Source organism: Guyparkeria halopsychrophila (assembly GCF_044582135.1).
In the GTDB taxonomy this organism is placed as follows: domain Bacteria; phylum Pseudomonadota; class Gammaproteobacteria; order Halothiobacillales; family Halothiobacillaceae; genus Guyparkeria.
This window is the reverse complement of the sequence record NZ_JBDODP010000016.1, coordinates 1-56,563: the sequence shown is the minus strand read 5'-3', so window position 1 is coordinate 56,563 and position 56,563 is coordinate 1. Positions and strand designations below refer to the sequence as shown.

Genomic DNA, 56,563 nt, shown 5'->3' with positions numbered 1-56,563 from the left:
TGTACATCACGCAGGCGATCGAGAACAGCGCGATGTTCTTGGTCAGGATCTCGACGGTGCTCTTGGAACGCACCAGCCCGGCCTCGAGCATGGTAAAGCCCGCCGCCATCCACATGACGAAGGCACCGGCGATCAGGAAGTAGAACGTATCGAGGGCATAGCCCAGTTCGATGACTTGAGTTTCCACGGTGAAATCCTCCGCTTAAAGGGCGTCTGTACCGGTCTCGCCGGTCCGGATGCGAATGGCTTCCTCGATCGGCGAGACAAAGATCTTGCCGTCACCGATCTTGCCGGTACTGGCCGCGTTGGTGATCACCTCGATCACCTGGTCGGCGAGGTGCTCGTCGACGACCATTTCCAGCTTTACCTTGGGCAGGAAGTCGACCACGTATTCCGCACCCCGGTAGAGCTCGGTGTGGCCTTTCTGGCGACCGAAGCCCTTGACCTCGGTCATGGTGATGCCCTTCACGCCGACGCCGCCGAGAGCCTCTCGGACGTCGTCAAGCTTGAAGGGCTTGATGATTGCCGTAATCAGTTTCATGGGTTTCTCCTAGGTGACGGGCCGGTCAGCGACCGGTCCGTGAGCCATTGATTCAGGATGCTTAGAAGCTCTTGGACCAACCGACCCAGACTTGCAGGTCGTCGTTGGTCGAAACGAAGTTATCCTCGCCAACATCCGCCATTTCGAAGCTCATGTTGAACGAACCGAAATCACCGGCGTCCTTCGCGACGGACGCGGTCCAGTGGCCGTAGTCCATATCGCCATAGCCCGGCTCACCGTCGTCGTCGAAGGTGTAGTAGCCGTAGTACAGGCTGCCGCTGAAACCGGAATCGCCAAACGGCACGTCAACGCCAGCGTAGTAGTACAGGTCGCCCTGGATGAACGGGCCGGCGTCAGCTTGGCCGTTGGCGGTGTACGCGAGACCGGCCGTCAGGTAGCTGTACGTCAGGGAGCCGTAGATCTCGCCGAAGTCGATGTCGTCCGGGGAATCCGGGTAGGCGTAGTAGACGTAGCCGACGTCGTAACTCAGGTCGCCGACGCTGCCGCCGTAGCCGGCGTACAGGTCCAACTCGTAGTTGGCGGCATCTGCGCCGAAATCAACGTTCGACGCCCAGGTGCCCGCGTAGAAGCCGGACTCGTGCGCGTAGTCGAGACCACCCTGGACAGCCGCGCTGTCGTCGGTCTGGGTGACACCACGGAAGAAGTAGTTGGAAACCACACCGACATTCGCCGAAACCTCGGCCGCTGCCACGGAAGGCAGGGTCAGGGCCGACAGGCTGACGGCGGAGGCGATGCTGGTAGCGATAAGGGTCTTTTTCATGATTTGTGCTCCACAAGTGAACGTTCGGGTTCGCCCACGACACTGCACCGGGCGTGCCAGTTGCGCATTCCTTTGTATTACATAGGGTTATTGGTCTTTAATCGACCCGAACGTCCGCGGACCGCACGGCGTCCTCCCCAAATTGGGGATCGTTTTTTTCGCCAATGCCCCAACCTGGTGCGCTCGCCATCATCGCGTCGAGCATATGCCGGTCCGGCATAACCTTGCATCTGCCCGGGGTATCCCCAACAATCGGGATGCCGTCGCCGACGAACCAGACCGAGGTACCGAGATGTCCATCACCCACACGATCGAAGAGATCTCCCAGCGCATCGAGCAGGCCATGCCCGAGAGCCTACGCGAGGGCAAGCAGGAGTTTGAAAAAACCGTGCGCCAGGCCGTCAGCAACGGCTTTTCGCGCATGGATCTGGTCACACGCGAGGAATTCGACGTACAGACCCAGGTACTCGCGCGTACCCGCGCCAAACTCGAGGCATTGGAGCAGCGCGTCGCCGAGATGGAAAAACACCACGGCACCCAGGCGGACAATCAGGCGGACAATGAAGAGGGCGACATCGCCAGCTGAGCTTTGACCCGGCGGACCGACGAACCTTCACCTCGCCGAATCTTCCCAAAGGCCTTTCGTGCCGGGCATGGATGCCCGCGTATCAAAGGCCGCCAAGCGACCATCCCCACACGCCGGCACCGCGTTTGCAGCAAGACACGCCGGCCGATCCAGCCAGGAGACGAGGCATACGGACATGCCCATCGCCAAGATCCACAGCCGGGCGCTGCTCGGCATTCATGCCCCCGCGGTGACCGTCGAGGCCCATGTCGCCCCCGGTTTGCCAGCCTTTACCCTGGTCGGACTGCCCGAGACCGCGGTGCGCGAATCCCGGGATCGGGTGCGCGCGGCGATCCTTTCCTCGGGCTTCGAATTTCCACCTCGCCGGCTGACCGTCAACCTCGCCCCGGCTGACCTGCCCAAGGAAAGCGCCCGCTTCGATCTCGCCATCGCCCTGGCCATTCTCGCCGCCACCGGGCAGTTGCCGGCCGTGGCCCGCGAACGACTGCCGTATATCGAATGCCTGGGTGAGCTTTCCCTGGACGGCGGCCTGCGCACCGTGCGCGGCAATCTTTCCGCCGCGCGGGCGGCCCGTGATGCGGGACGGGAACTGCTCCTGCCCATTGAGGGCCGAGCAGAGGCGGAACTGATCCCCGGGGTGACCGGTCGCGGGCTGCTTCACCTAGCCGACCTGGTGGCCTACCTCGCCGGTGACGCCGACCCCGTGCGGCTGGAACACCGGCCACCGCCGCCGGTCGACCCGGCCATCAACGGCGATCTTGCCGACGTCCGCGGCCAACCCCGGGCCAAGCGCGCGCTGGCGATTGCCGCGGCCGGCAAGCACAACCTGCTGCTGATCGGACCGCCGGGCGCCGGCAAGAGCATGCTGGCCCAGCGGCTCGCCGGCATCCTGCCACCGATGACCGAGGAAGAGGCCCTGGCCGCCGCCGAGGTGGCCACCGTCACGCCCGGCGGCTTCGACCCGGCTCGTTTTGCTGAGCGCCCGTTTCGCGCCCCACACCATTCGGCCTCGGCCGTCGCACTGATCGGCGGCGGGTCGCACCCGGCGCCCGGCGAGATCTCGCTCGCCCATCACGGCACGCTGTTTCTGGATGAGTTGCCCGAATTTGATCGGCGCGTGCTCGAGGCGCTGCGCGAACCTCTCGAGGCCGGTTCGGTGATGATCTCGCGCGCCGCGCGCCACGCCCGCTTTCCGGCCGACTTCCAGCTGGTCGCCGCCATGAACCCATCACCCCAGGGCAGCGAAATTCATTCGCGCGCCGCCCAACGCTACCGGGCCAAGGTGTCCGGGCCCTTGCTTGATCGGATCGACATCCACCTGGAGGTACCCCGCGTACCGGCCACCGATCTCGATCAGACACAGCCCGAGGGCGAGGACAGCCAGGCGGTGCGCGAGCGGGTGATCGCGGCGCGCCGCCGCATGCTGGCAAGACAAGGGGTGGTCAACGCGCGCCTGGATGCCCGCGGGGTGGCCGAACACATCGTGCTGCCACAGGCTGAACGCCACATGCTCAACCGGGCGATCGAGCAATTGAATCTCTCCGGGCGGGCGCGTGATCGGATCCTCAAGCTCGCCCGTAGCATTGCCGACTACGAAGATCGCGAGGGGATCGATGCGGCCACGTTGGCCGAGGCGATCGGCTATCGCAATCTCGATCGGCTGTTCAACGGTGGTGTCTGAAAATAGGGAGCAGGAGCCTACCCTGGACGCCGGGCCGTGATGATCGCGCGCCGGGGCGCGGGCAGCCCTTCACGGGTGCGGGAGGGATCATCGGGGTCGAGGAAGTCGACCAGCGACTGGCGGTCGCCGAACCACTCGCTGCGATGCTGCTCGGCCTCGCTGGTCATCGTCACGTCGATCAACTCGGGATCGACGAAACCCATGCGCTTGAGCCAGCCGATCACGGCCGCTGCACTGGGCAGGAACCAAACATTGCGCATGCCGGCGTAACGATCCGCTGGCGTGAGGATGGTGGTGGCATCGCCCTCGACCACCAGGGTCTCGAGCACCAGTTCGCCGCCGGGCCGCAGGCAGGCCTTGAGTTCGCCCAGGTGCGTGAACGGGTCGCGGCGGTGGTAGAGCACGCCCATCGAGAACACCGTGTCGAATCGCGGCCGCTGCGGAAAGCCTTCCAGCGTGGTGGGCACGATACCTGCGCGCGTCTCGCCCAGCAGGTGGGCGACGGCATGAAACTGGGCCACGAACACCCAGGTCGGGTCGACGCCGAGGGCAAAGTCCGCCCCCGCACCGAGCATGCGCCAGAGATGGTAGCCGTTGCCGCTGCCGATATCGAGCACCCGCCGACCGGCAAGCGGCTGGATGCGATCGACTAGGCGATCCCATTTAAGGTCCGAGCGCCACTCGGTGTCGATCGACACGCCGAACAGGTCGAAGGGCCCCTTGCGCCAGGGAATCAGGTCGCGAAGGACATCCTCCAGCCCGGGCAGGGCCCCGTCGGCACGCGCGGTGATGGCAGCACGGTCGAGATGATTGATCGCCCCGGCAGGGCGTTCGGGGAGATCGCCGACCGCGGCGAGCCAGCGCGGCCAGTCACCGTGATTGACCGCGGCCCAGTCGAACGTGCGCCATCCCTCCATCGGCATGCGCCGGGGGAGGTGACCGAGCGCGGCACGCGTCTGGCGAGCGATGCGCTCGATGCCGAGCGCGACCGACCGCTCCTGTTCAGCATCCCTCATCGGCTGATCAGAATCGGTAGCCCAGCCCGACGGCGAACAGGCCGGTCTGCTGATCGTAAAAACGAATGTCGGAATCGCGCTCGGACCAGACGCCGTAGGCGTCGACCGACCAGTTCGACCAGCCGAACGGCTCGGCATAACGCACACCGGCAACCAGCCCCATTTCCTTGCCATCGCGGTATTCATCAAAGATCGGCTGACGGGCGTCATAGCGGTCCACGCCGTAGTAACCGGTCATCGAGATCGACCAGCGATCGATGTCGTACTGGGCGGTCAGTTGCGGGCGCAACAGCCAGCCGCGGTTCGCCGCCCCATCGGCATCCAGGCGGCGGTACTGCACGCCCGGCGTCAGACTGAAGCCATCGGTCAGGGCAACCCGGTAATTCACATCGAAGCGGTGCTCGGTGCCTTCCCGCTCCAGCAGTCGACGTTCAGCGGGCGACAGTCCCAGCGCCAGCGCCTGGCCCGAGCGTTCCTCGTCGAGGTCGCGACGGTAGAGACGGTAGTCCACCGACAACCCCGTGCCGGCGATGCCCGCCAATCCCAAATGCAGGCCGCGCCGATCGGCATCGGTGGCATCCCGGCGCGTACCGACAACGAACGGATCCGACCAGACCTCGCTGTCATTGACGGTAACCGGGATTACCCCGGCCGTCAGCAGCCCGACACCGCCGACCAGGTAGCGCGCACCCACTTCGACGCCGATTTCACCATCGGCCAGGGCGGATCGAGGGGTTCCGGCATAGAGCGACAATTCTCGCGGCACGATGGTGTAGTCGATTTGCCCGAGCACCCCGCCGATTGGACGCGTCTCGCGTGAGGAAAGGCTGTAGAGGGAATCAATCCGCTTCTGGTCACTGGACACGGCCAGATTGGAACGGCTCGACATAACACCGATCAGCGGCTGAATCTCGCCCGAGAAACCGGTCTCGTCGGCTATCGGGGAGGCCTGCGCGACCGTTACGGTCAACAGGGCCAGCGGCAGCAAAGCCTTGGTGATGACGCGAGTGATCGTCTGGGCAATGCTCCGGGCTACGGTTTGTTCAAAGCGTTTCATCGATTCCGTCCCTGTTGTTCACATGCCACCAAAGCGCCATCATCCGGCACGGGCCGCACAGCATAAGAGGTATGTCTCGTCCCGCCATGAGCGGTTCACGGTACAGGGCACTCAGCCAGTGCTTCCCGTTGTTTTTTTGCATCGTCGCGCCAGCCACAGGCAGAACCCGTAGTGGCGCGAGAGCATCACCACCTCGTCGAATCCGGCTTGCCGCAGGCGATCATCGTGGGTTGTCACCGTCTCGCTATGCAGGACGTTTTCCAATGCCTGTCGCTTGCCGGCAATCTCCAGCTCGGAGTAGCCATTGGCCCGCTTGAAGTCAAGGTGGAGATCGGTCATCAAATCCTCGGCACCGTGTTCCGGCTCATGGACCTTTTCGGCCAACACCAACACGCCGTCCGGCAACAACCCATCGTAGAGGCGAGCGATTACCGCATCTCGCCTCGCCGGCTCGACGAACTGCAAGGTGTAGCCCAGCACCACCATCGAGGCGCGTTCGGGCATCACCTCGGCGAGATCGGCACAGACGAGATCGGTCCGGTACGGCGAGTGGAAGGCGGCCAGTTGAGCCCGGGCGCGCTCGAGCATCGCCTCGGAGTTATCCACGCCGATCAGCTCGACCCCCGCCGGCGGTGCGTCCATCCCGGCCAACGCCGACCGCATCGAAAGGGTCATCGCACCCAGCGAACAACCGAGATCGTAGACTCGCGAGTGGGGTTGGACGTGCCGCCGGGCGATGGCCGCCACCAGCTCGAGATTGAAGCGATAGCCGGGAACGGAGCGCGAGATCATGTCCGGAAACACCGCCGCCACAGCAGCGTCGAAACGGAACGCCGCCGGTGGCTGCGGGTCGCAAAAGAGATCGTCGCGACCGTTTGAAACGGGTTGTTGAGGTGATTCCGGCATGACGGACTCGACGTTCCGAGGGGGCGAAAAGTCTACCGCGGTGCGGTGACGACGAACAGGCTCACAGGGCTCTTCGGGGAATCAGATCGGCGCTTGCGGCCGCAGCCCTCGTGAGGCCAGTTCCTCGGCCACCGCCTCGGGTGGGCCGCTGAAGACGATCCGGTCACGCTTGCTGGCAAGCTGGTAGTCATACATGGGGTCGTAGTACTCGACCAGCATCACGCGAATCAGGTCGCGCAGTCCCTGGACATCGTCCTGACCATACCAGGCATCGAGGGCCTCCTCGGCCATGCCGCGCACCTTGGCGTGACGCACGCCGCCGAGGCGCTTTGCCACCCGGTCGATCGCCCCCAGGATGTGCTCGCGCACCCGCGCGCTGGCGCCGGCCGCGTCGGTGGCCAACACGCGTCGGTAACCCGCCTCCAGATCAATGATGTAATCCTTGAGACTCTGCTCGACCCGTTCCTCCAGGGGGCGTTCGATCACCACCAGCGGCGAGACGCGCATGCGCTCGAACAGGGTCGGCGGCACCAGTCGCGAACCGACCATCTTGCCCTCGTCCTCCACCAGGATCGGCTCGTCCGGGGCACGATGTCGCAGGCGCAGCAGGTCGATCGCGACCTGGTTCTCGAAGTCGATCGGCATGGGCTGCGGTTCCGGCTCGCGACCGAAGGCCGAGCCCTTGTGGCGCGCACGCCCCTCGAGGTCGAGATGCCGTTCGAAGCGCAACAGGAACGGCGTCTTGCCCACCCCGGTGCGTCCACCCAGCATGATCAGGGGCGCGTCGGTCGCCTGCGTTTCCAGTGCGTCGAGCAGAAACCGACGCATGGCCTTGTAGCCACCGGCGACGCGCGGATAGGTTATCCCCGCCTCCTCGAACAGCATTTGTTGGGTCAGTCGCGAGCGCAGCCCGCCACGAAAACAGTAGAGCAGGCCATCGGGATGCGCCTCGGCGAACGCCTGCCACCGGGCCACCCGGCGTGCCTTTTCGTCCGTATCGACCAGCTCGTAGCCCAGTGCGATTGCCGCGTCCTGGCCGGCCTCCTTGTAACGAATGCCGACCTGGTGGCGTTCCTCGTCGGTGAGAAGTGGCCGATTCTCTGCCCCGGGAAACGCCCCCTGCTCGAATTCTACCGGCGCGCGGACGTCCAGCATCGGCCGCTCGTCGAGGAAGATCGAGGCGATATCGGTCACGATCGGCAGATCGGCACGCCCGCTCACGCCAAGCCGCCCTCGTGGAAGACCACGCGCGGGCCTTCGTTCTCCTCGAGCAGGCGTCCAATGGGAGCGGCATGCAACCCGGCGTCGGCCAGTAGCGAGGCAACCGCCTCGGCCGCCTCGGGACGGACCGACACCAGCAGCCCACCAGAGGTCTGCGGATCACAGACGATCGCCCGGGCGAATGCGCTCATCTCGCCGAGCTCGCGTCCGTAGCTGGCGAAGTTCCGACCGGTGCCGCCCGGCATCTGGCCGGCGGCGATGTAGTCGGCGACCGCCTCGATCAGCGGCAGGCTCGCCACGTCGATCTCGGCGCGCAGACGGCTGCCGCGCACAAGCTCGAGCAAATGCCCGCCCAGCCCGAAGCCGGTGACATCCGTCATGGCGGTGACCGACTCGATCGCCGCCAACTCGGGCCCGATCACGTTCAGCCGCGTCATGCTCTGCGGAGCGAGATCGGCATGCGCGGCGTCAAGCACGCCGTTCTTCTGTGCCGTGGTCAGCACCCCGACCCCGAGGGGTTTGGTCAGGAAAAGATGATCGCCGGCGCGGGCGGTGTCATTGCGCTTGAGCCGCTCAAGCTCGACGCGACCAGTCACCGCCAGGCCGAAGATGGGTTCGGGCGCATCGATCGAGTGCCCGCCGGCCAGCGTGATGCCGGCATCAAAGCAGGCACTGCGTCCGCCGTCGATCACGGCCGCGGCCACCTCCGGGCCCAGCTTGTCGATCGGCCAGCCGAGGATGGCGATGGCCAGCAACGGTTGCCCGCCCATGGCATAGACATCACTGATGGCGTTGGTCGCCGCGATCCGGCCGAAGGTGAACGGGTCGTCGACGATCGGCATGAAGAAATCGGTGGTCGAGATCACCGCGCTGCCGTCGCCGAGATCGAAGACGGCGGCATCGTCGCGCGAATCGTTGCCCACGAGCAGGCGGGGATCGGGCTCTATCGGGGTCAGGCTCGAGACCAGCATGTCATCGAGCAGGGCCGGGGCGATCTTGCAGCCACAACCCGCGCCGTGGCTGTACTGGGTCAGTCGGATGTCGGGGGCAGTTTCTGGGGGCATAAAATCATCGATGAAAGGGGTTCAGTCGCTGTCAAACGCGGGCGGAATCAGGGCATCTCGGGGGTCGGGAGTGTCTCGAACCCGGGCCTGGCGAACCAGTACCCCTGAAAGCGGTTGAGGCCCAGCGTGCGCAATGTCTCGTATTCCTCGCGCGTCTCGACCCCCTCGGCGATCAGTTCGATCCCCATTTCCTCGCACAGCATCGCGGTCGATCGGATCACCGCCTGCTTGCTGCGGTGCTGATCGACGCCTCGCACCAGGTTGAGATCGATCTTGGCCAGATCGGGCTCGAGCTCGATCAGGTGATTCAGTCCGGCGAAGCCCTCGCCGTAGTCGTCGATCGCCCGCATCAGCCCGCGCTCGCGGTACTCGTCGAAGATCGCCCGCAGGTGACCACGGTCCGTGATGCGCTCGGACTCGGTGACCTCGAAGATCAGCCGCTTGGGATCAAAGCCGTAGATGGCGGCCGCCTCCATGGTCGCGCGGATGCAGGCCTGTGGCTTGTAGACGGCATTGGGCATGAAATTGATGCTCAGATTCGCCTCGATCCCCAGCTCGGAGGCCAGGCGGATCGCGGTCACGCGCGCGGCCTGGTCGAAGTAATACCGGTTTTGAGCATTGACCTGATCGAGCACGCTGCGGGCCGATTCGCCGTTGGGACCGCGCACCAGTGCCTCGTAGGCGTAGACCTCGTGGCGATCGATGTCGACGATCGGCTGGAATGCCATGGAAAAGGAGAAACCCAGTTTCTTGGAGGCCTCGGCCAGGCAATCGCGACAAGTCACCTGCCGCACCCCGTCGGGGAACACCTGCAAATCGTTGAGTTCGGTCTCTTGCGGCATCGACAACCTCCCGGGGCACTGGCAAACCGTGCCCCACCAAAGCGCGGGGCCGACTGGTCAGTCTAACAAAAGCCCGAGAAGACCCGTGCGATACATGAGGTAATCGTCCATGACGAAGCCACCACCGATCGGCTGGCAATCGCTGCCCGAGACGAGAAAGCCGGCCCGCTGGTAGGCGCGTATGGCCGGATCATTGTGTCGATTGACCCGCAACCGGACCCGATCGATGCCCTCGCCCGCGATCTGCCGGCAGGTGGCCTGGATCAACCAGTGGCCCAGCCCCTGGCCGTGAAACCCGGGATGCAGGTAGAGCTTGTCGAGAAACGCCTCGCCGTCTTCGTGCCGCCAGGCCGAAAAGCCGATCGGCAGGCCGACCAACCGCAGCAGGGAAAAGCGTGTCCCGCCGTGATGCGCCTCGCATAGTGCCGGGAGGGCGTAGCCGCGCCCGAGCATGTAGTGGACCTGCGCTGGGCCGATGATGGGCGGGTAACAGCGCCACCAGATGAATTCGGCCAGTGCGGCGATACGAGGCAGTTCGTCCGGCTTTGCCGGATCGAGCGAAAGCCAATGGCGCTCAGCGGGTTGAGGTGCGGGCAACGGCATCCTGCTTGTGGCCCTCAGGCCCGGGATGACAGCACCATTTGCGGCAGACTGGCATAGCCGTGGCGGCGAACGAACCGGTTCATCACCTCGATCGCCGGCGCGAAGCGTCGCTCGTCGGCGTGCCCGCTACGCTGCTCGGCGGCGCGCATGTCGGCAAACAGTTTCTCCCACTCCGGCACGACCTCCGCGCGCGGCAGGAAGCGGGCCGAGGTGTACCCCTGCGTCTGGCCGTCGCGCACGATCGGCGCGACGCGGGTGAGTACCCAGTAATGATCGCCGTTCTTGCAACGATTCTTGACGATGCCGAAGAACTCGTCGCCGGCCTGGATCGTCTGCCACATCAGGTAGTACAGGGTGTCGGGCATGTCCGGGTGGCGCAGGATGTTGTGCGGCTGACCGATCAACTCGTCGACCGCGAAGCCGGAAATCTCGGCCAGCGATCGGCTCGCCTGGATGATGATGCCCTCGCAATCGGTCTTCGATTGCAGGGCCCGGTGGGTCCCCAGCCCGACCACTTGGCCGGTGACCTGTCGAATGTCGATCGGTGGCTGGTACTCCATCGACAGCATGGCGGCGCTCCTCTACCCAAAGGGAAGACCGGACACGGCCCGAGTGTCCCAAGAAAAATCGATCGGGTATTAAAGCGCGAGGGCTCTGGCCCTTCAACCAAGCGTCATGCTTGGATTATTGCCACTCACTTGCCGATACAGAAGCTGCCGAAGATCTCGCCCAGCAGGTCATCGGCGGTGTAGCGCCCGGTGATCGCCTCCATCGCGGACTGCGCGCGGCGCAATGACTCGGCAGCCAGTTCACCCGCTCCCAGCGCCAGAGAATCCGACGCCTCGGTCAGGTTTTCCCGGGCGCGTTCGAGGGCCTCGAGGTGCCGACGACGCGCGATGAACGGGTCCTCGGTCCGATCGGACACCCCGGCCAGTTGCCGCAGCTCACGACGCAACGCATCCACGCCGCCCCCAGTCCGTGCGCTCAGGCGCAGCGTGCCGTTCTCGATCGTCTCGGAGGGCGACTCGTCGGTCAGATCGACCTTGTTGATCACGGTCAACAGCGGCTTGTCGGGCAAACGCGCCAGCGTCGCCTCGTCCTCGGCCGACCGGCCGCGCGCGCCGTCGATCAGGTGCAGGATCAGATCGGCGCGCTCGATTTCCTGCCAGGCGCGGCGAATACCTTCCTGCTCGATCGGATCACGGCTCTCGCGCAGACCGGCGGTATCGATCACGTGCAGGGGCAGGCCGTCGAGCATGATCTCGGCACGCAGCACGTCGCGGGTGGTGCCGGCAATCTCGGTGACGATGGCGCGCGATTCGCCAGCCAATTGGTTGAGCAGACTCGACTTGCCGGCATTGGGTTGACCGACGATCACGAGTTGTAAGCCCTCGCGCAGCCGGACGCCTTCGCCGGTGCGGCCCAGCAAGTCGGCCAACTCCTCGCGCAAGTCCACCAGTTGATCCCGTAGACGCGTGTCGGAAAGGAAATCGATCTCCTCCTCGGGGAAATCGAGGGCCGCCTCGATGTACATTCGCAGATGGATCAGGTGCTCGACGAAGGCATCCACGCGGCGCGAGAACGCGCCGGTCAACGACCGACGCGCGGCGGTGGCCGCCTGCGTGGAACCCGCTTCGATCAGATCGGCGACCGCCTCGGCCTGCGCGAGGTCCATACGGCCATTGAGGAAGGCCCGCTCGGTGAATTCCCCGGGCCGGGCGGTGCGCGCGCCGCAGTCGATCATCGCCGCAACGGCCGCATCCAGCAGCACCGGGTTGCCGTGCCCCTGCCACTCGACCACGTCCTCCCCGGTGTACGAATGCGGCCCCGGAAAATACAGCAGGATGCCGTCGTCCAGCACCTCGTCGCTTTCCGGACGGCTCAGCGTCACGTAATGGGCATGGCGCGGACGGGGTTCGATGCCGCTCAGGCGTTGCACGATGGCAAGCGCCTCGGGCCCGGAGAGCCGGACGACGCCCACACCGGCCCGGCCGGCGGCGGTCGCCACCGCGCAGATCGTGTCGACCGGTATCGCGCTCATGAAGTGATCCGATTACTGCCGGCACGGATGCGATGTTTCACGGGAAACATCGCCGCCGATCAGCTCGACCCCTTCTGGGCCGCCATCTGCTTTTCCACCCGGCGGGTGATGATCGCCTGCTGGATGATCGAAAGCAGGTTGTTGACGAACCAGTAGAGCACCAGGCCCGCCGGGAAGAAGGCGAAGAACACCGTGAAGATCACCGGCAGCCACTGGAAGAGCTTCTTCTGCATCGGATCGACCGGTGCCGGGTTGAGCTTCTGCTGCAGGAACATCGAGGCACCCATCAGCAGCGGCAGGATGAAGTACGGGTCCTTCTGGGTCAGGTCGTTGATCCACAGGATCCACGGCGCCTGGCGCAACTCGACCGACTCGACCAGCACCCAGTAGAGCGCGATGAAGACCGGGATCTGGATCAGGATCGGCAGACAACCACCCAGCGGATTGATCTTCTCCTTCTGGTAGAGCTTCATCATCTCCTGGGAGAGGCGCTGCTTGTCGTCGCCGAAGCGCTCCTTCAATGCCTGCATCTTCGGCGTGACCGCCCGCATGCGCGCCATCGATCGATAGCTGATCGCCGATGGCCACAGGAAGAGCAGCTTGATCACCATGGTGACCAGCACGATCGCCCAACCCCAGTTGCCGACCCAGTCATGGAAGAAATCGAGCAGCCAGAAGATCGGCTCGGAGATGACGGTGAGAATGCCGAAATCAACCGCCAGGTGCAGGCCGGTGGCCAGTGGATCGAGTTTCGACTGGATCTTCGGCCCGACGTAGAGGATCGACTCCAGCGTCTCGGTGGACTGCGGCGCCACCGCGGTGACCGGCGAGATCAGCCCCAGGCTGTAGACCGTAAAGCCGTCATTCTGACTGCGCAGGGTGTAGTACTGGTTCACCTGTTCGGGGGTCGACGGCACCCAGGCACTCATGAAGTAGTGCTGGATGATCCCGGCCCAACCGTCCTGCAGATCCTTCTGCAGCTTGATCTTGGCCATCTCGTCGAACTCGATCTTCTCGTAGTTGAGTCGATCGCCGCCGCCCGGAGGCGTGCCCGCGTAGGCGCCGCCGGTGTAGGTGTGCATCAGCTGCATGCCGGGAGTGGAGCCCGAGCGAGTCAGCTGACGGTATTGCTGACCGCGCCACTCGGCGTCGGTGGTGTTCTCCACCCTGTAGCGCAGGTCAACTGCGTACGAACCGCGCTTGAACAGGTAGGTCTTGGTAACCCGAATGCCGTCCTCTTCCCAGGTCATCGGCACCTTGAGCACGGACTCACCGTCGGCGAGCCGATACACGGGCTGCTCTAACTGGAAGGTGGCATGGTGATCCGGGGCCGGGGCGTTCTTCGTACCAATCAAGCCGGACTGGGCGATGTAGGTAAAGCCACTGCTGTCCTGAAGCAGACGCACCGGCTCATCCGGCCGGTCGAGTTCGACCGGATAGTCCAGCAGGTCGGCCTGGCGGATCACGCCGCCGTTCGGATCAAGCTCGATCGAGAGCACGTCGGTCTCGACACGCACCCGGTCGGTCGCCGCGGAGCTATTGCTTTCCCCGCCGCCGGCCGCGGAGGGCACATCACCACCCGAACCGCCCGAGGACGGCCCGCCGGAGCTGGGCAGGTCGTCGGCTCGACGGTCGTTCCCGGCCGCCTGTTCGGTCGTCTGGGCGACGTTGCTGCGCTCGGCCGGGGACGAGTTCTCTCCCAGCCAGGCCTGCCAGAGCAGGATCAGGACGAAGCCCAGGGCGATGATCAAGATCAGGCGGCGTTGTTCCATGGGAGTCTTTCAGTCTCGCGATTGAACGGCGTGGGGCCCGTGACGGGCATCGGCTCGGGAAACGGTAGATTCGGCGTCGGAATCGGCGTCGCAGCGGGAGCAGCTGGGCTCCGACGAGGTGCCAGGCACCGGATCGACGCCGCCGACGCAAAAAGGATGACAACGTCCCAGTCGACGCAAGGTCAACCAGCCACCCTTGAGTGCACCGTGTTGTGACAGGGCCTCGACGGCATACTCGGAACAGGTCGGGTAGAAACGACAGGAAGGCGGCAGCATCGGGCTGATCAGCAGGCGATAGCCCTTGACCAGTCCAATCAGGACGCGGCGCATTTCCGGCTCGCCTTGTTCAGGGCCTGCCGCATCTGGCGGTGCAGATCGGGCATGGACAAACCGTCTACCCCCGACTTGGCCAGCACGACGACGTCCATGCCGGGCAACTCGGCGCGACCCAGACGAAAATGTTCGCGGGCAACGCGTTTGACCCGATTACGCTCATGGGCAAGTCGCACCCGCTTGCGGCTGATGGCCAATCCCAGGCGTGGCTCGCCTTCCGGATTGGCGCGCCAGGCCAGCATCAGGTTGGCCGTATGCACCCGGCTACCGTCGCGCAGGGCGCTCTGGTAGTCCCGTCCGGAAAGCAGACGGGCCGAACGCGGAAACCGGCCGCCACGAATGGCGGCCGGTTCCGTGCTGTCGGCCCCGGAGGTCAGGGCCTCGGGCGGCGCAGAAGTCATCTGCCTCAGGCAGACAGACGCTTGCGGCCCTTGGCACGACGGGCGTTGATGATGGCGCGACCACCACGGGTCTTCATGCGGGCACGAAAGCCGTGGGTCCGCTTGCGGCGCAGGTTGCTCGGCTGAAAGGTTCTTTTCATGACGACGTCCCAGTATTGATTCAGGTCGGTGATAGGTAGTCGGAAAAACCGGTCTGGCCGGTCCGTTCGGGTCGAATTGATCGACCGTATCCGCTTGAAAAAGGGGCCGAATACTCTGACAGACCGGGGGCTGCTGTCAAGGGCGGCGTATCAAGAGGCCAGGATACAAGGCCTCGACGCCTCGAATCCCGGGCAGAAAGCACCCACCGGTCATCAGGTTTTCCCACTGATGCGCGACCGTCTCGTATCTTGTGGATAAGATGTCGATCGATCGGGGTGGATGTTATCATCCGCGCCTTGTCCGAGGCATCGCGACACGAAATCATCAAGGCCACTGGCCTGCCGGCTTTTTGGCCAATACCGCCGCGATTCAACGGCGGGCTGATGGCCGGTCGAGAAGCGGAAAAACGGTGGCTAGCAAGCTGGAAAGCCCCGTCATCCCGTCCCTCTGCGGCAATCATGATTCGTGTCGCGATGCCTGAGCCGACCCCGAACCGGTGGAGAACGACCGTCGTCATGCAGCATTTCCCGATGTGGCAACAATGCATCGATCGTCTGGCCCAAGAGCTGCCGAACGATCAGCTGACCATGTGGATATTCCCGTTACAGGCCGAACAGGCCAGTGACGAGCAATGGGTGCTGTGGGCGCCCAATCGCTTTGCCTTCGACTGGGTCAATCAGAAGTTGCTCGAGCGCATTCGCGTGCACGCCCGCGAGATTTCCGGGCAACCCGAGCTTGATGTCTCGTTGCGCATCGGCGAGGCAGGGCGCAGCCATCCCAAGCCATCGACGGCGCCCAGTACGCCCCCGACCAGTCGCCCGTCCCCCGCGCCCTCTCGGCCTGCCAGGCCAAGCCCGGTCGAACGCGAACCGGTCGAGCCGGGAGACAACGACGCCGGCGGTTTTTCGCACAATCTCAATCGCGGCTTTACCTTCGAAACCTTCGTCCAGGGCAAATCCAACCAACTCGCCTGTGCGGCCTCCCAGCAGGTCGCCGCCAATGCCGGGGCCAGCTACAACCCGTTGCTGATCTACGGCGGGGTTGGCCTGGGCAAGACCCACCTGATGCACGCAGTGGGTAATCAGATCATCGAACAGCAGGGCGACCGGCGCGTGATCTATCTGCACAGCGAGCGGTACGTGCAGGAAATGATTACCGCGATCCGCAATAACAACACCGAGCAATTCAAGAATTTCTACCGCGGCATCGACGCGCTGCTGATCGACGACATCCAGTTCTTCGCCACCAAGCCACGCAGCCAGGAGGAGTTCTTTCACACCTTCAATGCGCTGGTCGAGCAGGGCAAGCAGATCGTGATGACCTGCGATCGCTACCCGAAGGAGATCGAAGGACTCGAGGAACGACTCAAGTCACGCTTTGGCTGGGGGCTGACGGTCGCGGTCGAGCCACCGGACATGGAAACCCGGGTCGCCATCCTGCACAGCAAGGCCGAGCAGTCAGGCATCGATCTGGATTCGGACGTCGCCTTTTTCATTGCACGCCGCATCCAGGCGAATATCCGGGAACTCGAGGGCGCCCTGCGACGCGTGATCGTGACCACGCAGTTTTCCAAACGGCCGATCACCATCGAGTCGACCAAGGATGCACTCAAAGACATGATCTCGGCCCATGCCAAGATGATCACGCTGGACAACATTCAGCGCACGGTCGCCAAGTACTACAACGTCAAGATCCAGGAACTCACCGGCGCTCGTCGCACTCGCTCGATCGCACGGCCACGCCAACTCGCGATGGCACTGGCCAAGGAGTTGACCAATCACTCCCTGCCCGAGATCGGTGAATCATTCGGCGGGCGCGATCACACCACCGTGCTGCACGCGGTGCGCAAGATCGAGGAGCTTCGGGAAAGCGACAGCAAGATCAATGACGACTACAACCTGCTGCGACACACGCTGAATGTGTGATCGCCGCCGGGCCTGGGGACAAGCCGCGCACATCAGGGGGACAGGTGCTGGGAAACATGTGGATGAATTGACGAATCTGGAGTTATCCCCAAACCGTCCCAATCCGTACACAGGCCGTCCCACGGCATTGAGCCAATCTGTTAGGTACGAAAAGCTACTGATTAAGATAGACTTTTTGCACTTATCCCAAGGAAAGTGGCTACATCACATTCATCATCATCAACAGAATAAAAACATCTGTTATTGATTCAGAGGAACTGCCTGCCATGCAATTGACCGTCAGTCGACCGGACCTGCTTGATGCCATCAACCGGGTAATCGGAGGCGTCGAAAAGCGCCAGACAATGCCGATTTTGGGTAACCTGCTGCTCGAGGTAGATGACGATCGGCTCCAACTCACCGGCACCGATCTCGAGATTCAACTGGAAAGCGAGTGTCCTGCCGACGGCACGCAGCCGGGTCGAACCACGGTCAACGCACGCAAGCTCCACGACATCATCCGAGCGATCCCCGCCGAATCACAGATCGTCATTCGCCGCGAGGAAGGCTTCGTGATCGTTCAGGCTGGCCACAGCGTGTTCCGACTCGGCTGCCTGCCCGCTGACGAATACCCGCGCATGGAGGCAACCACCGAGGAATACCGACTCGTACTGGGACAGGATCGGCTTCGCGCCATGCTCGACAAGACCCAGTTCTCGATGGCCCAGCAGGATGTCCGTTACTTCCTCAACGGCCTGTTGTTCGAAGTCAGCCCGGAACGGATTCGTTGCGTAGCCACCGACGGACATCGCCTGGCACTCGCCGAGACCGACAGCCAGCAATCGATCGAGGACACCCTGCGCATCATCGTGCCGCGCAAAATGGTGATGGAACTGATGCGCGCCCTCGATCGTGACGACAATTCGCCGGTCGAACTGCTGGTCAGCACCCAACAGATCGAACTCAAGCTCGCCCAGCAGCGCATGGTGAGCAAGCTGATTGACGGTCGATTCCCGGATTACGAACGGGTCATCCCGAAGAACAACAGCAAGCAGGTTCACGTCGATCGGGAAAGCCTCAAGCAGGTGTTGCAACGCGCCTCAGTGCTCAACACCGACCGCTTCGCCGGTGCGCATTACCACCTGCAGTCCGACCGGCTGGCGATCGAGGCGATCAACAGCGACCAGGAATCCTCTCGCGAGGAAATCCCGGTGCACTACCAGGGCGATGACCTGAAAATTGCGTTCAATATCAGTTACATGCTGGCTATTCTCTCGCATGTCGACGACATGCAGGTCCGCATGGATTTCGAGACTCCCGAATCCAGCGCCCTGATCCTGCCGACCGACGAAGACGCCATCCGGACCCGCTACGTCCTCATGCCGATGAAGATCTAAGCGGCTTGACGTGACCCGATTGGCAACACTGCATGTCGAACGGTTCCGCAACCTCGAACCGCTCGATCTCGAACCGGCGGCCGGCATCAATCTGATCAGCGGGGCCAACGGTGCCGGCAAGACCAGCCTGCTCGAGGCCATTCACACCTTGAGCCTCGGTCGCTCCTTTCGCGGCAACAACGCCAGCGAACTGATTCGACACGGTGCCGACGATCTCCTGCTGCGTGCCGAGGTGAAGACCCAGACGGGCCACAACGCCCATCGGCTCGCCCTGCAACGCGATCGCCGCAGCATGACCCTGCGGGTCGACCAGGAAAACGTCTCCCGGTTGAGCGAACTGGCCCGGCTGTTGCCGGTGCTTGCCCTGCACCCGCAATCCGATGACCTCGTTCTCGGCTCGCCGGATCACCGCCGTCGCTTTCTCGACCGCGTTGGCTTCTACGCCCAGCCCGACTTCCACGCAATCCACCGCGATTTCCAGCGCGCGCTCAAGCAGCGCAATGCCCTGCTGCGCCGTGGGCGCCGCGAACCGGCCTGGGATCAGCTCTACCTCGAGACCGCTCGCCGGTTGGAGACGGCCCGACGAACCGTGCTCGAGGATCTCAACCAACGGATCGCCGGGCTCCTCGAACGGATGCTACCGAGCAGCTCGCTTTCGCTACGCTACCTGCCCGGCTATCGCCAGGACCTGGAGCTCGAGGAGGCCCTGTGCCAGGGCGCCGATCGCGAACGTGACCAGCAGGCAAGCCTGTTCGGCCCCCACCGGGCGGATATCAAGATTGCGCTCGATGATCACGAGGCCCGGCAGGTCGCCTCCCGTGGCCAGATCAAGATGCTGGTGGTACTCCTGCACCTGGCGGTGCTGGATCTCTGGGCCGAGGTACGCGGTGAGCCCGCGGTGGTGCTGTTCGACGACCTGGCCTCGGAGCTCGATGCCGACAATCGCCGCCGGGTGCTGGATTATCTGGGCCAGAGTGGCCACCAGGCGTTCGTCAGCGTGATCGCTGCCGATGCCATCGATGGCGAGGGTGATATCGATGCACGCTTTGCGGTTTCGGCAGGCCAGATCACGCCGCGGTGAGTGGTGACGAGCCCGAACAGGTAGTTCGATGACCAGTGCGGTCCGAGGTTGGGCCGGAAAATGGTATGATCAAAAGGTTTTGAGACACCGTCGGAACGATCGGGACGGATTGGCCAGCCGGCCGATCTCCCGGTGGACCGGTCCGGTCCGGCAAGCGCCGCCGACAGGACCGCTGCGACAGGAAGGGACAAGAGCTACATGAGCGCCGATAACATTTACGACTCCAGCAGTATCAAGGTCCTCAAGGGGCTCGACGCGGTGCGCAAGCGCCCCGGGATGTACATCGGCGACACCGACGACGGCACCGGCCTGCACCACATGGTGTTCGAGGTGGTGGATAACGCGGTCGATGAATCGCTGGCCGGCCACTGCACCAAGATCGACGTGACGCTTCACGCCGACGGCTCGGTGTCGGTCACGGACGACGGTCGCGGCATTCCCACCGACCTGCACGAGGAAGAGGGCCGTTCGGCCGCCGAGGTCATCATGACCGTGCTGCACGCCGGCGGTAAGTTCGACCAGAACAGCTACAAGGTGTCCGGCGGCCTGCACGGCGTGGGCATCTCGGTGGTCAACGCGCTTTCCGACCGCCTGGATCTCACCATCTGGCGCCAGGGCCGTCGCTGGGTGCAGGAATACCACCTGGGCGAGCCGCAGTATTCGCTCAAGGACGCGGGTCCCACCGAGCGTTCCGGCACCCAGATCCGTTTTCTGCCCAGCCAGACGATCTTCACCGACGTCACCTTCCACTACGACATCCTGGCCAAGCGGCTGCGCGAGCTGTCGTTCCTCAATTCGGGCGTCTATATCTCGCTGTCCGAGGAGCAGAGCGGCCGTGCCGACACGTTCTACTACGAGGGCGGCATCCGCGCGTTCGTCGAGCACCTGAACACGGGCAAGACGCCGATCCACAAGAACGTGATCTACCTGACCGGCGATCGTGACGAGGTCGGCATCGAGCTGGCGCTGCAGTGGAACGACACCTACCAGGAAAACCTGTTCTGCTATACGAACAACATCCCGCAGCGTGACGGTGGTACGCACCTGACCGGTTTTCGCACCGCGCTCACCCGCACGCTCAACGACTACATGGATCGCAACGGCATCCTCAAGAGAGCCAAGGTCAACACCACCGGTGAGGATTGGCGCGAGGGCCTGGTGGCGGTGATCTCGGTCAAGGTGCCCGACCCGAAGTTCTCCTCGCAGACCAAGGAAAAGCTGGTTTCCTCCGAGGTGAAGACCGCGGTCGAGTCGATGACCGCCGAGCACCTGGCCTATTTTCTCGAGGAAAATCCCCAGGATGCCGAGGCGATCACCTCGAAGATCATCGAGGCGGCCCGCGCTCGCGAGGCGGCCCGGCGTGCCCGCGAGATGACCCGCCGCAAAGGCGCGCTCGACATTGCGGGCCTGCCCGGCAAGCTGGCCGACTGCCAGGAGAAGGACCCGGCTCTCTCCGAGCTGTACCTGGTCGAGGGTGACTCCGCGGGCGGCTCGGCCAAGCAGGGCCGCGACCGGCGCACGCAGGCGATCCTGCCGCTGAAGGGCAAGATCCTCAACGTGGAGAAGGCCCGCTTCGACAAGATGCTCTCCTCGGTCGAGGTAGGCACGCTGATCACCGCGCTGGGTTGCGGCATCGGTCGGGAGGACTTCAACCCGGACAAGCTGCGCTATCACCGCATCATCATCATGACCGACGCGGACGTCGATGGCAGTCACATCCGCACGTTGCTGCTGACCTTCTTCTATCGCCAGATGGGCGAGTTGGTCGAGCGTGGTCACGTCTACATCGCCCAGCCGCCGCTGTACAAGGTCAAGAAGGGCAAGCAGGAGCAGTACCTGAAGGACGACCTGGCCCTGAACCAGTACCTGTTGCAGCAGGCGGTCGACGGCGCACGCCTGGAACTGGGCGAGAACACCCCGCCCATCTCCGGGCCGGGGCTCGAGTCGTTGGCGCGGGAATACCTCTCGGCCCAGGCGATGGTCGAACGCATGGCCAACCGTTTCGACCTCAACGCGCTCAAGGCATTGATGCAGATCGGGCGTCTCGATTCGTCCATGATGGACGACGAGTCGCGCCTCGCTGGCTGGCTGGGGCACTTCAACGGTATGCTCAATGCCATCGCCGATGCCGGGGTGGAATACGGCGTGTCGATGGAGGCCGGCGAGCATGGCCACCTGTTCCGCATCGAGCGCAGCCAGCACGGTGTTTCACATGAAACCTCCATCCCGGCCGGCTTCTTCAGTGGCAACGAATACCGCCTGTTGGCCGATCTGGGCGAACGGCTGGATGGGTTGATCACCGAGGGGGCCGAGGTGGTCCGTGGTGAGCGTCGCCAGCCGATCGAGCGTTTCGAACAGGCGATCGACTGGTTGATGGCCGAGGGGCGTCGTGGCCTGGCGGTACAGCGCTACAAGGGTCTGGGCGAGATGAACCCGGATCAGCTGTGGGAAACCACCATGAACCCGGACACGCGCCGGCTGCTGCAGGTACGAATCGAGGACGCGGTTGCCGCCGATTCGGTGTTTACGGTCCTGATGGGCGATTTGGTCGAGCCGCGACGTGAGTTCATCGAGAAATTCGCGCTGTCGGCGTCCAATATCGACGTATAACCCGCCGTTATTGAAACAACTGAACCCCGTCGCGGCGGGGTAGCCACGGAGGCGTCCAAACCATGGGCATCGCGCTGTCGATCATCGTTTTCCTGCTGGTGCTGGCCCTTATCTGGGGGATCATCATCTACAACGGCCTGGTGCGGCTGAAGCACAACGTTTCGCAGTCCTGGTCGAATATCGACGTGCTGCTTCGTCAGCGTCACGACGAGTTGCCCAAGCTGGTCGAGACCGCCCGTCAGTACATGCACTACGAAAGCGATACGCTCGAACGGGTCATGGAGGCACGCGCGGCGGTAAATGACGCCCAGCAGCGCGGCGACGTCGGCGCGCTGGGCAGTGCCGAGCAGGGCCTGCGCCTCGGCCTGGGCAACCTGTTCGCGGTGGCCGAGGCCTACCCCGAGCTCAAGGCCAACGAGACCTTCCAGCACCTGCAGCAGCGCATCAGCGGACTGGAGAACGAGATCGCCGACCGGCGCGAGTTCTACAACGCCGCCGTCAATACCAACAATATCCGCATCGAACAGTTCCCGGATGTCGTGATCGCGCAGCTGTTCCGCTTCCGGGCCTTCCGCCTGCTGGAGTTCGACCGCAAGACCACCGAAGACGTCGACGTGAAGGCCCTGTTCAGCTGATCCCGGCCGTCACGCGCCGTCTGGTTCCACTTCATGCAGGACAGCATTTCCGATTGGCTGATCGGGCTCGACCCGGGCTTTTACCTCGTGCTCTGGCTGGGGTTGCTGATCCTGCTGCTGGTCTGCCTGTTCGTGGGTTTTCGTACCCTCGCCCGTGCGCGGATCATCGCGCATACCCCCACCGCCAAGCTCCGTTCAGCTGCCCAGGGCTTCAACGAGATCCAGGGCATCGGCCGAGTGATCGACGATCATCCCCTTTACTCACCGTTGAGTTTCACCCCGTGTCTGTGGTTCGACATGAAGATCGAACGGCTCGAGTCCAGTGGCAAGAATCGCCACTGGGTGACCCTCGAGCAGCGGACGAGCGACGCCCTGTTTCGGGTGGACGACGGGACCGGCGAGGCGTTTGTCGATCCAGATCATGCCCGGGTGATTCCGCACTCGAGTCGACGCTGGCGCGAACGCGCCTCGCGGTCTGACTGGGCATCGTTCTCCTCGCTCGGTTTTGGCGGCAAGCCGTATCGCTACACCGAACGGCTGTTGCTCCCCGACCAGTCGATTTATGTGCTCGGCTGGCTTGAAACCCGCGGGCATCGAAACGAGGGTATCTCCGACCGGGAGGCGATCGAACGGCGCCGGCGTGACCTGTTACAGGAATGGAAACACGACCAGGCGGCCCGTGATCGCTTCGATCTGGATGGCGATGGCGAGATTTCAACACGTGAGTGGGACTGGGCCATGCGCCTGGCCCAGTCCCAGGCGGAAAAGGAACTCAGCGAAGCCGATCGTCCCCGATTGAGCGCCAACAACACCGTTCATCTTCTGTATCGACCACGCGGTGGTGAGCCGTTCATCCTTTCCGGGCTGCCGCAGGAAACGCTGATACGCCGCAAGACCCACAAGGCGGGCGCGTTCATCGCCGTCGCGTTGGTGTTGTTCGTGATCTGGCTGATCGCCCAAGGGATTCGCACGCCGTTCTGACGACCCGCAGGTCGTCCGGATTCTGCGAGAATGGCCCCAGCAATTTGGCCCAGGGATTTCGCTCGAGGCAGACTCACATGAACATCGCCAGCTGGAACGTCAATTCGCTCAAGGTCCGTCAGCCGCAGGTGCTGGAGTGGTTGGCCGATCAGCCCGCCACCCTGCTCGGTTTGCAGGAGTTAAAGCAGCTCGATGAGGCGATCGATCGCGAGACGATCGTGGCGGCCGGCTATCAGGTGATTGCCAACGGCCAGAAGACCTACAACGGCGTCGCCTGGCTGTATCCATCCCACTGGCCGGCACCGACCGACGTCATCACCGACATTCCCGGCTTCGACGACCCCCAGCGGCGGGTGATTGCCGCGACCTTCGGTGACCTGCGGGTGATCAACCTCTACGTGGTCAACGGCGAGGCCGTCGGTTCGGAGAAGTACACCTACAAGCTTTCCTGGCTGGAAGCCCTGACCCGGTGGCTGGCCGAAGAGGCCGGCCGTTACGCCAAACGCGTGGTGATCGGGGATTTCAATATCGCGCCGACGGATGCCGATGTCCATGACCCCGAAGCCTGGCGGGACCGGATCCTCTGCAGCCGCCCCGAGCGCGACGCACTCGATCGCATCCTCGGGACGGGCCTGATCGACGCCTTCCGCCTGTTCGATCAACCGGAGCAGGCGTTTTCGTGGTGGGATTACCGGCAGGCCAATTTCCGTCGCAATCGTGGCTTGCGGATCGATCTGATCCTGATCAGTGAGCCCCTGCGCGAGCACGTCCGTACCTGTCATATCGACGTGGAGCCGCGCCGCTGGGAGCGCCCGTCGGATCATGCGCCCGTGGTACTCGAACTCGAGCTCGAGCACGGCGCACCCGGCAGCTGATGTCGAGCGTGTAGGGACCTACTCCGAGCTATCGCTGTCGGTCCCCGGCGGCACGCAGCCGATCAATGTTTTCCATTGATCGATCACGACCTGTCGTTCCGTTTCGTAGGCTTGCGCCTCGACCACGGGTCGACTGCCCATCAGAGCCTGATGGTGGCCGGCGTCCCGCAGGGTCCGGTAGGTCTGGATCAGCGCCTCACTGGCCTCGGCGTCGATCAGGCCGGCATCCCTGAGCGAACCCAGTTGACGGATGTTGTCCGTGAACTCGAGGATCTCCGGGTGGTCGGCGGCATGCCGCAGCAACAGGTACTGCACCAGGAATTCCATGTCGGTGATGCCACCGACATCGCGCTTGAGATGAAAGAGCCCGGCCGGCGTCTCGGCCTGGTTCGTGCGCATCTTGCGGCGCATGCCCACCACGGCCTCGCGTAGCTCAGCCGGGTCACGCCCCTGGGTCAGTGTCTGGCGCCGTATCCCGGCGAAGGTATCGCCGACCGAGTCGGTGCCGGCCACGAAGCGGGCACGGCACATCGCTTGCATCTCCCAGACCCAGGCGTGTTCCGCCTGGTACTGCGCGAAGGCGTTCACCGACGAGACCAGCAGACCGCCGACCCCGTCCGGGCGCAGGCGCGTGTCGACCTCGTAGAGAACACCGGCCGGCGTGCGGATGCTCAGGGTGTGGGTGATCTTCTGTGCCAGTCGGGCGAAGTACAGGCTGTTGTCGATTGATCGATCGCCGTCGGTGACCGCCTCACGATCGGTGGAATCGTGCAGGAAGACGACATCGAGGTCCGAGCCGTAACCGAGTTCGATCCCGCCGAGCTTGCCGTAGCCGATGATGGCCAGCCCCGGAGTGAATTCATCGCCGGCCTCGTTGAGTGCGCGCGGCTTGCCGTGGCGCGCCTCGATCTGCTGGCGCGCACGCTGGTGAACGGCCTCGAGGATCACCTCGGCAATCCAGGTGAGTTGATCGGAGACCCGCATGACGGGCAGCGCGCCGACCACGTCGGCGGCGGCCACCCGCAGGGTCGCCAATTGCTTGAAGCGACGCAACTCGTCGAGGCTGCGTTCCTCGTCGTGCGGACACTTGCCCAGCAGTTCGCCGAGTTCCTGCGCCAGTTCGGTCTTGTTGGGTGGGGCGTACAGCGTTTCGGGATCGATCAACTCGTCGAGCAGGATCGGGTGCTGCGTCAGCAGCGAGGCAATCCACGGGCTGCCGTGGACCAGTCGGACCAGTTGGCGTCGCGCCTGGGGTTGTTCGATCAGCAGCGCGACGTAGACCGAGCGGCGCAGGATGGCCGTGAGCAAGTCGAGCATCCGATCGAGGATGGCGACCTGGCCCTGGTAGGTGCTGATGTCGTGCAGCAGATCGGGCATCAGCTGGTCGAGTCGCTGGGCCACCGTGCCGCTGATCGCCGGTCCCTGGGTGTCGCGCCACGACGAGAGATGCCGCTCGAGTACGGATGCCTGTTCGAAGCCATGGCGTTCGAGAACGGCCACGCGGTCGGCGACGTTGCCCAGTCCGTTCCAGACCCGTTCCAGCGGTTCCTCGCTTTCATCGTCGTCGTCGGGCAGACGCAGGACCTCGGAGAAATGCCCGTGAACGCGATCACGGTGCTGGTCGAGGGCGTACAGGAACGAGCCCCAGTCCTCGAATCCCATCGCGATCGCCAGACGCAGTTGATCGAACTTGTTGTCCGGCAGGGTCTGCGTCTGGTGGTCGTACAGCATTTGCAGGCGGTTCTCGGCCCGGCGCAGGAAGTCGTAGCCGACGGTCAGATCGGTGACGGTGTGCCCTTCCAGCTCGCCCATTTCCTCGAGTATCGCGAGTACCGGGATCAGGCGACGTGCCTGCAGGGCCGGCTCGCGCCCACCGCGCAGCAATTGGAACAGCTGGCCGATGAACTCGATCTCGCGGATGCCGCCGGGCCCCAACTTGATGTTGTTGTGCATGGCGGCATCGGTCATCTCGCGCTCGATCATGCGCTTCATCTCGCGCAACTGGCTGAACGCGCCGAAGTCGAGATAACGACGGAAAACGAACGGCCGCAGCATGTCCATCAGCTCGCGGCCGGCCTCCGCGTCACCGGCGATCACGCGTGCCTTGATCCAGGCATAGCGTTCCCATTCGCGCCCGCGCGTGGCGTAGTAGAGCTCGAGTCCGTCGAAACTCATTGCCAGCGGGCCCTCGTCGCCGTTGGGGCGCAGGCGCATGTCGACCCGGAAGACAAAGCCATGGCCGGTCTTCTCGTCGAGCGAACGGATCAGCCGCTGGCCAAGCCGGATGAAGTACTCCGCGTTGCTGATGGTCTTGCGTCCGTCGGTCTCCCCTTCCTCGGCGTAGGCGAAGATCAGGTCGATATCCGAGGAATAATTGAGCTCGTCGCCACCGAGTTTGCCCATGCCGATCACGACCAGACCGATCGGTTCGCCGTTCGGTCCACGTGGCTGACCAAAGCGGGCCTGGAGGTGATGCTCGTGGTAGGCCAGCGCCTCGGCGACACAGAAGTCGGCCAGTTTCGACAGGGAGCGCAGGGTGGCGTCGGTGTCATCGATGCCGTTGAGGTCGCGCCAGGCGATCAGGATCATCTCGCGGCGTCGCAGGCGGCGCAGTTCCCGCCCGAACGACGCGGTTTCCAGCGCCCGGCGTGCGTCGACCGCGCCGCTGAGTCGAGTGAAGCGCGCCTCGAGCCCATCGCCGAGAAAGTCGTCCGCACAGCCGTTGATCACGTAATCGAGAATGCCGGGTTCGGCGGCAAGGCTTTGCTGGATGAACGGGCTGCAACTGAGCACATGCTGGAGTTGTGCGCGTTGTGAGGGTTCCAGAGAGGAAGCCTGGTTCAGTTGGTCAAGCAGCGTCTGTTCGGGCGTGATTTCGTCGAGGTCGGACACGGGGATCGGCCTGTCGGTGAATGAGCGGTCCGTCGATCATACGCCTTGCGGATGGGTGCGTGCAGGATGGCGGCGCGCATCGGACACGGCCTGATCGGGCACAAAAAAGCCCCGGACCCTCGAAAGGGAACCGGGGCGGCTTGCCTGCGGTGGTCGGTTCGTTACGGGCGAACCAGCACGTAACCGGCGTCGACCAGGTCGAGGATACGGGCAATGCCGGCGTCGACCGGTACGGCGGCCGAGTTCATCTCCGGCTCCTTGCCAAGCTTGCGCGTCGCGCCGGCAATCGAGTTCTTGCAGGCGGAAAAGCGCACGCCCTGATCGGCCAGTGACTGGATGCGCTCGGCGTGATGGTTGTTGGCAAACAGCATGCTGATGCCGGGACCGAAGGCAACGACTTCGACGTCGATCTGGTCGGGGCCACCACGTGCCTTGAGGACGTTGTTGGCAACGTTGAGCACCAGGTTCTGGCGCTGCAAGTCACTTTCGGTGATCTGCAGCACGAGGTGTTCCTGGGCCAGGGTATTGCCGCCGACCTTCTCGATCTTGCTGGTATCCGCGGCATGCGCGGCACTGCCGAAGGAGAATGCGGCGAGTAGCATCAGCCAGGCGGCCGGGAACAGGGAACGGGTTTTCATGAAAATCCTCCTTGAGTGGTTTTCGTCGGTTTTTATTGTCACGGGTGTGAATTGCATCCCGTCCAACAGCATACGCCCGGGCAAACCGAATCGCATCCCCTTACTCGGTTAATTATCCAATGGGGTATCAGCAAATCTTGGGGAAAATTGATCGTGAAAGTGGGTTGTTTGGCGGCGCCGCCCACAACCGGATCACGCGTTGGCCAAGCTGTTGACCTGACGCTATTTTTTAGCGAACATACCGATTATACGATCGGCGGGCTGCCTGCCCGCCCCGTCCTCGCGCGGCACCGATGTCTCCCAGCTCGTTGCCGATTTATGTCCCGGACGGAGCGTCGACCCAATCCAACCGTTGTTGGCATGCCAGACTGCCGTCGCATGCCGTGGCGCAGGCGTTGTTGCTTAGATTACATGACGTTATTCAAACAGCTTTTGAAGAATCCGCAGGGTCGGGATTTCATCGTTGGCGATCTGCACGGCAGTCGGTCGCTGTTGGAGAAGATCCTCGACAAGCACGATTTTTCCCCCGAGCGGGACCGTGTCATTGCCGTGGGGGATCTGATTGACTACGGCGAAGACTCGCTGGGCACCCTGCGCCTGCTGGGCGAGCCCTGGTTTTTTTCGGTGGCCGGCAACCACGAGCGAGTGATCGCCAATCATCGCGACGCGCTCGCCGAACGATGCTTGACCCCGAGTCAGCGCGCCGATCTCGAGGCGATGGGTTCGGCCTGGCTGCTGGAGCCCTACGACAAGCTCAATGACGACAAGTGGGACGACCTGATCACCGAGGTGATGAATCTCGTCAGCCAGATGCCGCTGATGATCCAGGTCGGTAACGGACCGTCGGCCGTCGGGGTGGTGCACGCCGAGTTGCCACTGTGGGACTGGGATCAGAACATCGCCCGTCTCGAGCGGGTCAAGAAGCTGACTTACTGGGCCTCAAAAAAAGGCGACCCGCAGCTCGACACCATGCTCTGGGGACGCTCGCAGATCCACGAGGTGCTCGATGGTCGTCGCCCAGAACGCAGCGTGCGCGGCATCGACTGGGTGATTGCCGGACACACCATTACCGGCCAGCCGGTGCGTGACGGCAATCGGCTCTGGATCGACTGCGGCGCCTGGGACGAGCGGCCCGGCAGTGGACTGGCGCTGGTCGAGGTGGGCAACACCCTCGCCGTGAGCGCGCACTACCATGATCCCAGCGTGCGGACCCACCGGTTCGTGCGTCGCGGGCATCACTTCCATTCCGTGATCGACGCAACCGGCTGACCCATGTCCGATCTCAATCGTCTTTCCCTGTCGGAATTGCGCGGCCTGATCGACGCGGCGCGTAGCGAGCTGGACCGTCGCGACAGCGAGCCGGTCGACGAACATACCTTGATCAAATCACTGGAACTGGATCTCAAGCGCCATCATCGGCGCAAGGATCAAGAAGCCCCCTTCGACCCGTTTGCCTGATCCGGCGAGGAGCGCCGCCCCCGTGAAGTCGCCCCCATGAAACAGACCCCTCATTCGAGGGGCCTGTTCGTGTCCGAACCGAAAAGTCTCGATCAGTGGCGGAAGTGGCGCATCCCGGTGAACACCATGGCAATGCCGTGCTCGTCGGCCGCGTCGATCACCTCCTGATCGCGCATCGAGCCGCCCGGCTGGATTACCGCCTTGATACCCGCCTCGGCCGCGGCATCGATGCCGTCACGGAAGGGGAAGAAGGCATCGGATGCCATCACCGACCCCTCGACCGGCAGGCCGGCGTCAGCGGCCTTGATGCCGGCGATCCGCGCGGAATAAACCCGGCTCATCTGGCCGGCACCCACGCCGATGGTCTGCTGGCCGCTGGCGTAGACGATGGCGTTGGACTTGACGAACTTGGCCACCTGCCAGGCGAACAGCAGATCGCGGATCTCCGTGTCGTCGGGGGCACGCTTGCTGACGATCTTCAGATCGTCTGCGCCGACCACGCCGTGATCGAAGTCCTGCACCAGTAGCCCGCCGCCGATGCGCTTGAAGTCCTTGCCCGGGGCCGGTTTGACCGACCAGTCGTCGATGGCCAACGCGCGCACATTGGGCTTGGCGGCCAGCTCGGTGGCGGCATCAATGCCGATCTCGGGGGCGATGATCACCTCAACGAACTGCCGCTCGACGATGCTGCGCGCCGTGTGGGCGTCCAGTGGCCGGTTGAAGGCGATGATGCCGCCGAAGGCGGAGGTCGGGTCGGTGGCGAAGGCGCGATCGTAGGCGGTGGTGATGTCGTCACCGGTGGCCACGCCGCAGGGGTTGGCATGCTTGACGATCACGCAGGCGGCACGGTCGAACTGCTTGACGCACTCGAGCGCCGCATCGGCATCGGCCAGATTGTTGAACGACAACGGCTTGCCCTGGACGATCCGGGCGCGGGCCAGCGTGCCCGGCGCGGCGTCCGGCTCGACGTAGAAGGCCGCGTTTTGGTGCGGGTTCTCGCCGTAGCGCAGGTCCATCGACTTGTTCAACGGCAGGTGCCAGGTGGGCGCGAAGGCGCTTTCCTCGAACTGTTGTCCCAGGTAGTCGGCGATCATGCCGTCGTACTGGGCGGTGTGGCTGAAGGCCGCCCCGGCCAGGCGCTGACGGGTGGCCATGGAGATGCCCTCGTCGTTGATCTCCTCGAGGACCACCTCGTAGTCGCTCGGGTTGACCACGATGGCGACGTCGTTGTGGTTCTTGGCCGCCGCGCGGACCATCGCTGGGCCGCCGATGTCGATGTTCTCGATCGCCGTAGGCAGGTCGCAGTCCGGATCGGCCACGGTGCGGGCGAACGGGTAGAGGTTGACCACCACCAGGTCGATCGGCGTGATGCCGTGGGTGGCCATCACCTCGTCGTCGGTGCCGCGGCGGCCGAGGATGCCGCCGTGGATCAGCGGATTGAGCGTCTTGACGCGCCCGGCCATGATCTCCGGGAAGCCGGTGACGTCACTGACCTCGCGCACCGGCACGTCGTTCTCGCGCAGCAGGCGGGCCGTGCCGCCGGTGGAGAGCAACTCCACCCCGGCGGCATGCAGTCCCTGGGCAAGGCCCAGGATCCCGGTCTTGTCGGAAACGCTCAGCAGGGCGCGGCGTGGCGCGACGGCATGGTGGGTCATGGGGGATATCCGGTTTATCAGCGATGGAAGAGTGGCACCGGTCGCCCGGGTTGGACGACCTGGAAACCGCGCATTGTACCCGCTTGCCGGACCCTTGTTGAGTCGCGCCGGGTGCCCCTTGGCCGGGGTCAGTGCCGGGTCGTCGGCTCCTCGTGGACGATGCTCTCGAAGAGCGAGGAGTAGTCGTGGTTGCCATGCCCGGCGTAGACGCCTTCCTCGAGGACGTGCTGCAGGCCGATCAGCAGGTGGGTGTCGATACCCTGGCCGCAGGCGCTCTGCGTGAACAGGCGGATGTCCTTGAGCAGATGCTTGAGTGGAAAGTTGGCGTTCTCGAACGAGTGGCCGACCATGTTGTCGAGCTTCTTGTCGAAGGTGGGCGCGTACAGGGCCGATTCGCGCAGGGTCTCCATGAACTTGTCGACATCGACGCCCTCGCGCTGCACCAGCCCCAGGCTCATGGAGAAGGCGGCTGTCAGCGAGCCGATCAGCTGGTTGAAAGCGAGCTTGGCCGCGGCGCCACTGCGCACCGCGCCGAAGTGGGTCGGCGTGCCCAAGGAGCGCAGCAGCGGATCGAGGCGTTCGATCAGCGCTTTGGAACCACCGAGCAGCAATTGCAGCGTGCCGCTTTGTGCCTGCGGGATGGAGCCCAGCACAGGCGCCTCGAGGTATTCGCCGCCCAGCGACTCGACCCGCTGCGCGATCTCGGCGGACTCCGACGGGGCGATGGTCGAGCTGTTGATCACCACGTGGTCGCGGATGCCGGTCTCGCCCAGTTGGTCGATCACCTCGCGGCAGGCCGGGTAGTCGCTGACCATCAACCAGAGGGTTTCGTTACCTTTGGCGAGATCGGCCAGGCTCGCGGCGGTGGGGATGTCTTCGAGTTTGCGTGGGTGGCGGTTGAAGCCGGTCACCGTCCAGCCGGATTGTGCGAGTTGGCGGGCCATGGCGGTCCCCATCAGCCCCAGGCCGATCACTCCGATTGTGGTGTTCATGGCGGTGCCCTCTTCGATGTTCTGTTCTGCGGACGTTCTGTCGCCGCAACGTCCGGGCACGGTCCGTCGTCTGCTGGATTGCGGCAGGTATGGGGTTATGCTTGCGCCAGCGGTCGTTCTTTTCCCTTTTGCTCCTGGTGGAAAAGCGAGCCTGCGGTCGGTTTCCGGGTCCTTGCGTGGCCGTGGCGTGGCCATGGCTTGAACCCGTTTCCGGGCCTAAGGAGGCTAGCAGAAGCCGGTGGTGATTGCCCGGCCCGACGGCCCCGCATTTCGTACAGGCCACCCCTCGAGGAATCGTGATGAGGCAGGATCTCGACAGCCACTGGCGCCGCTGGCTCAACCCCGGCCGACGCCGTCCCCGCAGTGGGCAGGGGAGCCTGTTGGCGACCACGCCGACGCAAACACGCACGGCCATCGAACGCGACTACGACCGGGTGCTGTTCTCCACCCCGGTCCGCCGGATGGCCGACAAGACACAGGTCTTCCCGCTGGATCGATCCGACAGCGTGCGTACCCGGCTGACCCATTCGCACGAGGTGGCCAACCTCGCCCGCTCGGTGGGGATCGACCTGGTCTTCCATCACGAGATCGCCGCGGGGTTGCCCGAGGCGCTGCGCGATGTCCCCGCCCTGCTCGCCACCATCGGTCTGGCCCACGATCTGGGCAATCCGCCGTTCGGTCACCAAGGCGAGGATGCGATCGCGCGCTGGTTCGAGATCAATCGCGCCGAGGTGTTGGATGCCGAACCGGCCTTGAGCCCCGCGATGAAGCAGGACTTCCTGCGTTTCGAGGGCAACGCCCAGACGCTGCGCCTGCTGACCAAGCTGCAACTGATCAACGACGACTACGGGTTGAACCTGACGTTGGCGAGCCTGGCCGCGCTGGTGAAATACCCGACGGCCAGTGACGAGATCGACCGCACACGCGTCACCCACAAGAAGCATGGCTACTTCCAGTCCGAGCGGGGGCTGATGGACGAGGTATGGGCCGGCACGGGCCTGTCCTCCGGGCAGCGCCACCCGCTGACCTGGATCATGGAGGCCTGTGACGACATCGCCTACTCGGTGCTGGATGCCGAAGACGCGGTCAAGAAGGGGCTGCTTTCGTTTTCCGATACCATCGCCTTCCTGCGCCACGAGGCGCCGGACGATCCGGTGGTCACGGCCGTTTGCGACGCGGCCGCCGCCGAGCACAAGGCCTATCGCCAGGAGCGCCTCTCGCCGGACGAGCTCAACGACATCTCCATGCAGACCTTCCGCATTCGAGCGATCGGTGCGTTGATGGAGGCGATCGGCGAGGTCTTCATCGACGCCTTGCCGGCCATGGCCGAGGGGCGCTTCGAGCGCGAGCTGGTGGATGCCTCGCGCGGCGGGCGCCTGTTGGCGGCCCTGAAGGCCTGCAACTGGCAGCACGCCTATCGGCACAAGTCGGTGCTGCGGGTGGAACTGACCGGCCTGGCGGTGATCCACGGCCTGATGGATGCCTTCTGGTACGCCATCACCCGGCGGGAGGATCCGGATGATCCGGCCAGCCCGCGGTCGACACCGCTGGCCGGGTACATCTACCAGCGCATCTCGGAAAACTACCGGCGCGTGTTCGAGTCAGCCGACAACCCGATGCCGATCCGCTACCGCGAGGCGCAGTTGTTGACCGACATGATCTCGGGGATGACCGACAGCTTTGCCGTCAGCCTGTTCGAGGAAATCCGCGAGGTCGGTTTTCGCCCGACCACGCGGGCCTGAGCGCGCCGACCACCCCATTCAGACGACCCAGTGCTAGGACCGAGTTGTTGTCCAAGCCGATTCCAGGAAGCCCGATGAGCGATTCCGACCAAAGCCCCGACAAAAGCCACTTCTTCGCCTATCTCTCGCGGATGAAGTACATCTACCGCTGGGGACTGATGCGCAATACACGCAGCGAGAACGTCCAGGAACACAGCCTGCAGGTGGCGATGATCGCCCACGCACTGGCGGTGATCGGCAACCAGGAATTCAGTGAGGACAACGACGTCGGTCGGGTGGTGAGCGTAGCGCTCTACCACGATGCCTCCGAGATCATCACCGGCGATCTGCCCACCCCGGTGAAGTACTTCCGCGAGGATATTCGGGATTCCTACAAGGCGCTCGAGGCGCATGCCGAGCGCAAGATCATCGGCCTGTTGCCCGACTCGTTGCAGGACTCGTTTGCCGAGGTGATCGAGAGCGCACGCATCGAGCCGGAGGTGCTGCGGCTGGTCAAGGCGGCCGACTCGCTATCCGCCTACCTCAAGTGCATCGAGGAGCGGGCCGCCGGCAACCAGGAATTCCGCCGCGCCGAGGAGTTCCTGTACGGCAAGCTCGACGAGATGACCGATCTGCCGGCGGTGGCCTTCTTCCGCCAGCGGTTCGTCGATGCCTTCGAGCTGACCCTCGACGACCTGAGCCACGACTGACGCGCTGCGGCATGGCCAGGGTCATTGCCGGGGTCATTTGGCCGACGTGGTCGACTCGCTCTCATCCCGTTCGTCGGTGGTGTCCTGTGTCTCGTCGGCGTAGAAGGGGCGCCGCGAGATCTGGCAGAAGGCGCCCTGGCCCTTGACGAAGTGGATCGAGCCGGCAACGACCAGCCCGCCGACCACCAGCAGCAACAGGCTGCTCTGCACGTAGCCGAGCGTGATGATGGCCACGCCCACCAGGCCGACGTGGCGAGCCTGGATATGCAACAGGTCCTCGTGCCGTTGGGACAGGGCAGCAAGAGCGGCCCATTCGATCGCCAGCACGATCAAGAGAACCAGTGGCGCGATGGCCGCCTTCGGGTAGATCACCGCGATCACGCCGAGCACCCCGATGATCGCCAGCACGACCCACTGGGCGATCCGCTGATTGCGCGAGGCGCGGTTCGAGGCGCGCAATGTACCCTTCAGGCGCATCCAGTGGATCAGCCCGGTAATGCCGGTCCAGACACCGATGAAGATACCCACGACTGCGGCCAGCCGCAGATCCCAGGCGCCCAGGTAGAGGGTGGTCTGCTCCCAGCCGATCACGCCCAGCAAGGTGATGGTGATGCCGCTGCCGATCAGGACGATCGCCGCGCCACGCACCAGGTCGATCAGGCGGGTGTCCTGATCGCGGCTGGCCCGATACCACGGGGCCGCGGCCACGCCGAAGGCCAACGCGGCGATCGCGAGCCAGGCCTTCCAGCCCATGCCGGGCAGATCGCCGGCTGCACCGGGAAAGAGCGCACCGGCGAGCACGATCAGTATCGCCAGGGGCAGCGCCCACATCCAGACCCGGCGGCGCCCCGGGTGGGTCAGTGCCGACAATGTGATTAGCACTAGCCCTAAGGCGAACCAGCCGGCGTTGTCGATCATCAGTCCGATGCCCATCACGACACCTCCTTGTTGGGACGTTCACGGGCGAACTGCTGTTCGCGCTCCTCGTCGTCGAGTAGCTCCTGCTCGTCCGGCTCGTCCGTCGGTTCGGTATGCACCTCTTGGCGCAGCAACAGAAAGGCCGTGGCGGCCGACTGGGCGCCGAAGAACACCGCGATGGTCGAGAGCACCAGCTCGAGCGCGCTCTGCGAGGTCAGCAGGGCGCTGACCGCGGCGACCACCAGAAAGCCGGCCAGGGTGGTCACGACCAGCAAGCCCCGTCCGCAGTGTTCCCGTTCGGCACGCAGGGCGCCGGTCAGGCCGAGCGTCAGTGCCAATAGCACCACGTAGGCGGCGATGGTTGGATCCATGTCGGTGTTCCTTCAGTCTCGTGAGGGCCGATCATTCGACCGGCCGGATGAAGCGATGGTCAGTCGGGATCAGTCACCCAGTTTTTCCAGGAAGGCCTTGGCGTCGAGCGCGGCCATGCAGCCGGTGCCCGCTGAGGTGATCGCCTGGCGATAGACGTGGTCCATGACGTCGCCGGCGGCGAACACGCCGTCGACCGAGGTCGCGGTGGCGTTGCCGTTGGTGCCGCTCTTGACGCTGATGTAGCCGCCGGGCATGTCGAGCTGGCCCTCGAAGATGCCGGTGTTGGGCGAGTGGCCGATGGCGATGAACACGCCGGAGAGCTCCAGGTCGGTGGTCGCACCGCCCGTGTCCTTGATGCGCAGGCCGTTGACGCCCATCGGGTCGCCCAGCACTTCGTCGACCTCGTGATTCCAGTGGATCTCGACGTTGCCGTCCTCGGCCTTCTTCATCAGGCGATCGATCAGGATGTCCTCGGCGCGAAAGCGGTCACGGCGATGCACCACGTGCACCTTGGCGGCGATATTGGAAAGGTACAGCGCTTCCTCGACCGCGGTGTTGCCGCCGCCGACCACGGCGACCGTCTGGTTCTTGTAGAAAAAGCCGTCACAGGTCGCGCAGGCCGACACGCCCTTGCCGCGGAAGGCCTGCTCGGACTCGATGCCGAGATAGCGGGCCGAGGCACCGGTCGCGATGATCAGGGCGTCACAGGTGTAGGTGGCCTGGTCGCCGGTGAGCGTAAAAGGATGCTCGTCGAGCTTGGTGGTATGAATGTGATCGAAGATGATCTCGGTGTCGAATTTCTCGGCGTGCGCCTTCATCCGATCCATCAGCGCCGGGCCGGTGAGGTCGTCGGGATCACCCGGCCAGTTCTCCACCTCGGTGGTGGTGGTCAGCTGACCGCCCATTTCCATCCCGGTGATCAGGACCGGGTCGAGGTTGGCTCGAGCGGCGTAGACCGCGGCGCTGTAGCCGGCCGGACCGGAGCCGAGGATGAGCAGTTTGCTGTGGCGGGTGTTGCTGTCGGCCATGGTGAAGGAGCGCTCCTGTGGTTATTCGGTGTGATTGTCGCCGAGGGGTGACGGCGACCGCCGGGCCGGCGTGAGTCCACTCGGTCCGGCAACGTGTGACGGGTTTGCCTAGAATGACCCGGGGTTGACCCGGTCTCGGGGTCGGCGACGCGTGTTGGCGCGTCGGCCGGGCACGTCCAGACTGTAGGATACTCGTCGAAAAATGTTGAGGCCATCGAATGAATTACCAAGGTGAACCGGACTACAAGCACGGCAGTGCGGAACGACTGGGGGTGCTGCTGCTGAACCTGGGTACGCCGGACGCGCCGGAGGCGCCGGCACTACGCCGCTACCTGGCGCAGTTCCTCTCCGATCCGCGCGTGATCGAGATCCCGAAGTGGAAGTGGTGGCCGATCCTGCACGGTATCGTGCTGCGCACCCGCCCGGCCAAATCGGCCGAGGCCTATCGCTCGGTCTGGGATCACCACGGCGAGGGCTCGCCGCTGCTGACCATCGCGCGCCAGCAGCAGAAGGGCCTGCAGACTCGACTGTCCGAGCAGATGGCAGGCCCGGTCACCGTGGCGCTCGGGATGCGTTACGGCAACCCGTCGGTGCCCTCGGCCCTGCACGAGCTGCGCGAGGCCGGTGCCCGCCGCGTGGTCGTGCTACCGCTCTATCCGCAGTATGCCGGGGCGACCACCGCCTCGACGCTGGATGCCGTCTTCGACGAATTCATGCAGTGGCGCTGGGTGCCGGAGTTGCGCACCATCAACCAGTACCACCGGGACCCCGGTTATCTCGATGCCCTGGCGGCGAGCATCCAGGAGCACATCGACGAGCACGGCAAGCCCGACAAGCTGATCATGAGCTATCACGGCGAGCCCAAGCGCTACCTGCTCAATGGCGACCCGTACCACTGCCACTGCTACGTCACCTCGCGGCTGGTCGCCGAGCGCCTCGGCCTGTCCGAGGACGACTACATGGTCACCTTCCAGTCGCGCTTCGGGCCCGAGGAATGGCTCAAGCCCTACACCGACGAGACCTTGAAGGCCCTGCCCGGCCAGGGCGTCAAGCACATCGCCGTGATCTGCCCGGGCTTTTCGGCCGACTGCCTGGAGACCATCGAGGAGATCGGCGACGAGAACCGCGAGTACTTCGAGGAGGCCGGTGGCGAGACCTACCACTACATCCCGGCGCTCAACGACCGGGGCGACCACCTCGACGCCCTGGCGCGCCTGGTCCGTCAGCACACCCAGGGCTGGGTCGAACACAGCGAGTTCGACTCGGTCGAGGACCAGCGCGAGCGCGAGCGGGTGCGCCAAAACGCCGTCAAGATCGGCGCCAAGCAGTGACATGACCATGGTAGAAGCGGGCGGCCCGCTCGCCGGTATCGGCGTGCTGGTGATCGGCGACGAGATCCTCTCCGGTCGTCGGCAAGATCGTCACCTCGCGGCGGTCACCGAGCGCCTGGCGGCGCGTGGGCTGGTGGTCGACTGGGCGCAGTTTCTGCCCGACCGCGAGGTCACTATCGTCGACCTGCTGCGCCGCAGCCGCGCGGACGGCGCGACCGTGTTCTGCTTTGGTGGCATCGGCGCGACGCCCGACGATCTGACCCGGGTCTGTGCGGCAAGTGCCTTCGGGCGGCCGTTGGTGCGCCACCCGGAGGCGGCCGCGCTGATCGAGGCGCAGTTCGGCGAAAGCGCCTATCCCAAGCGCATCCTGATGGCCGATCTGCCGGAGGGTGCGGAGCTGGTGCCCAACCCGGTCAACCGGGTGCCGGGCTTTGCCCTCGATCGGCATTTTTTCCTGCCCGGTTTTCCCGAGATGGCGCACGCGATGCTCGATCACATCCTCGCCGGCCCGCTGGCCGGTCTGGGGGATGCGAGCTACGTGGAGCAATCCCTGTGGCTGGTGGACACCCCGGAGAGTGAACTGATCGATCTGATGGAGGCCTTCTGCGCGGCCCACCCGACCTTGCGGCTGTTCAGCCTGCCGGTGCTGTCGACCGAACGGCGGCTGCTGGAGCTGGGCTTCAAGGGTGAGCGTTCGGAGGTCGGTCGGGCGATGATCGCGTTGGTCGCCGCCCTGAATGCCCGCGAGATCACGGTGCATTCGCAGCGCCCTGCATGAGGGCCGTGCTCTCCGCCAAGGGGATTGAACTTCATGTGGCCAGCCCCATCTCATCCGTCTGGCCCCTTCTCGTTTGGTCCCTTTGATTTGGGCGGGGGCTCACCTGTTACCTTCCGCATGATTCCAAACCGGAATAGGAGTTGGTCGATGATGGCATTCGTGACAACCCGTCGAGCCGCGGTGTTTCTCGCGGTCGCATTCGCCGCGGCGATGTGGCTGCTGGGGTCGCCGGCCCAAGCGCAGTACCCGGATTTCGCCAAGCTGGCGAAGGACAACGCGCCCGCGGTGGTCAATATCAATACCGTCACCAAGGGGCAGCAGTCGGGCCGTTCGGGGCAGCCGCCGCAGATGCCGAATCTGCCGCCGGGCCCGATGGGCGACATGCTCCGCGATTTCTTCGAGCAGATGCCGCAGGGACCGATGCCGCGCGCACGGCCGGCGCAGTCGCTGGGGTCGGGCTTCATCATCAGCGAGGACGGTTACGTCATCACCAACGCCCACGTGGTCGGTGGCGCGGACGAGATCAGCGTTCGTCTGAGCAACCAAAAGGAGTATCGCGCCGAATTGATCGGCGAGGATCGGCGTACCGACGTCGCGTTGCTGAAGATCGACGCCGAGGACCTGCCCACGGTCACCATCGGCGATTCCGACGAGGTCGCCGTAGGCGAATGGGTGCTGGCCATCGGCGCGCCGTTCGGGCTGGATCACTCCGCCACGCACGGCATTGTCTCGGCCATCGGTCGTGACCTGCCCAACGAGACCTACGTGCCCTTCATTCAGACGGACGCGCCGGTGAATCCGGGCAATTCCGGCGGGCCGCTGATCAACGCCGCCGGCGAGGTGATCGGCGTGAACTCGCAGATCTACACCAGCTCGGGCGGCTACATGGGCATCTCGTTCGCGATCCCCGTGAACGTGGCGATGAACGTCGCCGATCAACTCAAGGACACCGGCGAGGTGAGCCGCGGTTATCTCGGCGTGCTCATCCAGCCGGTCACCGACGAGCTGGCCCGCTCGTTTGGTCTGGACGACACCCAGGGGGCCTTGGTCGCGCAGGTCCAGCCGGATACCCCGGCCGCCGAGGCGGGGCTCGAGTCCGGCGACATCATCACCGAGTTCAATGGCAAACCGGTCAAGCGTTCCGGCCAGCTGCCGCGCCTGGTGGGCGCCGCGCCGGTGGGAGAGCCGGCCGAGGTGACGGTGATCCGCAATGGTGAGGAAATGCAGTTCGAGGTGGTGCTTTCCGAGCTGGATGACGCGGCGGTCGCCGGGGGCAGTGCCCTGTCATCGTACGGTTTGTCCGTCGCGCCATTGGAAAAGGCCGATCGTGGCAGCCTCGGGGTGCGTTACGGCATCGAGGTCCAATCGGTTGATCGTGACTCGCCGTTCGCCGGGTCGCTCGAGCCGGGCGACGTGTTGCTGGAGGTCAATCGGGCCCCGATGCGCAGCGAGTCGGATCTCATCGAGGCGCTGTCCGCGGCACCGGAAAAGCGCCCGGTAGCCATTCGCTTGCTGCGCCGTGGTCAGCCGTTGTTCCTGGCGGTCGATCTGGACTGAAAAACGACTGCCGCCGGAGGAACTTCCAACCGGCCCATCCATCCCACTCCGTGGCTCCTCATGGATGAACCACTCCCCCGACCCGATGGTCGGGGTTTTTTTTGTGTGGCCTCCCGGAAAGAACAGCTACCCGATGCGCTCAGCGTGCCGGGGCAGGTTGTCGTCGAGGCCGTTCTGGCGCGGCGTCCTGCGCGCCCGGTTCAACCTGCTGCGGCCTTGGGAGGGCCCTTGTTAGACTCCACCCATTTGGACGAACAGATGCGGGTAATCAGTTTCAACGCCAACGGCATTCGTGCCGCGGCGCGCAAGGGGTTTTTCGACTGGCTGGCGACCACGGGCGCCGATCTCGTCTGCATCCAGGAGACCAAGGCCCAAGCCTGGCAGCTGGAAAAGGACCCGACCTTCTGGCCCGAGGGCTATCACTGCCGTTACGTCGATGCCGAGCGCAAGGGCTACAGCGGCGTGGCCATCTACAGCCGCATCCAGCCGGAGACCGAGACCGCCGAGATGGGGCTGGCGGAGTTCGATGCCGAGGGCCGCTACTGCGCCTTCGATCTGGGCGATCTCACCGTCGCCTCGCTGTACCTGCCGTCGGGGTCGGCTGGCGACCACCGGCAGGCCTCCAAGGACCGCTTCCTCGAGGCGTTCCTGCCCATGCTGAAACAGTACCGAGAGCAGGGGCGTTCGCTGATCCTCTGCGGCGACTGGAATATCGCCCACCGCGAGATCGACCTGAAGAACTGGCGCGCCAATCGCAACAAGTCGGGGTTCCTGCCCTATGAGCGGGCCTGGCTCGACCGGGTGTTCGACGATCTGGGGTTCGTCGACGCCCACCGGACCCTCAAGCCCGACGTGGCGGAATACACCTGGTGGTCGAACCGGGCGAATGCCTGGAACAACAACGTCGGCTGGCGGATCGACTACCAGATCGTCACGCCGGATCTGCGCGATCAGCTGGTCGAGGTGCAGGTCTATCGCGACGAGAAGTTCTCCGACCACGCGCCCCTGATCATCGACTATCGCTGACCGCGCCGAGGTGGTTGGTACATCGCGCCGATTGTCCCGTGGGAACCCTGCGGCATTGCGGGCATCTGACTTATACTTTTCAAAGACTCGTTAGCTCGTGCGGAGGTTCCACATGAAACACTGGATCACCATGGTGCTGGCCCTTGCCGGCCTGGCTTTTCTTTCCGGCTGTGCCAGCAGCCTCTCGAGTGATGCCTATTCGCGCGATTCGGCCCGCCAGATGCAGACCGTCTACTACGGCACGGTCGAGAGCATCCGCACGGTGCGGATCGAGGGCACCAAGACCCCCATCGGCACCGGCGCGGGCGCGATTGGCGGCGGCATCCTGGGCAACCAGGTCGGTGGTGGCTCCGGTCGCGCGCTGGCCACGGTCGGCGGTGTGCTGCTGGGCGGAATGGCCGGCTCGGCTGCCGAGGAAGGCATCACTCGGCAGACGGGTTACGAGATCAGCGTCCGACTCGACAATGGTCGGAGCGTCAGCATCGTGCAGGCCGCCGATGTATCCTTCCAGCCCGGCGAGCGTGTGCGGGTAATCGAGGCGCGTGACGGCACCACCCGCGTGACTCGCTGAGCCAGGGAGCCTCTGCACGAATGCCATACCGCTCTGCGCGTCTTGAGCCGGGTAGATGCAAGGCGTTCGTCCGCTGCGGAAGGGTTCGTTCCCTTTCCAAGGACGACAACACAGCAGATGCCCGGCTCAAGATGCGCCCTGCGGGGCCTGTCGAGCCGCCCGTGCTCGGTGTTGCGTCGTCTTGACGTGACCGCCGGCACGCCGGCGACGACGCGCCTTGATCACGAACGGCTCGACAGGCCAGAGTGGCATGGCATTCGTGCAGAGGTTCCCCAGAGGAACGGATAACCAGACGGAGAGATGATGACGGCAATGCCGCGAGGACAATTATTCGTGATTTCGGCGCCCTCCGGCGCGGGCAAGACCAGTCTGATCAAGGCCCTGCGTGAGCGCCGGCCGGAGCTGGCGCTGTCGGTATCGCATACCACCCGCCCGCGGCGGGACGGCGAGATCAACGGCGAGCACTACCACTTCGTCGACATCTCGCAGTTCGAGGTGATGCTGGCGCAGGAGGCGTTCGTCGAGCACGCCCAAGTCTTCGAGAACTACTACGGCACCAGCAAGGCGGCGATCAGCGAGGAGCTCGAGCGTGGCCGCGACCTGATCCTCGAGATCGACTGGCAGGGCGCGGCGCAGGTCAAGAAGTTGTTCCCCGAGGCGATCTTCATCTTCATCCTGCCGCCGAGCAGCGCGGAGCTGGAAAAGCGCCTGCGCAATCGCGCCTCGGACGACGACGAGGTGATCGCGCGGCGGCTGGCGGAGGCCCGTCGCGAGATGCGCGAGTGCCATTGGTACGACTATCTCGTGATCAATGATGTCTTCGAGCAGGCGCTCGATCAGCTGGACGCGCTGTTCATCGCCGCCACCCTGGAGACCGACCGACAGTACGAACGGAACCCCGAACTGATTGCCGATTTGCTGGGCGAGGCCGACTGACCGTAAACTAGTGCCCCAAAACGTCTTTTCTCCCGATCCGTTCTCGTGAAAAGACACCGAATCGAGACGCGGCCCGGTCGTCCCCAGGACGGCCGGGCCGTCCAACCTGTATACCGAGGCTAAGACACCAAATGGCACGCGTAACCGTAGAAGACTGCCTGGAAAGAATTCCCAACCGTTTCGAGCTGGTGCTGACCGCCGCTAAGCGCGCCCGCCAGATCGAGCACGGCGCCGAGCCGCTGGTGCCCATGGGCAAGGAAAAGCCGGTGGTGATTGCCCTGCGTGAGTTGGGCGAGGGCAAGATCGATCGCGCGCGGATCGACGAGATCGAGAAGCAGGTCACCCTGTCTCGCTCCGAGATCACCGAGCAGGAGATCCGCGCCGAGTTGGCTCAGTTTGCCGACGAAAGCGCCGAACCGGCCCGCCCGGCCACGCCGGCGACCAGCGACGAGGCCTGACCCGCGGGTCGGGTTGAGGCAGCGATGCAGAGCGGACAGACAGGGACGGCGGTCGTTGCCGGGACGGCCGAGTCGCATCTGACCGACGTCTTTTTCGCCCCGCTGGCCCAGCATCTAGCCGAGTATCTCGACCAGGCGAACATCGCGCGCATCCGCACCGCGTTCGAGTTCGGTGCCCAGGCGCATGCCGGCCAGACCCGCAAAAGCGGCGAACCCTACATCAGCCACCCGATCGCGGTGGCGCACATCCTCGCGGACCTGCGCATGGACGAGGCCACCGTGGTCGCGGCCATCCTGCATGACGTCATCGAGGACACCGACATCGTCCACGACGAAATCGTCGCCCAGTTCGGCGAGGAAGTCGCCCACCTGGTCGATGGCGTTTCCAAGCTCGCCCAGATCCGCTTCAAGTCGAGGGCCGAGGCGCAGGCGGCGAACTTTCGCAAGATGATGATGGCGATGGTCGAGGATGTGCGCGTCATCCTGATCAAGCTCGCCGACCGGTTGCACAACATGCGCACGCTCGGCGTGATGCGTCCGGACAAGCGCCGGCGCATCGCCCGCGAGACGCTCGACATCTACACCCCGATCGCCAACCGGCTGGGCCTCAACGCGATTCGGCACGAACTCGAGGACCTCGGCTTTGCCTCGCTCTATCCGGCGCGCCACCGCGTTTTGAGCGAGGCGGTGCGCCGCGCGCGCGGCAACCGCAAGGAGATCGTCGCCGGCATCCAGGAGCGTTTCGAGCAGCGCTTCTCCCACGAGGGCTTGACCGCCGACAGTCTGGCGCGCGAGAAGCGTCCCTATTCCATCTACCGCAAGATGCAATCCAAGCACCTGTCCTTCAAGGAGGTGTTCGACGTCTTCGCGGTGCGCGTGCTGGTGGACACGGTCGACGACTCCTACCGGGCGCTCGGCATCGTGCACAACCTCTACAAGCCGCTGCCGGGCCGCTTCAAGGACTACATCGCCATCCCCAAGGCCAACGGCTACCAGTCGCTGCACACCATCCTGTTCGGCCCGCACGGCATCCCGCTGGAGGTGCAGATCCGCACCCACGAGATGCACCAGTTCGCCGAGTCCGGCATCGCCGCCCACTGGCTCTACAAGACCCAGGGTGATCGCGGCTCGGTCACCCAGACCCGGGCACGCGAATGGCTGCGCGATCTGATGGAGATCCAGCAGAAGGCCGGCAACCCGCAGGAATTCCTCGAATCGGTCAAGGTCGACCTGTTCCCCGACGAGGTCTACGTCTTCACGCCCATGGGCGAGATCATCGAACTGCCGCGGCGCGCCACCGCGGTGGATTTCGCCTACGCGATCCACACCGACGTGGGCAACACCTGCGTGGCCTGCAAGATCGATCGGCGCTTCGCCCCGCTGTCGACGCCGCTCGAGTCCGGTCAGACCGTCGAGGTGATCACCGCGCCGGGGGCGGTGCCCAACCCCAGCTGGCTGTCGTTCGTGGTCACGGCGCGGGCGCGGGCCAACATCCGCGCCTACCTCAAGCACCTGCAAGATTCCGAGGCCATTCGCCTGGGCCACCGCTTGCTCTCCAAGGCCATGACGGCCGAGGATTGCGACATCGAGGAGCTCGATGAGGCGCGCATCGACAAGATCCTGCGTGAGTACCACCAGGAGAGCTTCAACGACCTGTTGCGGGAGATCGGGCTGGGCAATCGGATGGCACCGCTGGTGGTGCGGCTGCTCAAGGCGGAGGCCGGCAAGCTCGGTCCCGACGACAGCCCGCGCGAGGGCGGCAGCAGGCAGGCGCCGGTGATCATCAGTGGCACCGAGGGGCTGGTGGTCAGCTTCGCCGGTTGTTGTCACCCGGTGCCCGGCGATGCGGTGGTCGGTTTCCTGTCGACCGGGCGGGGGATCGTCGTCCATCGTCAGGGCTGCCCCAATGCCAGCGATGCCGGCGAACACCCCGAGCGCTGGCTGGCCGTGGACTGGGAAACGGAGCCCAGCGGGGAGTACCAGTCGCAGATCAGTATCCAGGCGAACAACGTGCGTGGCGGGCTGGCGCGGATTGCGGCCGCGGTGTCGGATGCCGGCTCCGACATCGACGACGTGCGCTTCGATGATCGCGACGTGAACCTCACCATCATCGACATCACCGTGCGCGTCACCAACCGGACCCACCTGGCCCGCGTGATGCGCTCGATCAAGCAATTGCGTGACGTGGTGCGCGTCTCGCGCCACTGACCTTTCTCGGAGAGACCCCATGAGCCGACGCGAAATCATCCATACCGACGACGCGCCGGCCGCCATCGGCCCCTATTCCCAGGCCGTGCGCGCCGGCGATACCGTTTACCTGTCGGGACAAATCGCGCTCGACCCGGCGACCATGACGCTGGTCGCGGGTGGTGTCGAGGCGCAGACCCGGCGCGTATTCGACAACCTGACTGCCGTCTGTCGCGCCGCCGGTGGTGAGCTCGCCGATGTCGTCAAGCTGCAGATCTACCTGCCGGACTTGTCGCACTTCGAGACCGTCAACGCGATCATGAAGGAATACCTCAGTGAACCGTTCCCGGCGCGGGCCGCGCTGGGTGTACGCGCCCTGCCCAAGGGCGCCGAGGTGGAAATCGACGGGGTGATGGTCCTGCCCGACTGATCGGCCCGTTTCCGGCCCCCGGACGAGCACTCCGGATGAGAAAAGGCCCGGTTGGCGTGTGATGCGCCACCGGGCCTTTTGCTTGTCGTCAGCGCTGATCGGGCTCGCCGAGCGGCGAGGGCCTTGCTCAGTCGAAGTTGTAGACCAGGTTGACCGAGGTGTAGGTATCGGTCTTTTCCGTCCCGGCCGGCACGTCGGTGTTGTGCGCCACGGTGTAGGAAAGCTTCATCGCCAGGGTCTCGGTCAGCGAGGTCGACAGGCCGGTGACCGACTCGATCTCGGTGTTGTCCTGGCCGGCGAGCACGGTCACGTCCTGGTTGAACTTGGCGTAATCGGAAAGGCGGTATTCGAAACCGCTGGACAGACGAACGATGGCGTTGGTGCCGCGCTCGCCGTCCTCGGTTTCGGCGATGCGGACACCCGGGCCGATCTCGGCATCCCAGTAGCCACGTTCGGACAGCCAGATCTTGCGCCCGTAACCGGCGGCGAGGCTGGACTGGTACTTGTAGCCGGAAAACTCGTCGTGGGTGGCACGCAGCACACCGAACAGGTAGTCGCGCTCGGTCAGGGCGTAGTTGCTTTCGAATTCGCCCAGCGCCCGGTTGGCCGTGTCGTCGCCATCCTCGCTTGCCTGCATGGCCTCGAGGCGGAACCGGTGGGTCCAGGGGCCGGTCACGTAGCCCACGGCGAACTTGCCGTTGACCGTCGAGGATTCGGTGTTGCCGGTGGTGATGGAGGCGCCGAGCTCGGCCGAGCCGCTCCATGTGTCATCGGTCGGGGCGTCTTGCTCGATTTGTTGGGCGAGCGCCGGGCTGATTGCCAGTGGTGGGGTCAGAGCAAGGGCCAGGGGGGTGGCCAGCAGCAGGTGACGGGGCTTCATGAGGAACTCCTAACGGATGGGAACGGATGCAATCAGGTCGTCAATTTGGTTCACCAGACACGAAAATGCCCCAACAGGGGCAATTCGAAAGCGAGCGATCGGCGCGGAGCCTAGTCGGTCGATTCGGCGTTGTAAACAAAGCCGACGATTTTCATCGGGATATGACCGCGACGTCTTCGGGCATCCATTCCTGCAGGAAGACTCCTTTGGTTTAGTGCCCCCCACCTTGGCAGGGCGGCGAGGCCGGCGCGTCCTGACGCTCTTTCCACTCGGCGGGGCTGTAGGTGTGTAGGGCCAGCGCGTGGAGACCCTGTTCGAAGGCGGGTTTGAGCGGGTCCTGCGTCAGTCGATGGCGGCGGATCAGGGGCAGGCCGTCGAACCGCTCGCTTACCACCACCACCCGGAAATGGCTCTCGACGCGGTCGCCGGCATGCTGCGTCGACTCGTCGGTGATTTCGAGATAACTCGGTTCGAGCGCGTCCCGCAGGGTCTGCTCGATCCATTGTGCGCGTGTGGTCATGGGTTCTGGTCTCCTGGCGGATGGGGGGCGTGCCGCCGTTGTCAGAGCAGTCGTACGCCCAGCAACGGGCGGATGGCCTCGGCCTGTGTCGGACGACCGATCAGGTAGCCCTGGAAAGAGTGGCAGCCGAGCGCGTCCAGCAGGTCACGCTGTTCGGTGGTCTCCACCCCTTCGGCGATGATCTCCAGCGACAGGGCGTTGCCCATGGCGATGATCGCCCGGACGATCTCGAGGTCGTTGCGGTCGCCGAGGATATCGCGCACGAAGCCCTGATCGATCTTCAGCCGATCGAACGAGAATCGCTTGAGGTAGCTCAGCGAGGAATAGCCGGTGCCGAAGTCGTCCAGCGCCAGCCGCACCCCCAGTTCGCGCACGGCATCCAGCATGGTTGCCGCCTGCTCCGGGTCATGGACCAGCGCGGTCTCGGTGAGTTCCAGTTCGAGGCGCTCGGGGGGCAGCCCCGAGATTTCCAGGGCGCGGGCGACACGCTCGGCGAAGCAGGGGGCGTGCAGCTGCACGCTGGAGACATTCACCGAGACAGTGATCGGCTCGCCCGTCTCTCGACCCCACTCGATGGCCTGGCAGGCCGCCTCGATCATCACCCAGGCACCGACCTCGACAATCAGCCCCGATTGCTCGAGGAAGGGAATGAAATCCTGTGGGCCGCACTGCAATTGCGGGTCGGGGGCCTCCCAGCGCAGCAGGGCCTCCACTCCCGTGACGGCCAGGCCGAGGGCGTCCTGCTGGATCTGGTAGACGAGATGGAAGCGGTCGTTTTCCAGGCTGTCGCGCAGGGCGCCCAGCATTTCGGAACGCCAGATCTGTCGCGCCGAGAGCTGCGGGCTGAAGACCGCCACCGGCTCGCGCTCGTTCTTCTTTGCCTCGAACATGGCCGCGTCCGCCTGGGTAAGCAGTTGGGCGATGTGGCGACTGTGGGTCGGCCAATAAGCGATGCCGGTACTGGCGGTCAGGGTCAGGTTGGTGGTCTCGAGCTCGAAGGTATGACGCACGAGCTCGCGTAGCGCCGCGCCCAGCACCTCCGGGCCGTCGTTAGGTTCGACATCGGCGGCGAGGATGGCGAACTCGTCAACGGCGAGCCGGGCGACCAGCCAGTCCTGCTTTGCGCCCAGGTCGCGCAGCCGGTCGGCCATCTGGCAAATCACGCGATCGCCTTCTTCATGCCCGTGGCAGTCGTTGATGCTGCGAAAGCGGTCGAGGTCCAGCACGGCCACGGCCGCGTGCCGGTTCTCGCGGCCCAGTTCGTCGAGGCGACGTTGGGCCTCGATCTGGAAGAAGCGACGGTTGTAGAGAAGGGTCAGTTCGTCGTGGATGGCTAGGTCTTCGTATTCGGCCTGGGCGCGCAGCTGGGCGGTGATGTTGCGCGCAATCACGATCATGGCGTGACGCCGGCCATCGGCGTCGAAGACCGGCTGCTTGATCGTCTCGAAGACCAGTTCCTCGCCTTCCGGTGACTTGATCACCTCACTCTCGCGATGAAGTTCCTCGGCCTTCCAGGCGCGCTCGTCGGACTGTCGACAGAAGTAGAAGGCATCTCGAAAGGCCGGCTCGGTCAATTCGGCCATTGCATCGTCGTCCCGGCCCCACCAGGGCAGGCCCTCGAGGCGGAACAGGTCGAGCGCCGCCTGGTTGGCCAGCAGCCAGTGGCCCTGCCCGTCTTTGACCTGGATCACGTCCGGACTGGAATCGATCAGCAGGCGCACCAGGCGTTCGGTTTCGGCCAGCGCCGTTTCCGCGCGCTTTTCGCCGGTGACGTCCTGCAACAGGTGCAACTCGCGGGGAGTGGCATCCGGGTCGGGATGCGAGCCGAGATGAAGGTGGCGGTAGACCCGACGTTCCGTGGTGTCATTGGGCAATTGGTTGACCAGTCGTGGGGACGTGCTCCCATCACGGTCGTTCAGCATGCCCTCGAGTCTGCTGCTCGCCGGCATGGAGCGCGCCGCCCGGTTGATCGGGTGCAGTCGGCCTTCGGCGTCCCGTCCGACCAGCGGGTCGGGCAGGGCCTCGAGCCAATGCGAGATGTCATGTTGGCGATCCATCATCCCTGTTCCTTCATCCCCGCGGGCTTCCCGGCGAGTGTGCCTGGGGGCTGTTCGGTTCATCTCGCCGGCTTGCTCGATCGGCCAGGTAGACGCGATTGCCGACCCGTTCGAGGTCGACGGCTTCGAGTCGCTGGCCTTCACAAGGGCCGGCGGTACACAGGCCATCGTCCAAGCGGAAGTAGGCCTGGTGCACGTTGCAGCGTAGCTGGCGCTCGCCGTCGCGGGCCTCGAGAAAATCGTGGTGGTCACGCGACAACGGCGAGCCGTTGTGCGGACAGACATTGCGCCAGGCACAGACCCGCTCGCCATCACGGACCACGATCAGCGGTGCGGGTCCGGGTCCGGATTGCTCTTGGCCCCGCGGCCAGACGCCCAGGGCGTCCACCGGCTCGAGATCGTCGAGCCGGCAAAGCAGGTCCGGGTCGGCGGCCGGATCGTCCGGTCCCAGCCCGCCCAACCCGGCCTGGCCCAGCTTGCGCTCGGCCAGGCGCACGGCAAATTCCAGCGATTCCAGCGACCCCATTCCTCCTCCACGCGCGTGGATGAATCCGGCGATCAGCGTGTCGCCGGCGGCGATGCTGTCAATGATCGTATCGACCGGTTGCGCCGGAACATGAGCGGGTTCGGCATCGGTGGGCCGGGACAGCCACGCACCGCCACTGCCCCAGCCGAGCACCAGGATGGCCTGCGGCGCCCAGCCACGTGCCTCGCGCAGGAAGGCCGCCGGCTCCTCGAAGCCACGGCCGCGGGCGAAGGCGGCGGAGAAGAAAATGATGTCCGGGAAGGACCAGAGCTGGTCGAGATCGGGGCGATCCTTTTCCACTTCCAGCGAGATGGGCTGGTCGGTGATCCGCGCCCGGACCAGCGCGAGCATGGCGGCGGTCTCGTCACAGGCGCGTGCCTCGAAATGCAGCCAGTCGTAGCGGCATGGGTCGATCGCCATGAACGAACCCAGATCGAATTCCGGCAGGTCGCGGTAGTGCACGATGGTGCGGCTACCGGTGGCGCGATTGAGCGTGATGTAGGACGTGGGCGCGTGCCCCTCGACCCGGCGGGCATGGCGGGTGTCCACGCCGTAGCGATCCATCAGGTCGGCGATGCGCCGGCCGTCGGCATCCTCGGCCAGCACGCCGGCAAACTCGGCGGGATGGCCGAACTGGCGCAGGATGCGCAGGCTGTTGGCGACATTGCCACCCAACTCGACCCGCTGGGCCAGCGCGCGCTGCTCGCTGTCCTCGGTCGGGTAGTGGTCGAGTTCGTTGATGATGTCCAGCGTGGCAATCCCCACGCCCAGCACGTTCGCCATGGATCGAGTCTATCCGTTTGAGTCCTGCGGGAGTCTACTTGTCCCGGCCGCGCTTGGGGAGGGTCACGATGTCGACCTGCCACTCCTCTGCGGTAGCGATCAGGCGCAGAAAGCCGATGCCGCCAAAGGCGCGCTGGCGTCCGGCCGCGCCCGGATTGAGCACCCAGGGAGTGGTTTCGGTGTCGATCACGCGCCGATGCGTGTGACCGTAGACGATCGCGCGCGCCTCGGGATGACGGCGACGCAGGCGCTCGTGGCGGCTGCTGGCCGGGTTGACCTGGTGACCGTGCTCGACGACGAGCAGGCCACCGGGCAGGTTCAGGTACGCCTGTTCGGGCAGGGTCTCGAGTAGTGCCTCGGTATCCTCCGGCCACTGACCGACGGTGTCGTTGTTGCCACGCACCACCACGACATGGCCGCTGGTCGGTGCAAGCTGGCGCAGTTCGCCGGGGTCGAGCAGGTCACCGGCATGGACGATCACGTCCACCTCGGCAAGCAGCGGCAACAGGGCGCGCTCGAGCGTGCCGTGCGTGTCGCTGATCAGGCCGACCACGACCCGCTCGAGGTCACCGAGATCCATCCCGGTCTGGTGAACGGTCACAGGCTCCCTCCCCTGGCACCTGGCGAGCCTGCCGGCGGCGCCAGTAGGCGTGAATGGTGACGGCGGCGAGCACCGCGATCGAGGCGATGCCCAGCCAGTTTGCCCCCATGTCGTGGCCGGCCGCGCTGGTGGGCAGGCTCCAGTCGAATACGCGCCACAACAGATCCAGGCCGATCCCGGCGACCAGCGCGCAGGCAATCACGGCGGCGAGATACACCCCGATCAGTCGGTTGCCGAAATGCTTGCGGAGGATGCCGAGCGTGCCGATGTTGGTCGCCGGGCCGGCGAGCAGGAACACCAGCGCCGCCCCCGGCGACATGCCCGCCACCAGCAGCCCCGCCGCGATCGGGGTCGACGCGGTCGCGCAGACGTACATCGGGATGCCGATCACCGCCATCAGCAGGTAGCTGCCTACCAGCCCCCAGGCGTTGTCGAAAAAGCCCACCGGGATCAGCACCACCGCCGTGGCGGCGATCGCCAGGCCGAAGAGCATCCACGGCATGATGTCGATCAGCACCTGGCCAAAGGCATAGGCAAAGCCGCCGGAGAGGCGCTCCCGGGCAGTCGGGCCCGTCGGCGTGTCGTCCCCGCAGCAGGAGGCGGAGGTGTCGCTTTCCGGGGCGCAGCAGCTCGACGTCGCGGCGGGCGTCGGCGTGCTGTCACAGCAAGCGCTGTCCTTCTCCTCGCCGTAACAACCGTCGGCGGCCGCCGATTCGCATGTCTTGGCCGCGCTGGCCGGGATCGGGCCGGCCAGTCGTCCGCTGATCAGGCCGGTGACGATCGCGCTGATGATCGCCGCCAGCGGGCGGGCGATGGCATAGACCGGCCCCAGCAGGCCGTAGCTGACGCTGATCGAATCCGGCCCGGTCTCGGGCGTGGCGACCAGGAAGGCCATCGACGGCCCGCGCCCGGCGCCGGCATCTTTCAGTCCCAGCACCGCCGGCACCACCCCGCAGGAACAGAGCGGCAGAGGCGCCCCGATGAACGCGGCGCGGACGATTGCGCCGGTCGACTCACCCGAGAGGTACTTGGCGATGGCGAGTCGGTCGGAAAACGCCTTGATCAGGGCGGCGATCACCAGCCCCAGCAGCAGCCAGGGGGCGGCCTCCAGGGTCAGGAACCACAGCTCGTTGAACCATTGCGTCATCGCAGATCTCCTCGTGGGCCTTTCGGGGTTGGCGTGATCTCCCCGGCAAGTGATCCCCAAGTGTCGCACAAACGCGACAGGGTTCAGTCGCTTAGGCCCGGTCGACCAGGTTATTCGCCTGGGCTATTGGCCGAGCGCGTCGCGTACCGAGCGCCAGGCGCGCCGGCTGATGACCAGTGGCTCATCGATGTGATGGACGTGGCAACGGTGTTGGCCGTCGTGATGGCTCACCGAGTGGATCTGCGCGGCATTGACCAGGCTGTTGCGGTGCAGGCGCAGCAACTGGCCGTCGAAGCGCTCCTCGAGCTCGTTGAGACTCGGCTCGATCCACGCCTCACGGCGCCGGCCATCGGCCGGGTCGAGCAGGTAGAGGTGGGTCGCCTTGTCCTCGGCGATCGCCGCGACCAGGTGTTCGGGCCCCAGCCGCAGCTCCTCGCGACCCAGTCGCACGGTCAACGTCGGGCGGTCGGCCTGGTGGCAGCGATTGGGCCGGCCGGCGCGCTCGATCGCCGCACACAGGGCCGCCGGTTCGATCGGCTTGAGCAGGTACCCCGCCGGGGCGGTCTCGCTGGCGGGCAGGGCGTGATCGGCATGGGCCGTGGTGAAGACGATGGCTGGCGGCAGGTCCGCCTTGCGCAGATCGTGGGCGAGCTGGATGCCGTCCTCGCCGGGCATCTCGATATCGAGGAACACCAGGTCCGGCACCTGGCGCATGGCCGCGCGCGCCTCGTCGGCGTTGCCGGCCTCGCCGATCACCTCGATGCCGCCCAACCGGCCGAGCAGGCGGCGCAGGCGGTCGCGGGCGAGCGGTTCGTCGTCGACGATCAGGGCGCGCATCATGCCGTTGTCTCCTCACGTACTCGTGGGATTACCAGCTTGACCCGGAACCGCCCGTCGACCGGCCCGGCGCGCAGCGAGGCCTCCTCGCCGAACATCAGGGCGAGTCGGTCGCGGATATTCGCCAGCGCCATGCCATTGCCCGGATTGCTGTGGCGTTTGTCGGGGCCGATCACCCGATCGTTCTCGATCACCACGCTGATCGACTGGCTTCCTGCCTGGCATTCGACCCGAATCGGGCCGGGCTCGGCCTGGCGCTCGACACTGTGGCGCACGGCGTTCTCCACCAGTGGCTGCAGGGTGAGTACCGGCAGCCGGGCCTCCGGCAGCGGTTCGGGCAGTTGCCAGTCGACCCGCAGGCGCTCGCCCAGCCGCCAGTGCTCTAGCTCGAGATAGCGGCGCGCCAGTTCGATTTCTTCTGCCAGCGTGCGGTTCGAGTCGGTGGCCAGCGCCGCGCGAAAGACATGCGAGAGATCCAGCACCGCCTGCTCGGCCGCCTCGGGCCGGTCGTGGACCAGCTCGGCGACGGTGTTGAGGCTGTTGAACAGGAAGTGCGGCCGGATACGCGCGTGCAGCGCCGACAGCCGCGCCTCGGCGGCGGCATTGATCTGGCGGGCATTTTCCAGGTGCAGCGAGAACATCCAGATGCCGATCAGCCCCACCAGCAGGGCGATGGCGAGGTTGTGCAGCAGGAATTCGCCGGCGCTCTCGTGCGGTCGCCAGCCGATCGAGTGCAGCGCCCCGAAGGCGGCCACGCTGGTCACGGCGGTGACGGTCAGCAACAGCACCACGACGATGCCCAACAGCACCGCCAATGGCGCGCGATCCAGCCAGCGCCTTGTGGCGCAGAGCAGCGCCACGGTCACCAGCGCGATCCAGGTCACCAGCCACAACGTCGTGCCGAAGCGCGTCCAGCGTTCCGGTCCCACTCCCGGCACCAGGGTCAGCAATAGCGAGAGTGCTGCGCCCATCGCCAGCGTGATCAGGATAACCCGCGCGGTGCAGAACGCCGGCAGGGCGGCCGGTAGCAGCGCGCGGTCGTCGGCGCTGTCCCGGCGGGTCGGCCCCTGGTCTGGATTGGACGGTGATGGCTGCAAGCGGCGACTCCTTTCGCGTCGATGCGCGTGTCCTGCTCATCTTGCCTTAACCCGAATCGATCCGGCCAACCTTCCGATGGCAAGCGGTGGCTGCGATATACTCACGCCATTCCGAAACCGGCCCGGTGTGGCCGATTCGACGCGAAACCGCATTCCCCGAGGACAATTATGACCGATCGCGACGACAAGCCAGCCGCCAAGCTCTGGGGCGGCCGTTTCTCCGAGCCCACCGACGCCTTCGTCGAGGCCTTCACCGCCTCGATCGGCTTCGACCAGCGCCTCTATGACGAGGACATCACCGGCTCGATCGCCCATGCCCGCATGCTCGCGCGCGTTGGCGTGATCACCGAGGACGACGCCAAGAAGATCGTCCGGGGGCTCGAGGACATCCGCGGCGAAATTGAGCGCGGCGACTTCGCCTGGTCGGTCGAGCTCGAGGACGTGCACATGAATATCGAGGCGCGCCTGATCGACCGCATTGGCGATGTGGGCAAGAAGCTGCATACCGGCCGCTCGCGCAACGACCAGGTCGCCACCGACATCCGCCTGTTCATGCGCCGCGCCGTTGACGCGATCATCGAGGAGGCCAACCGCCTGCGCCGCGGTCTGACGGACCTGGCCGAGGCCGAGGCCGACACCGTCATGCCCGGCTTCACCCACCTGCAGGTCGCCCAGCCGGTCAGCTTCGGTCATCACATGCTCGCCTGGCACGCCATGCTCGAGCGCGACGTCGAGCGCCTGATCGACACCCGCAAGCGCATCAACATCTTGCCGCTGGGTTCGGCCGCGCTCGCCGGCACCTCCTACCCGCTCGACCGCGACTGGGTGGCCACCCAGCTGGGTTTCGACGGCATCAGCGAGAACTCGCTCGACGCGGTCTCCGATCGCGACTTCCAGATCGAATTCCTCTCCGCGGCCTCCATCCTGATGATGCACCTGTCGCGGATGAGCGAGGAACTGGTGCTGTGGACCTCGGCGCAGTTCAACTTCATCGAGCTGCCCGATCGCTTTTGCACCGGCAGCTCGATCATGCCGCAGAAGAAGAACCCCGACGTGCCCGAGCTGGTGCGCGGCAAGACCGGCCGCGTCTACGGCAGCCTGTTCTCCCTGCTCACCCTGATGAAGAGCCAGCCGCTGGCCTACAACAAGGACAACCAGGAGGACAAGGAGCCGGTCTTCGACGCCGTCGACACCCTAATGGGCTCGCTGCGCGCGTTTGCCGACATGATCCCGGCGATCCAGCCCAACCGCGAGCGCCTGCGCGAGGCCGCCCGCCAGGGCTTCTCCACCGCCACGGATCTGGCTGACTACCTCGTCCGCCAGGGCGTGGCATTCAGGGATGCCCACGAGATCGTCGGCAAGGCCGTGCGCCAGGCCACCGACAAGGGCTGCGATCTCGCCGACCTGTCACTGGTCGAACTGCAGGCGCTCTCCGGTCACATCCAGAAGGACGTCTTCGACGTGCTCACCGTCGACGGCTCCATGGCCGCCCGCGACCTGCCCGGCGGCACCGCGCCGAAACGCGTGCGGGCAAGGGCCATTGCGGCTCGGGCGGCGCTGGATGCGTTCAAGATTGCATAGGAAAAGTGTTTAGAGTGCGGCAATCTTGAGATTTTTTGGGGGGGGTAGCCCCAGAATCCTTGGGTCGCTTAATCGTTTCTCCTTTCGCTGTTGGGTGATCGGCCCGTATGTTCCTCATCGATAAGCCTTTGGCATTCCATGTCGATCACCTCTTCGGTAATTCCGTATCGTGCCCAAAGAGGAGAAAGGGTCTTTTCCAAGAGATTATCAGCCTCTTGGAATATTGCTGTCGCATGCTCTAAATCCTGAATCATCCGGTCACGACCACTTTCCGACATGAAGCTAGTGCTTCGGTCGCGGAAGAAGCCATGAGCGAGCCAGTTCCTTAGACCTAGCGCCTCTCCAAGAGATTGTTCTAACTCGGGCGACACGCTGGTTGTGGATTTCAAGGAATTTATTAGTGGCCC

General features: G+C 64.9%; 55 protein-coding genes (1 of these 55 cut by a window edge). 23 read left to right on the top strand and 32 right to left on the bottom strand.

Going from position 1 to position 56,563, the window contains the following annotated elements:
* From ABGV18_RS08365 to ABGV18_RS08355, 3 genes are all read right to left on the bottom strand, one after another.
* Window positions 1–187 carry the beginning of an ammonium transporter gene (locus ABGV18_RS08365; protein WP_396585633.1) on the bottom strand. 1,058 nt of this gene lie to the left of the window's left edge, so only the first 187 of its 1,245 coding nucleotides appear in the window; its start codon is at window positions 185–187; its stop codon lies off the left edge, out of view.
* 15 nt (window positions 188–202) lie between these two features.
* Entirely contained in the window at window positions 203–541 is a 339-nt protein-coding gene (locus ABGV18_RS08360) for a P-II family nitrogen regulator (RefSeq protein WP_396585632.1), read from the bottom strand.
* A 61-nt stretch (window positions 542–602) separates the two neighbouring features.
* Window positions 603–1,322 (bottom strand): TorF family putative porin, encoded by a 720-nt coding sequence (locus ABGV18_RS08355; protein WP_396585631.1) that lies wholly within the window; start codon window positions 1,320–1,322, stop codon window positions 603–605.
* 292 nt (window positions 1,323–1,614) lie between these two features.
* On the opposite strand from ABGV18_RS08355, the gene ubiK reads away from it, so the two are divergent.
* Together ubiK and ABGV18_RS08345 are read left to right on the top strand one after the other, a co-directional pair.
* A complete protein-coding gene (ubiK, locus tag ABGV18_RS08350; protein ID WP_396585630.1) occupies window positions 1,615–1,908 on the top strand; it encodes a ubiquinone biosynthesis accessory factor UbiK in 294 nt (97 codons plus the stop codon).
* A gap of 175 nt (window positions 1,909–2,083) precedes the next feature.
* Complete coding sequence (locus tag ABGV18_RS08345; RefSeq protein ID WP_396585629.1) at window positions 2,084–3,589, top strand: YifB family Mg chelatase-like AAA ATPase; 1,506 nt, start codon at window positions 2,084–2,086, stop codon at window positions 3,587–3,589.
* Between the two features lie 17 nt (window positions 3,590–3,606).
* On the opposite strand, the gene cmoB is transcribed toward ABGV18_RS08345, so the two are convergent.
* The 13 genes from cmoB to rpmH form a co-directional block, all read right to left on the bottom strand.
* Window positions 3,607–4,605, bottom strand: coding sequence for a tRNA 5-methoxyuridine(34)/uridine 5-oxyacetic acid(34) synthase CmoB (gene cmoB, locus ABGV18_RS08340; protein ID WP_396580737.1), 999 nt, complete (start codon window positions 4,603–4,605; stop codon window positions 3,607–3,609).
* 7 nt (window positions 4,606–4,612) lie between these two features.
* Window positions 4,613–5,662 (bottom strand): DUF2860 family protein, encoded by a 1,050-nt coding sequence (locus tag ABGV18_RS08335; protein WP_396585628.1) that lies wholly within the window; start codon window positions 5,660–5,662, stop codon window positions 4,613–4,615.
* Window positions 5,663–5,773: 111 nt separating this feature from the next.
* Window positions 5,774–6,568: a carboxy-S-adenosyl-L-methionine synthase CmoA gene (cmoA, locus tag ABGV18_RS08330; protein ID WP_396585627.1), complete on the bottom strand. Its 795-nt coding sequence runs from the start codon at window positions 6,566–6,568 to the stop codon at window positions 5,774–5,776.
* Window positions 6,569–6,649: 81 nt separating this feature from the next.
* A complete protein-coding gene (gene mnmH / locus ABGV18_RS08325; protein WP_396585626.1) occupies window positions 6,650–7,789 on the bottom strand; it encodes a tRNA 2-selenouridine(34) synthase MnmH in 1,140 nt (379 codons plus the stop codon).
* Complete coding sequence (gene selD, locus ABGV18_RS08320; RefSeq protein WP_396585625.1) at window positions 7,786–8,853, bottom strand: selenide, water dikinase SelD; 1,068 nt, start codon at window positions 8,851–8,853, stop codon at window positions 7,786–7,788. The genes mnmH and selD overlap by 4 nt, the downstream gene beginning before the upstream one ends.
* A gap of 47 nt (window positions 8,854–8,900) precedes the next feature.
* Window positions 8,901–9,695, bottom strand: coding sequence for an EAL domain-containing protein (locus tag ABGV18_RS08315; protein ID WP_396585624.1), 795 nt, complete (start codon window positions 9,693–9,695; stop codon window positions 8,901–8,903).
* A 57-nt stretch (window positions 9,696–9,752) separates the two neighbouring features.
* Window positions 9,753–10,292, bottom strand: coding sequence for a GNAT family N-acetyltransferase (locus tag ABGV18_RS08310; RefSeq protein WP_396585623.1), 540 nt, complete (start codon window positions 10,290–10,292; stop codon window positions 9,753–9,755).
* A gap of 20 nt (window positions 10,293–10,312) precedes the next feature.
* Window positions 10,313–10,867 carry a PAS domain-containing protein gene (locus tag ABGV18_RS08305; protein ID WP_396585622.1) on the bottom strand — a complete coding sequence of 185 codons (555 nt, stop codon included), beginning with the start codon at window positions 10,865–10,867 and terminating at the stop codon, window positions 10,313–10,315.
* Between the two features lie 125 nt (window positions 10,868–10,992).
* Complete coding sequence (gene mnmE, locus ABGV18_RS08300) at window positions 10,993–12,339, bottom strand: tRNA uridine-5-carboxymethylaminomethyl(34) synthesis GTPase MnmE (protein ID WP_396585621.1); 1,347 nt, start codon at window positions 12,337–12,339, stop codon at window positions 10,993–10,995.
* A 59-nt stretch (window positions 12,340–12,398) separates the two neighbouring features.
* Entirely contained in the window at window positions 12,399–14,111 is a 1,713-nt protein-coding gene (gene yidC / locus ABGV18_RS08295) for a membrane protein insertase YidC (protein WP_396585620.1), read from the bottom strand.
* A gap of 9 nt (window positions 14,112–14,120) precedes the next feature.
* Window positions 14,121–14,441 (bottom strand): membrane protein insertion efficiency factor YidD, encoded by a 321-nt coding sequence (gene yidD / locus ABGV18_RS08290; RefSeq protein WP_449728734.1) that lies wholly within the window; start codon window positions 14,439–14,441, stop codon window positions 14,121–14,123.
* Entirely contained in the window at window positions 14,426–14,845 is a 420-nt protein-coding gene (gene rnpA, locus ABGV18_RS08285; RefSeq protein WP_396585619.1) for a ribonuclease P protein component, read from the bottom strand. The genes yidD and rnpA overlap by 16 nt, the downstream gene beginning before the upstream one ends.
* A gap of 5 nt (window positions 14,846–14,850) precedes the next feature.
* Entirely contained in the window at window positions 14,851–14,985 is a 135-nt protein-coding gene (rpmH, locus tag ABGV18_RS08280; RefSeq protein ID WP_058574926.1) for a 50S ribosomal protein L34, read from the bottom strand.
* Window positions 14,986–15,501: 516 nt separating this feature from the next.
* Here rpmH and dnaA point away from each other — a divergent pair.
* The 7 genes from dnaA (at window position 15,502) to xth (ending at window position 24,469) form a co-directional block, all read left to right on the top strand.
* Window positions 15,502–16,911 (top strand): chromosomal replication initiator protein DnaA, encoded by a 1,410-nt coding sequence (dnaA, locus tag ABGV18_RS08275; RefSeq protein WP_396585618.1) that lies wholly within the window; start codon window positions 15,502–15,504, stop codon window positions 16,909–16,911.
* Window positions 16,912–17,177: 266 nt separating this feature from the next.
* Window positions 17,178–18,287, top strand: a complete 1,110-nt coding sequence (dnaN, locus tag ABGV18_RS08270) for a DNA polymerase III subunit beta (protein WP_396585617.1) — start codon at window positions 17,178–17,180, stop codon at window positions 18,285–18,287.
* 10 nt (window positions 18,288–18,297) lie between these two features.
* Window positions 18,298–19,368, top strand: coding sequence for a DNA replication/repair protein RecF (gene recF, locus ABGV18_RS08265; protein WP_396585616.1), 1,071 nt, complete (start codon window positions 18,298–18,300; stop codon window positions 19,366–19,368).
* A gap of 198 nt (window positions 19,369–19,566) precedes the next feature.
* A complete protein-coding gene (gyrB, locus tag ABGV18_RS08260; RefSeq protein ID WP_396585615.1) occupies window positions 19,567–21,978 on the top strand; it encodes a DNA topoisomerase (ATP-hydrolyzing) subunit B in 2,412 nt (803 codons plus the stop codon).
* A gap of 62 nt (window positions 21,979–22,040) precedes the next feature.
* On the top strand, window positions 22,041–22,613 hold the full coding sequence (locus tag ABGV18_RS08255) for a LemA family protein (RefSeq protein WP_396585614.1): 573 nt from the start codon (window positions 22,041–22,043) through the stop codon (window positions 22,611–22,613).
* 33 nt (window positions 22,614–22,646) lie between these two features.
* The gene (locus tag ABGV18_RS08250; RefSeq protein ID WP_396585613.1) at window positions 22,647–23,594 is read left to right on the top strand and encodes a GIDE domain-containing protein; all 948 of its coding nucleotides are present in this window, start codon (window positions 22,647–22,649) and stop codon (window positions 23,592–23,594) included.
* Between the two features lie 77 nt (window positions 23,595–23,671).
* Complete coding sequence (gene xth / locus ABGV18_RS08245) at window positions 23,672–24,469, top strand: exodeoxyribonuclease III (protein WP_396585612.1); 798 nt, start codon at window positions 23,672–23,674, stop codon at window positions 24,467–24,469.
* 18 nt (window positions 24,470–24,487) lie between these two features.
* On the opposite strand, the gene glnE is transcribed toward xth, so the two are convergent.
* Entirely contained in the window at window positions 24,488–27,361 is a 2,874-nt protein-coding gene (gene glnE / locus ABGV18_RS08240; RefSeq protein ID WP_396585611.1) for a bifunctional [glutamate--ammonia ligase]-adenylyl-L-tyrosine phosphorylase/[glutamate--ammonia-ligase] adenylyltransferase, read from the bottom strand.
* Between the two features lie 161 nt (window positions 27,362–27,522).
* Window positions 27,523–27,999, bottom strand: coding sequence for a DsrE family protein (locus tag ABGV18_RS08235; RefSeq protein ID WP_396585610.1), 477 nt, complete (start codon window positions 27,997–27,999; stop codon window positions 27,523–27,525).
* Between the two features lie 411 nt (window positions 28,000–28,410).
* Between ABGV18_RS08235 and ABGV18_RS08230 the strand changes: the two genes are divergently transcribed.
* Together ABGV18_RS08230 and ABGV18_RS08225 are read left to right on the top strand one after the other, a co-directional pair.
* Window positions 28,411–29,268: a metallophosphoesterase gene (locus ABGV18_RS08230; RefSeq protein ID WP_396585609.1), complete on the top strand. Its 858-nt coding sequence runs from the start codon at window positions 28,411–28,413 to the stop codon at window positions 29,266–29,268.
* 3 nt (window positions 29,269–29,271) lie between these two features.
* Window positions 29,272–29,457 (top strand): hypothetical protein, encoded by a 186-nt coding sequence (locus ABGV18_RS08225; protein ID WP_396585608.1) that lies wholly within the window; start codon window positions 29,272–29,274, stop codon window positions 29,455–29,457.
* A 92-nt stretch (window positions 29,458–29,549) separates the two neighbouring features.
* Here the strand turns inward: ABGV18_RS08225 and purH are convergent, their stop codons facing one another.
* On the bottom strand, window positions 29,550–31,112 hold the full coding sequence (gene purH / locus ABGV18_RS08220; protein WP_396585607.1) for a bifunctional phosphoribosylaminoimidazolecarboxamide formyltransferase/IMP cyclohydrolase: 1,563 nt from the start codon (window positions 31,110–31,112) through the stop codon (window positions 29,550–29,552).
* 128 nt (window positions 31,113–31,240) lie between these two features.
* The gene (locus ABGV18_RS08215) at window positions 31,241–32,299 is read right to left on the bottom strand and encodes an NAD(P)-binding domain-containing protein (RefSeq protein ID WP_396585606.1); all 1,059 of its coding nucleotides are present in this window, start codon (window positions 32,297–32,299) and stop codon (window positions 31,241–31,243) included.
* Window positions 32,300–32,403: 104 nt separating this feature from the next.
* Here ABGV18_RS08215 and dgt point away from each other — a divergent pair, with 104 nt between their 5' ends.
* Both dgt and yfbR read left to right on the top strand, forming a co-directional pair.
* Entirely contained in the window at window positions 32,404–33,846 is a 1,443-nt protein-coding gene (gene dgt / locus ABGV18_RS08210; RefSeq protein ID WP_396585605.1) for a dGTP triphosphohydrolase, read from the top strand.
* Between the two features lie 74 nt (window positions 33,847–33,920).
* Window positions 33,921–34,535: a 5'-deoxynucleotidase gene (gene yfbR / locus ABGV18_RS08205; RefSeq protein ID WP_396585604.1), complete on the top strand. Its 615-nt coding sequence runs from the start codon at window positions 33,921–33,923 to the stop codon at window positions 34,533–34,535.
* Between the two features lie 33 nt (window positions 34,536–34,568).
* On the opposite strand, the gene ABGV18_RS08200 is transcribed toward yfbR, so the two are convergent.
* From ABGV18_RS08200 to trxB, 3 genes are all read right to left on the bottom strand, one after another.
* On the bottom strand, window positions 34,569–35,468 hold the full coding sequence (locus ABGV18_RS08200) for a hypothetical protein (protein ID WP_396585603.1): 900 nt from the start codon (window positions 35,466–35,468) through the stop codon (window positions 34,569–34,571).
* A complete protein-coding gene (locus tag ABGV18_RS08195) occupies window positions 35,468–35,824 on the bottom strand; it encodes a hypothetical protein (RefSeq protein ID WP_396585602.1) in 357 nt (118 codons plus the stop codon). The genes ABGV18_RS08200 and ABGV18_RS08195 overlap by 1 nt, the downstream gene beginning before the upstream one ends.
* Window positions 35,825–35,893: 69 nt before the next feature.
* Entirely contained in the window at window positions 35,894–36,853 is a 960-nt protein-coding gene (trxB, locus tag ABGV18_RS08190) for a thioredoxin-disulfide reductase (protein WP_396585601.1), read from the bottom strand.
* Window positions 36,854–37,071: 218 nt separating this feature from the next.
* Between trxB and hemH the strand changes: the two genes are divergently transcribed.
* From hemH to ABGV18_RS08145, 9 genes are all read left to right on the top strand, one after another.
* Window positions 37,072–38,184, top strand: coding sequence for a ferrochelatase (hemH, locus tag ABGV18_RS08185; RefSeq protein WP_396585600.1), 1,113 nt, complete (start codon window positions 37,072–37,074; stop codon window positions 38,182–38,184).
* Between the two features lies 1 nt (window position 38,185).
* Complete coding sequence (locus ABGV18_RS08180; protein ID WP_396585599.1) at window positions 38,186–38,962, top strand: molybdopterin-binding protein; 777 nt, start codon at window positions 38,186–38,188, stop codon at window positions 38,960–38,962.
* 147 nt (window positions 38,963–39,109) lie between these two features.
* Complete coding sequence (locus ABGV18_RS08175) at window positions 39,110–40,519, top strand: DegQ family serine endoprotease (protein ID WP_396585598.1); 1,410 nt, start codon at window positions 39,110–39,112, stop codon at window positions 40,517–40,519.
* Window positions 40,520–40,777: 258 nt separating this feature from the next.
* Complete coding sequence (locus ABGV18_RS08170; protein WP_396585651.1) at window positions 40,778–41,545, top strand: exodeoxyribonuclease III; 768 nt, start codon at window positions 40,778–40,780, stop codon at window positions 41,543–41,545.
* Window positions 41,546–41,657: 112 nt separating this feature from the next.
* Window positions 41,658–42,116, top strand: a complete 459-nt coding sequence (locus tag ABGV18_RS08165) for an outer membrane lipoprotein (protein WP_396585597.1) — start codon at window positions 41,658–41,660, stop codon at window positions 42,114–42,116.
* A 333-nt stretch (window positions 42,117–42,449) separates the two neighbouring features.
* Window positions 42,450–43,052: a guanylate kinase gene (gene gmk / locus ABGV18_RS08160; RefSeq protein ID WP_396585596.1), complete on the top strand. Its 603-nt coding sequence runs from the start codon at window positions 42,450–42,452 to the stop codon at window positions 43,050–43,052.
* A gap of 131 nt (window positions 43,053–43,183) precedes the next feature.
* Window positions 43,184–43,510, top strand: coding sequence for a DNA-directed RNA polymerase subunit omega (gene rpoZ, locus ABGV18_RS08155; protein WP_396585595.1), 327 nt, complete (start codon window positions 43,184–43,186; stop codon window positions 43,508–43,510).
* A gap of 24 nt (window positions 43,511–43,534) precedes the next feature.
* The gene (locus tag ABGV18_RS08150; protein WP_396585594.1) at window positions 43,535–45,718 is read left to right on the top strand and encodes a RelA/SpoT family protein; all 2,184 of its coding nucleotides are present in this window, start codon (window positions 43,535–43,537) and stop codon (window positions 45,716–45,718) included.
* Window positions 45,719–45,737: 19 nt separating this feature from the next.
* Entirely contained in the window at window positions 45,738–46,127 is a 390-nt protein-coding gene (locus ABGV18_RS08145; RefSeq protein ID WP_396585593.1) for a RidA family protein, read from the top strand.
* A 127-nt stretch (window positions 46,128–46,254) separates the two neighbouring features.
* On the opposite strand, the gene ABGV18_RS08140 is transcribed toward ABGV18_RS08145, so the two are convergent.
* The 8 genes from ABGV18_RS08140 to ABGV18_RS08105 all read right to left on the bottom strand — a co-directional run bounded on the left by ABGV18_RS08140 (window position 46,255) and on the right by ABGV18_RS08105 (window position 54,575).
* On the bottom strand, window positions 46,255–47,007 hold the full coding sequence (locus ABGV18_RS08140; protein WP_396585592.1) for a DUF481 domain-containing protein: 753 nt from the start codon (window positions 47,005–47,007) through the stop codon (window positions 46,255–46,257).
* Window positions 47,008–47,218: 211 nt separating this feature from the next.
* Window positions 47,219–47,527 carry a BolA/IbaG family iron-sulfur metabolism protein gene (locus ABGV18_RS08135; protein WP_396585591.1) on the bottom strand — a complete coding sequence of 103 codons (309 nt, stop codon included), beginning with the start codon at window positions 47,525–47,527 and terminating at the stop codon, window positions 47,219–47,221.
* Between the two features lie 41 nt (window positions 47,528–47,568).
* Window positions 47,569–49,587, bottom strand: a complete 2,019-nt coding sequence (locus ABGV18_RS08130) for an EAL domain-containing protein (protein WP_396585590.1) — start codon at window positions 49,585–49,587, stop codon at window positions 47,569–47,571.
* Between the two features lie 10 nt (window positions 49,588–49,597).
* Entirely contained in the window at window positions 49,598–50,893 is a 1,296-nt protein-coding gene (locus ABGV18_RS08125; RefSeq protein WP_396580658.1) for a PfkB family carbohydrate kinase, read from the bottom strand.
* 34 nt (window positions 50,894–50,927) lie between these two features.
* Window positions 50,928–51,494, bottom strand: coding sequence for a metallophosphoesterase family protein (locus ABGV18_RS08120; RefSeq protein ID WP_396580656.1), 567 nt, complete (start codon window positions 51,492–51,494; stop codon window positions 50,928–50,930).
* Window positions 51,460–52,641 carry an SO_0444 family Cu/Zn efflux transporter gene (locus tag ABGV18_RS08115; RefSeq protein WP_396580654.1) on the bottom strand — a complete coding sequence of 394 codons (1,182 nt, stop codon included), beginning with the start codon at window positions 52,639–52,641 and terminating at the stop codon, window positions 51,460–51,462. Before ABGV18_RS08115 ends, ABGV18_RS08120 begins: the two co-directional genes overlap by 35 nt.
* 123 nt (window positions 52,642–52,764) lie before the next feature.
* The gene (locus ABGV18_RS08110; protein WP_396580652.1) at window positions 52,765–53,481 is read right to left on the bottom strand and encodes a LytR/AlgR family response regulator transcription factor; all 717 of its coding nucleotides are present in this window, start codon (window positions 53,479–53,481) and stop codon (window positions 52,765–52,767) included.
* Entirely contained in the window at window positions 53,478–54,575 is a 1,098-nt protein-coding gene (locus tag ABGV18_RS08105; RefSeq protein WP_396580650.1) for a sensor histidine kinase, read from the bottom strand. The genes ABGV18_RS08110 and ABGV18_RS08105 overlap by 4 nt, the downstream gene beginning before the upstream one ends.
* 168 nt (window positions 54,576–54,743) lie before the next feature.
* Here ABGV18_RS08105 and argH point away from each other — a divergent pair, with 168 nt between their 5' ends.
* Complete coding sequence (gene argH, locus ABGV18_RS08100) at window positions 54,744–56,156, top strand: argininosuccinate lyase (protein WP_396585589.1); 1,413 nt, start codon at window positions 54,744–54,746, stop codon at window positions 56,154–56,156.
* A 68-nt stretch (window positions 56,157–56,224) separates the two neighbouring features.
* On the opposite strand, the gene ABGV18_RS08095 is transcribed toward argH, so the two are convergent.
* On the bottom strand, window positions 56,225–56,563 hold a 339-nt coding region (locus ABGV18_RS08095), incomplete at its 5' end, for a hypothetical protein (protein ID WP_396585588.1).

What these genes read in the sequence shown, in the direction of transcription:
- ABGV18_RS08360 (WP_396585632.1), bottom strand. Translation starts at nt 541, where the DNA reads ATGAAACTGATTACGGCAATCATCAAGCCCTTCAAGCTTGACGACGTC.
- ABGV18_RS08355 (WP_396585631.1), bottom strand. Translation starts at nt 1,322, where the DNA reads ATGAAAAAGACCCTTATCGCTACCAGCATCGCCTCCGCCGTCAGCCTG.
- ubiK (WP_396585630.1), top strand. Translation starts at nt 1,615, where the DNA reads ATGTCCATCACCCACACGATCGAAGAGATCTCCCAGCGCATCGAGCAG.
- ABGV18_RS08345 (WP_396585629.1), top strand. Translation starts at nt 2,084, where the DNA reads ATGCCCATCGCCAAGATCCACAGCCGGGCGCTGCTCGGCATTCATGCC.
- cmoB (WP_396580737.1), bottom strand. Translation starts at nt 4,605, where the DNA reads ATGAGGGATGCTGAACAGGAGCGGTCGGTCGCGCTCGGCATCGAGCGC.
- ABGV18_RS08335 (WP_396585628.1), bottom strand. Translation starts at nt 5,662, where the DNA reads ATGAAACGCTTTGAACAAACCGTAGCCCGGAGCATTGCCCAGACGATC.
- cmoA (WP_396585627.1), bottom strand. Translation starts at nt 6,568, where the DNA reads ATGCCGGAATCACCTCAACAACCCGTTTCAAACGGTCGCGACGATCTC.
- selD (WP_396585625.1), bottom strand. Translation starts at nt 8,853, where the DNA reads ATGCCCCCAGAAACTGCCCCCGACATCCGACTGACCCAGTACAGCCAC.
- ABGV18_RS08315 (WP_396585624.1), bottom strand. Translation starts at nt 9,695, where the DNA reads ATGCCGCAAGAGACCGAACTCAACGATTTGCAGGTGTTCCCCGACGGG.
- ABGV18_RS08305 (WP_396585622.1), bottom strand. Translation starts at nt 10,867, where the DNA reads ATGCTGTCGATGGAGTACCAGCCACCGATCGACATTCGACAGGTCACC.
- mnmE (WP_396585621.1), bottom strand. Translation starts at nt 12,339, where the DNA reads ATGAGCGCGATACCGGTCGACACGATCTGCGCGGTGGCGACCGCCGCC.
- yidC (WP_396585620.1), bottom strand. Translation starts at nt 14,111, where the DNA reads ATGGAACAACGCCGCCTGATCTTGATCATCGCCCTGGGCTTCGTCCTG.
- yidD (WP_449728734.1), bottom strand. Translation starts at nt 14,441, where the DNA reads ATGCGCCGCGTCCTGATTGGACTGGTCAAGGGCTATCGCCTGCTGATC.
- rnpA (WP_396585619.1), bottom strand. Translation starts at nt 14,845, where the DNA reads ATGACTTCTGCGCCGCCCGAGGCCCTGACCTCCGGGGCCGACAGCACG.
- rpmH (WP_058574926.1), bottom strand. Translation starts at nt 14,985, where the DNA reads ATGAAAAGAACCTTTCAGCCGAGCAACCTGCGCCGCAAGCGGACCCAC.
- dnaA (WP_396585618.1), top strand. Translation starts at nt 15,502, where the DNA reads ATGCAGCATTTCCCGATGTGGCAACAATGCATCGATCGTCTGGCCCAA.
- dnaN (WP_396585617.1), top strand. Translation starts at nt 17,178, where the DNA reads ATGCAATTGACCGTCAGTCGACCGGACCTGCTTGATGCCATCAACCGG.
- gyrB (WP_396585615.1), top strand. Translation starts at nt 19,567, where the DNA reads ATGAGCGCCGATAACATTTACGACTCCAGCAGTATCAAGGTCCTCAAG.
- ABGV18_RS08255 (WP_396585614.1), top strand. Translation starts at nt 22,041, where the DNA reads ATGGGCATCGCGCTGTCGATCATCGTTTTCCTGCTGGTGCTGGCCCTT.
- ABGV18_RS08250 (WP_396585613.1), top strand. Translation starts at nt 22,647, where the DNA reads ATGCAGGACAGCATTTCCGATTGGCTGATCGGGCTCGACCCGGGCTTT.
- xth (WP_396585612.1), top strand. Translation starts at nt 23,672, where the DNA reads ATGAACATCGCCAGCTGGAACGTCAATTCGCTCAAGGTCCGTCAGCCG.
- ABGV18_RS08235 (WP_396585610.1), bottom strand. Translation starts at nt 27,999, where the DNA reads ATGAAAACCCGTTCCCTGTTCCCGGCCGCCTGGCTGATGCTACTCGCC.
- ABGV18_RS08230 (WP_396585609.1), top strand. Translation starts at nt 28,411, where the DNA reads ATGACGTTATTCAAACAGCTTTTGAAGAATCCGCAGGGTCGGGATTTC.
- ABGV18_RS08225 (WP_396585608.1), top strand. Translation starts at nt 29,272, where the DNA reads ATGTCCGATCTCAATCGTCTTTCCCTGTCGGAATTGCGCGGCCTGATC.
- purH (WP_396585607.1), bottom strand. Translation starts at nt 31,112, where the DNA reads ATGACCCACCATGCCGTCGCGCCACGCCGCGCCCTGCTGAGCGTTTCC.
- ABGV18_RS08215 (WP_396585606.1), bottom strand. Translation starts at nt 32,299, where the DNA reads ATGGCCACGCCACGGCCACGCAAGGACCCGGAAACCGACCGCAGGCTC.
- dgt (WP_396585605.1), top strand. Translation starts at nt 32,404, where the DNA reads ATGAGGCAGGATCTCGACAGCCACTGGCGCCGCTGGCTCAACCCCGGC.
- yfbR (WP_396585604.1), top strand. Translation starts at nt 33,921, where the DNA reads ATGAGCGATTCCGACCAAAGCCCCGACAAAAGCCACTTCTTCGCCTAT.
- ABGV18_RS08200 (WP_396585603.1), bottom strand. Translation starts at nt 35,468, where the DNA reads ATGGGCATCGGACTGATGATCGACAACGCCGGCTGGTTCGCCTTAGGG.
- ABGV18_RS08195 (WP_396585602.1), bottom strand. Translation starts at nt 35,824, where the DNA reads ATGGATCCAACCATCGCCGCCTACGTGGTGCTATTGGCACTGACGCTC.
- trxB (WP_396585601.1), bottom strand. Translation starts at nt 36,853, where the DNA reads ATGGCCGACAGCAACACCCGCCACAGCAAACTGCTCATCCTCGGCTCC.
- hemH (WP_396585600.1), top strand. Translation starts at nt 37,072, where the DNA reads ATGAATTACCAAGGTGAACCGGACTACAAGCACGGCAGTGCGGAACGA.
- ABGV18_RS08180 (WP_396585599.1), top strand. Translation starts at nt 38,186, where the DNA reads ATGACCATGGTAGAAGCGGGCGGCCCGCTCGCCGGTATCGGCGTGCTG.
- ABGV18_RS08175 (WP_396585598.1), top strand. Translation starts at nt 39,110, where the DNA reads ATGATGGCATTCGTGACAACCCGTCGAGCCGCGGTGTTTCTCGCGGTC.
- ABGV18_RS08170 (WP_396585651.1), top strand. Translation starts at nt 40,778, where the DNA reads ATGCGGGTAATCAGTTTCAACGCCAACGGCATTCGTGCCGCGGCGCGC.
- ABGV18_RS08165 (WP_396585597.1), top strand. Translation starts at nt 41,658, where the DNA reads ATGAAACACTGGATCACCATGGTGCTGGCCCTTGCCGGCCTGGCTTTT.
- rpoZ (WP_396585595.1), top strand. Translation starts at nt 43,184, where the DNA reads ATGGCACGCGTAACCGTAGAAGACTGCCTGGAAAGAATTCCCAACCGT.
- ABGV18_RS08150 (WP_396585594.1), top strand. Translation starts at nt 43,535, where the DNA reads ATGCAGAGCGGACAGACAGGGACGGCGGTCGTTGCCGGGACGGCCGAG.
- ABGV18_RS08145 (WP_396585593.1), top strand. Translation starts at nt 45,738, where the DNA reads ATGAGCCGACGCGAAATCATCCATACCGACGACGCGCCGGCCGCCATC.
- ABGV18_RS08140 (WP_396585592.1), bottom strand. Translation starts at nt 47,007, where the DNA reads ATGAAGCCCCGTCACCTGCTGCTGGCCACCCCCCTGGCCCTTGCTCTG.
- ABGV18_RS08135 (WP_396585591.1), bottom strand. Translation starts at nt 47,527, where the DNA reads ATGACCACACGCGCACAATGGATCGAGCAGACCCTGCGGGACGCGCTC.
- ABGV18_RS08130 (WP_396585590.1), bottom strand. Translation starts at nt 49,587, where the DNA reads ATGATGGATCGCCAACATGACATCTCGCATTGGCTCGAGGCCCTGCCC.
- ABGV18_RS08125 (WP_396580658.1), bottom strand. Translation starts at nt 50,893, where the DNA reads ATGGCGAACGTGCTGGGCGTGGGGATTGCCACGCTGGACATCATCAAC.
- ABGV18_RS08115 (WP_396580654.1), bottom strand. Translation starts at nt 52,641, where the DNA reads ATGACGCAATGGTTCAACGAGCTGTGGTTCCTGACCCTGGAGGCCGCC.
- ABGV18_RS08110 (WP_396580652.1), bottom strand. Translation starts at nt 53,481, where the DNA reads ATGATGCGCGCCCTGATCGTCGACGACGAACCGCTCGCCCGCGACCGC.
- argH (WP_396585589.1), top strand. Translation starts at nt 54,744, where the DNA reads ATGACCGATCGCGACGACAAGCCAGCCGCCAAGCTCTGGGGCGGCCGT.